The organism is Methylomonas koyamae, from assembly GCF_001644025.1.
GTDB lineage: Bacteria > Pseudomonadota > Gammaproteobacteria > Methylococcales > Methylomonadaceae > Methylomonas > Methylomonas koyamae_A.
The window spans coordinates 1-53776 of record NZ_LUUK01000156.1 but is presented as its reverse complement, the minus strand read 5'-3'; the positions used below and the strand labels follow the sequence as shown (position 1 = coordinate 53776).

47 protein-coding genes are annotated in these 53776 nt (G+C 55.9%); 21 read left to right on the top strand and 26 right to left on the bottom strand.

Annotated features, from left to right (window positions below; all coding sequences use genetic code 11):
* A partial coding sequence (locus tag A1355_RS11125) for a PilZ domain-containing protein (protein ID WP_064028014.1) occupies nucleotides 1-373 on the bottom strand: 373 nt, incomplete at its 3' end.
* Between the two features lie 4 nt (nucleotides 374-377).
* Complete coding sequence (locus A1355_RS11120) at nucleotides 378-1019, bottom strand: FHA domain-containing protein (RefSeq protein WP_064028012.1); 642 nt, start codon at nucleotides 1017-1019, stop codon at nucleotides 378-380.
* Between the two features lie 236 nt (nucleotides 1020-1255).
* Here A1355_RS11120 and pta point away from each other — a divergent pair, with 236 nt between their 5' ends.
* From pta to A1355_RS11105, 3 genes are all read left to right on the top strand, one after another.
* On the top strand, nucleotides 1256-3385 hold the full coding sequence (pta, locus tag A1355_RS11115; protein ID WP_064028010.1) for a phosphate acetyltransferase: 2130 nt from the start codon (nucleotides 1256-1258) through the stop codon (nucleotides 3383-3385).
* An 8-nt stretch (nucleotides 3386-3393) separates the two neighbouring features.
* Nucleotides 3394-3963 (top strand): DUF2380 domain-containing protein, encoded by a 570-nt coding sequence (locus A1355_RS11110; RefSeq protein ID WP_064028019.1) that lies wholly within the window; start codon nucleotides 3394-3396, stop codon nucleotides 3961-3963.
* Between the two features lie 105 nt (nucleotides 3964-4068).
* The gene (locus A1355_RS11105; protein WP_064028008.1) at nucleotides 4069-5259 is read left to right on the top strand and encodes an acetate/propionate family kinase; all 1191 of its coding nucleotides are present in this window, start codon (nucleotides 4069-4071) and stop codon (nucleotides 5257-5259) included.
* Between the two features lie 119 nt (nucleotides 5260-5378).
* On the opposite strand, the gene A1355_RS11100 is transcribed toward A1355_RS11105, so the two are convergent.
* Nucleotides 5379-6386: an integron integrase gene (locus tag A1355_RS11100; protein WP_157197849.1), complete on the bottom strand. Its 1008-nt coding sequence runs from the start codon at nucleotides 6384-6386 to the stop codon at nucleotides 5379-5381.
* Nucleotides 6387-6581: 195 nt separating this feature from the next.
* Here A1355_RS11100 and A1355_RS11095 point away from each other — a divergent pair, with 195 nt between their 5' ends.
* The 11 genes from A1355_RS11095 to A1355_RS11035 all read left to right on the top strand — a co-directional run bounded on the left by A1355_RS11095 (nucleotide 6582) and on the right by A1355_RS11035 (nucleotide 16023).
* Nucleotides 6582-7127, top strand: coding sequence for a DUF6624 domain-containing protein (locus A1355_RS11095; protein WP_064028004.1), 546 nt, complete (start codon nucleotides 6582-6584; stop codon nucleotides 7125-7127).
* A gap of 456 nt (nucleotides 7128-7583) precedes the next feature.
* A complete protein-coding gene (locus tag A1355_RS11085) occupies nucleotides 7584-7982 on the top strand; it encodes a hypothetical protein (protein ID WP_157197848.1) in 399 nt (132 codons plus the stop codon).
* A gap of 135 nt (nucleotides 7983-8117) precedes the next feature.
* Nucleotides 8118-8792 (top strand): phytanoyl-CoA dioxygenase family protein, encoded by a 675-nt coding sequence (locus A1355_RS24550; RefSeq protein ID WP_082885495.1) that lies wholly within the window; start codon nucleotides 8118-8120, stop codon nucleotides 8790-8792.
* 121 nt (nucleotides 8793-8913) lie between these two features.
* On the top strand, nucleotides 8914-9324 hold the full coding sequence (locus A1355_RS11075) for a hypothetical protein (protein WP_064027996.1): 411 nt from the start codon (nucleotides 8914-8916) through the stop codon (nucleotides 9322-9324).
* A gap of 421 nt (nucleotides 9325-9745) precedes the next feature.
* Nucleotides 9746-10549, top strand: coding sequence for a hypothetical protein (locus A1355_RS11065; RefSeq protein WP_064027992.1), 804 nt, complete (start codon nucleotides 9746-9748; stop codon nucleotides 10547-10549).
* Between the two features lie 233 nt (nucleotides 10550-10782).
* Nucleotides 10783-11589 carry a DUF4239 domain-containing protein gene (locus tag A1355_RS11060; RefSeq protein ID WP_082885494.1) on the top strand — a complete coding sequence of 269 codons (807 nt, stop codon included), beginning with the start codon at nucleotides 10783-10785 and terminating at the stop codon, nucleotides 11587-11589.
* Nucleotides 11590-11828: 239 nt separating this feature from the next.
* Entirely contained in the window at nucleotides 11829-12488 is a 660-nt protein-coding gene (locus tag A1355_RS11055) for a hypothetical protein (protein ID WP_157197847.1), read from the top strand.
* 761 nt (nucleotides 12489-13249) lie between these two features.
* Complete coding sequence (locus A1355_RS11050) at nucleotides 13250-13645, top strand: DUF5658 family protein (RefSeq protein WP_139306396.1); 396 nt, start codon at nucleotides 13250-13252, stop codon at nucleotides 13643-13645.
* 275 nt (nucleotides 13646-13920) lie between these two features.
* Nucleotides 13921-14559, top strand: coding sequence for a hypothetical protein (locus A1355_RS11045; protein WP_064027986.1), 639 nt, complete (start codon nucleotides 13921-13923; stop codon nucleotides 14557-14559).
* 145 nt (nucleotides 14560-14704) lie between these two features.
* On the top strand, nucleotides 14705-15157 hold the full coding sequence (locus A1355_RS11040; RefSeq protein WP_064027984.1) for a YaiI/YqxD family protein: 453 nt from the start codon (nucleotides 14705-14707) through the stop codon (nucleotides 15155-15157).
* A gap of 245 nt (nucleotides 15158-15402) precedes the next feature.
* The gene (locus A1355_RS11035; RefSeq protein ID WP_064027982.1) at nucleotides 15403-16023 is read left to right on the top strand and encodes a hypothetical protein; all 621 of its coding nucleotides are present in this window, start codon (nucleotides 15403-15405) and stop codon (nucleotides 16021-16023) included.
* 249 nt (nucleotides 16024-16272) lie between these two features.
* On the opposite strand, the gene A1355_RS11030 is transcribed toward A1355_RS11035, so the two are convergent.
* From A1355_RS11030 to A1355_RS11000, 7 genes are all read right to left on the bottom strand, one after another.
* Complete coding sequence (locus A1355_RS11030) at nucleotides 16273-16665, bottom strand: hypothetical protein (protein WP_064027980.1); 393 nt, start codon at nucleotides 16663-16665, stop codon at nucleotides 16273-16275.
* A 62-nt stretch (nucleotides 16666-16727) separates the two neighbouring features.
* Nucleotides 16728-17708: a CobW family GTP-binding protein gene (locus tag A1355_RS11025; protein ID WP_082885497.1), complete on the bottom strand. Its 981-nt coding sequence runs from the start codon at nucleotides 17706-17708 to the stop codon at nucleotides 16728-16730.
* A 118-nt stretch (nucleotides 17709-17826) separates the two neighbouring features.
* Nucleotides 17827-19101 carry an O-acetylhomoserine aminocarboxypropyltransferase/cysteine synthase family protein gene (locus A1355_RS11020; protein ID WP_064027975.1) on the bottom strand — a complete coding sequence of 425 codons (1275 nt, stop codon included), beginning with the start codon at nucleotides 19099-19101 and terminating at the stop codon, nucleotides 17827-17829.
* A gap of 297 nt (nucleotides 19102-19398) precedes the next feature.
* The gene (locus A1355_RS11015) at nucleotides 19399-20637 is read right to left on the bottom strand and encodes a hypothetical protein (RefSeq protein WP_157197846.1); all 1239 of its coding nucleotides are present in this window, start codon (nucleotides 20635-20637) and stop codon (nucleotides 19399-19401) included.
* Between the two features lie 3 nt (nucleotides 20638-20640).
* On the bottom strand, nucleotides 20641-21429 hold the full coding sequence (locus A1355_RS11010; RefSeq protein WP_157197845.1) for a hypothetical protein: 789 nt from the start codon (nucleotides 21427-21429) through the stop codon (nucleotides 20641-20643).
* Nucleotides 21430-21475: 46 nt separating this feature from the next.
* Nucleotides 21476-22474 carry a hypothetical protein gene (locus tag A1355_RS11005; RefSeq protein ID WP_064027966.1) on the bottom strand — a complete coding sequence of 333 codons (999 nt, stop codon included), beginning with the start codon at nucleotides 22472-22474 and terminating at the stop codon, nucleotides 21476-21478.
* Between the two features lie 182 nt (nucleotides 22475-22656).
* Complete coding sequence (locus A1355_RS11000) at nucleotides 22657-23715, bottom strand: DUF2278 family protein (protein WP_197471786.1); 1059 nt, start codon at nucleotides 23713-23715, stop codon at nucleotides 22657-22659.
* Nucleotides 23716-24300: 585 nt separating this feature from the next.
* Here A1355_RS11000 and A1355_RS10995 point away from each other — a divergent pair.
* Entirely contained in the window at nucleotides 24301-25188 is an 888-nt protein-coding gene (locus A1355_RS10995) for a diguanylate cyclase domain-containing protein (RefSeq protein ID WP_064027962.1), read from the top strand.
* A gap of 107 nt (nucleotides 25189-25295) precedes the next feature.
* Here A1355_RS10995 and A1355_RS10990 read toward each other — a convergent pair whose 3' ends face one another.
* The 4 genes from A1355_RS10990 to A1355_RS10975 form a co-directional block, all read right to left on the bottom strand.
* A complete protein-coding gene (locus A1355_RS10990) occupies nucleotides 25296-26111 on the bottom strand; it encodes a hypothetical protein (protein WP_064027960.1) in 816 nt (271 codons plus the stop codon).
* 160 nt (nucleotides 26112-26271) lie between these two features.
* Nucleotides 26272-27060 (bottom strand): hypothetical protein, encoded by a 789-nt coding sequence (locus tag A1355_RS10985; protein ID WP_064027958.1) that lies wholly within the window; start codon nucleotides 27058-27060, stop codon nucleotides 26272-26274.
* Between the two features lie 53 nt (nucleotides 27061-27113).
* Nucleotides 27114-28055, bottom strand: a complete 942-nt coding sequence (locus A1355_RS10980; RefSeq protein WP_157197844.1) for a hypothetical protein — start codon at nucleotides 28053-28055, stop codon at nucleotides 27114-27116.
* Between the two features lie 592 nt (nucleotides 28056-28647).
* Nucleotides 28648-29163, bottom strand: a complete 516-nt coding sequence (locus tag A1355_RS10975) for a hypothetical protein (protein ID WP_064027953.1) — start codon at nucleotides 29161-29163, stop codon at nucleotides 28648-28650.
* A 263-nt stretch (nucleotides 29164-29426) separates the two neighbouring features.
* Between A1355_RS10975 and A1355_RS10970 the strand changes: the two genes are divergently transcribed.
* From A1355_RS10970 to A1355_RS10960, 3 genes are read left to right on the top strand one after another with little or no spacing between them, the layout of a single operon-like run.
* The gene (locus A1355_RS10970; protein ID WP_064027951.1) at nucleotides 29427-33317 is read left to right on the top strand and encodes an NACHT domain-containing protein; all 3891 of its coding nucleotides are present in this window, start codon (nucleotides 29427-29429) and stop codon (nucleotides 33315-33317) included.
* Between the two features lie 18 nt (nucleotides 33318-33335).
* Nucleotides 33336-33920, top strand: coding sequence for a zeta toxin family protein (locus tag A1355_RS10965; RefSeq protein WP_064027949.1), 585 nt, complete (start codon nucleotides 33336-33338; stop codon nucleotides 33918-33920).
* On the top strand, nucleotides 33907-34101 hold the full coding sequence (locus tag A1355_RS10960) for a hypothetical protein (RefSeq protein WP_064027946.1): 195 nt from the start codon (nucleotides 33907-33909) through the stop codon (nucleotides 34099-34101). Before A1355_RS10965 ends, A1355_RS10960 begins: the two co-directional genes overlap by 14 nt.
* 272 nt (nucleotides 34102-34373) lie before the next feature.
* Here the strand turns inward: A1355_RS10960 and A1355_RS10955 are convergent, their stop codons facing one another.
* The 11 genes from A1355_RS10955 to A1355_RS10905 form a co-directional block, all read right to left on the bottom strand.
* The gene (locus A1355_RS10955) at nucleotides 34374-35360 is read right to left on the bottom strand and encodes a CobW family GTP-binding protein (protein WP_064027944.1); all 987 of its coding nucleotides are present in this window, start codon (nucleotides 35358-35360) and stop codon (nucleotides 34374-34376) included.
* A gap of 131 nt (nucleotides 35361-35491) precedes the next feature.
* Entirely contained in the window at nucleotides 35492-37375 is a 1884-nt protein-coding gene (locus A1355_RS10950) for a PKD domain-containing protein (RefSeq protein WP_064027942.1), read from the bottom strand.
* A 136-nt stretch (nucleotides 37376-37511) separates the two neighbouring features.
* The gene (locus A1355_RS10945; RefSeq protein WP_064027940.1) at nucleotides 37512-39734 is read right to left on the bottom strand and encodes a TonB-dependent receptor; all 2223 of its coding nucleotides are present in this window, start codon (nucleotides 39732-39734) and stop codon (nucleotides 37512-37514) included.
* A 217-nt stretch (nucleotides 39735-39951) separates the two neighbouring features.
* The gene (locus A1355_RS10940) at nucleotides 39952-40668 is read right to left on the bottom strand and encodes a hypothetical protein (RefSeq protein ID WP_064027937.1); all 717 of its coding nucleotides are present in this window, start codon (nucleotides 40666-40668) and stop codon (nucleotides 39952-39954) included.
* Between the two features lie 326 nt (nucleotides 40669-40994).
* Nucleotides 40995-41795 carry a GTP cyclohydrolase FolE2 gene (gene folE2, locus A1355_RS10935; RefSeq protein ID WP_064027935.1) on the bottom strand — a complete coding sequence of 267 codons (801 nt, stop codon included), beginning with the start codon at nucleotides 41793-41795 and terminating at the stop codon, nucleotides 40995-40997.
* A gap of 9 nt (nucleotides 41796-41804) precedes the next feature.
* Nucleotides 41805-43454 carry a formylmethanofuran dehydrogenase subunit A gene (locus A1355_RS10930; RefSeq protein ID WP_064027934.1) on the bottom strand — a complete coding sequence of 550 codons (1650 nt, stop codon included), beginning with the start codon at nucleotides 43452-43454 and terminating at the stop codon, nucleotides 41805-41807.
* Nucleotides 43455-43850: 396 nt separating this feature from the next.
* Nucleotides 43851-44567: a DUF1826 domain-containing protein gene (locus A1355_RS10925; RefSeq protein WP_064027932.1), complete on the bottom strand. Its 717-nt coding sequence runs from the start codon at nucleotides 44565-44567 to the stop codon at nucleotides 43851-43853.
* Between the two features lie 10 nt (nucleotides 44568-44577).
* Nucleotides 44578-45351, bottom strand: a complete 774-nt coding sequence (locus tag A1355_RS10920; RefSeq protein WP_064027930.1) for a ZIP family metal transporter — start codon at nucleotides 45349-45351, stop codon at nucleotides 44578-44580.
* A gap of 7 nt (nucleotides 45352-45358) precedes the next feature.
* Entirely contained in the window at nucleotides 45359-45592 is a 234-nt protein-coding gene (locus tag A1355_RS10915; RefSeq protein ID WP_064027928.1) for a hypothetical protein, read from the bottom strand.
* Entirely contained in the window at nucleotides 45579-46796 is a 1218-nt protein-coding gene (gene zigA, locus A1355_RS10910; protein WP_082885491.1) for a zinc metallochaperone GTPase ZigA, read from the bottom strand. The genes A1355_RS10915 and zigA overlap by 14 nt, the downstream gene beginning before the upstream one ends.
* A gap of 68 nt (nucleotides 46797-46864) precedes the next feature.
* Entirely contained in the window at nucleotides 46865-48895 is a 2031-nt protein-coding gene (locus A1355_RS10905; protein ID WP_064027926.1) for a TonB-dependent receptor, read from the bottom strand.
* Between the two features lie 454 nt (nucleotides 48896-49349).
* On the opposite strand from A1355_RS10905, the gene A1355_RS10900 reads away from it, so the two are divergent.
* From A1355_RS10900 to A1355_RS10890, 3 genes are all read left to right on the top strand, one after another.
* Complete coding sequence (locus A1355_RS10900; RefSeq protein WP_064027924.1) at nucleotides 49350-50468, top strand: hypothetical protein; 1119 nt, start codon at nucleotides 49350-49352, stop codon at nucleotides 50466-50468.
* A gap of 413 nt (nucleotides 50469-50881) precedes the next feature.
* Nucleotides 50882-51994, top strand: a complete 1113-nt coding sequence (locus tag A1355_RS10895; protein ID WP_064027922.1) for a phosphatidylinositol-specific phospholipase C — start codon at nucleotides 50882-50884, stop codon at nucleotides 51992-51994.
* 171 nt (nucleotides 51995-52165) lie between these two features.
* Complete coding sequence (locus A1355_RS10890; RefSeq protein ID WP_064027920.1) at nucleotides 52166-52813, top strand: hypothetical protein; 648 nt, start codon at nucleotides 52166-52168, stop codon at nucleotides 52811-52813.
* A 374-nt stretch (nucleotides 52814-53187) separates the two neighbouring features.
* Here A1355_RS10890 and A1355_RS10885 read toward each other — a convergent pair whose 3' ends face one another.
* On the bottom strand, nucleotides 53188-53421 hold the full coding sequence (locus tag A1355_RS10885; RefSeq protein WP_269454755.1) for a type II toxin-antitoxin system MqsA family antitoxin: 234 nt from the start codon (nucleotides 53419-53421) through the stop codon (nucleotides 53188-53190).
* Between the last annotated feature and the right edge of the window lie 355 nt (nucleotides 53422-53776).

The window sequence follows — 53776 nt, the reverse complement described above, 5'->3', positions numbered from 1 at the left end:
AGGAAAAGTCGCCGAGCGCCGCCAAATCGCGCTCCAGCAATTCGCTGTCGCCGAGATTCAATTCAACCAAGCGGCGCAAATAGGAAATGCTTTCGATGTCGATGTGCTCGCATTTGAAACCCACTTGCCCGTCTTCGGCATGGGTGGCGCTGACGGCCATCTTGATCGCCGCGTCGTCGGACAATTCGAAACTCAAGGTATAGTCCCCCCCCAGACCGGCGGTCCAGGCTTGATCGAAGCGCAACAGACATCCGCGCAGGCTCAAATCGGCAATCTTGCAAGCCAGCGGACCGTCCGGACCGGTCAACACCGCGCCGGCATGGTAAAAAATCCGTTGAAACCGGCGTTTGTCTTCGCTTTTTTCGAATGCCATGGCGCTATTCCGGGAAAAATTTCATTTCGACATTGTCGACGACAATCACATCGCCGGCGTTTAATCTGACGATCCGGTCGCCCAGCGGCTCCCGGTTGACGGCCAAGCCGTCGTGACCCTGCAGCGCCGACACGAAATAACCGTCCTTGCGACGGGCGATGACCACCACGCCGGCGCCGTCGTGGCCTATCCGGGTCATGGCTTTTCTAAGCCGCAACACCCGGCCGATATGGATACCGTTCATCACCTGTAAATTCGCTTCGGTACTTTTAGCGGCCTCGTCCAAACGGCGATTCAAGGCTTCCACGCCCGCGTCCGGATTGGCGACCGGCGCCGTGAACACCGCTTCCTGAAACCGGCCGGTGGTCTGATAAAGAATGTAATGCTTGCCGATGTTGACGATATCGTTATTGCGCAAATTCCATTCCTTGGCGCGCTGATTGTTGACGACCAGCGGAAACTCCTCGTTCAGCTGCTTGATCACGCAGTCGTCGCCCTTGACCACCGCTACCGCATGGGCCGGCGCGACCGCCAGACTGTCGACGACCACGTCGTTGGTATCGTCGCGGCCGATATGCACGATGCCGGAATCGAATACGCCCGCCTGGATCGCCTTGTCTTTAAAATAAACGGTAAATTTCGCCATCGTCGATAGTCAATTAGTCCCTGCGCCGGTTACCTAGTATAGCCACTATCACTTCCGTTGCAGAGCAAACCGGAATTTGAAAGCGATCCGGCCCGTTATTGGAAAAAGAGATGTTTTACAACAAAATGACTCGGGATGTTTCCCGATTCCGCGACGGCACGAATAATCGCCTTTCGGTCCGCCGTCGCGTTCTGCGCTAAACTTGCCCTATCACCCAGTCAACCGCGACGACCGCCATGCCAGATCTATCCGCGCTCCCGAATCCCGAACCGTTGATTGCCCAGGACATCTATATCGCCGGCACCGACGAGGGCAGCGGCAAGTCCTTGATCATGCTGGCCGTGATGGAGATGCTGTCCGGTTTCGCCGGCCACATCGGCTTTTTCCGGCCTATCATCCAAACCAGTCCGGCCAAGGACGACATGATTCAATTCATCAGCCACCGCTACGCGCTGCCTTGTCCGCCGGAAGCGATGTACGGCTGCAATGCCGACGAGGCCCGCGAGCTGCTGGCCGCCGAACAATACGACGAACTGCTGAAATTGATTTTGGCCAAGTATCGGGCCTTGAAGGCGCGTTGCGAACACATTCTGTGCGTCGGCACCGCGCCGCGCCGCGACAACGCGGCCTTCGCCTTCGAATTCAATCTCGACGTCGCCAACAATTTGGGTTGCTTGCTGATGCCTGTCATTCAGGGCTCCCATCGTACTCAGGAGCAAATCCTGCATAGTCTGGTCAGCCTGAAACACACTTTGCACGAACACGATTGCGAGTTGCTGGCCACCGTCGTCAACGGCGCGTCGCCCGAGCTGACCGACACCTTGCGCCACACCCTCCCCCACGATCCGGAATTTCCGGTTTACATCGTTCCCGGCGATCCGGCCCTGGAGAAACCCAGCGTCGGCGACATCGCCTGGGCCATCGACGCCAAGGTATTTTCCGGCGAGAACGGCGCGATGGGCCGGGAAGTGTCGCATTACAAGGTCGCGGCGATGCTGGTACCGGACTTTCTGGATTACGTCGAAGCCGGCGATCTGATCATCACGCCCGGCGACCGCTCCGACATCGTCATGGCCAGCCTGATGGCCTACCATTCCAAAAATTACCCGCAAATCGCCGGTTTGCTGCTGACCGGCCACCAGGAGCCGGCGCCGCAAGTGCGGAAATTGATCGACGGCCTCGGCGAAACCCCATTCGCGGTACTCGGCGTCGATTCGGACACCTTCACCACCGCGATGCAAGTCAGTCAGATCGGGCCGCGCTTACATAGTCAAAACGAACGCAAAATCGCCAAGGCCCTGGGCTTGGTCGAAGCCAATATCAACATGGTCGGCTTGCGCCTGCGGCTAAGCAGCAAAGTCAGCGGCAAGATCACGCCGCTGATGTTCGAATACGATTTGTTGCAACGCGCCAAGGCCAAAAAGCAGCACATCGTGTTGCCGGAAGGTAACGAGGAACGCATTCTACGCGCCGCCGAAATCCTGCTGCTGCGCGATGTGGTCAAAATCACCCTGCTCGGCAACGAAGCGGAAATCCGCCAAAAGATCCAAAGCCTGTCGCTGAAACTGGACGGCGTCGACATCATCGATCCGATGACTTCCGAACTACGCCGGCTCTACGCCGAAACCTATTACGAAGCCCGCAAGCACAAATGCATCGTCTTCGATACCGCCTACGACTTGGTCGCCGACGTCAGCTATTTCGGTACCTTGATGGTCCACCTCGGCCACGCCGACGGCATGGTATCGGGCGCGGTGCATTCCACCCAGCACACGATCCGCCCGGCGTTCGAAATCATCAAAACCAAACCCGGCGCCTCCATCGTCTCCAGCGTGTTCTTCATGTGTCTGGAAGACCGGGTACTGGTTTACGGCGATTGCGCGGTGATCCCCAACCCCAACGCTCAACAACTGGCCGATATCGCCATCAACGCCGCCGATACCGCGCGATCCTTCAATATCGAACCGCGCGTGGCCATGCTGTCCTACTCGACCGGCGAATCCGGCAAGGGCGAGGCGGTCGATAAGGTCCGCGAAGCGGTGCGCATCGCCCAATCCTTACGCCCCGATCTGCTGTTGGAAGGACCCATGCAATACGACGCGGCGGTCGATGCCAGCGTCGCCAAAACCAAATTGCCGGACAGCCAGGTGGCCGGCAAGGCCACCGTGTTCGTGTTTCCGGACCTGAACACCGGCAACAACACCTACAAAGCCGTGCAGCGCTCGTCCGGCGCAATCGCGATCGGCCCGATTCTGCAAGGCTTAAACAAACCGGTCAACGACTTGAGCCGCGGCTGCACGGTGACCGACATCGTCAATACCGTCGTGATTACCGCGATCCAGGCCCAGCAAGCCGCGCCGGCGTGACGCTGCCGATGAATTCCGCGAGACTAACGATCTGGGCCTGGCTGCTATGGGCCGCGCCGCTAACGGCGGAAACCCGCATCGCGATTCTGAACTTCGAGCTCAAGGATATGACGCTGGCCCCCGGCCTACCGGCCGAAATCCAGCGGACCGCGTCGTTAAAACCGTTGCTGGAACGCGAATTGGCCGGCGCCGGTTATCGCATCGTCGATATACCGGACGCCGAACAACGCGGCGCCGACAGCGGCGTCGGATATTTGTTCGATCATGCCGACGCGGCCGCTCAACTCGGCTCGCGCCATGCCGCCGATTACGTGCTGGTCGGCCGCTTGCATAAACCGTCGTTTTTGTTCGTTTACTTGATGGGCCGCTTGGTGGAGGTCAAGCAGCAAAAAATCGTCGGCAACTACATCACCGAATCCAAGGGCGGCGACGCCAAATTGACCGGCAAGGCCGTCGAGGCGCTGGCCGCCAAAATCGATCAAGACCTGGAGCGCCGCTACTCGCCGCCACCGCCCGATTCGGCGCGCCGAAGCCAGCCTGACGATGACGAATTCGCGTCCGCGCCTGGCCGAAAATGAAGTGGCCGTGGGAGCGGCCTCAGCCGCGATCAGCGGCGCTTCACCGGCAAATGACTTTAAACCATCGACCGCCATCCAATCACCGCAAACCGCCAATTACTCGCGATGAAAATTCTGGTTCTAAATGCCGGCAGCTCGTCGGTTAAATACAGCGTCGTCGAAACCGACGACCATTCCGTCTCGATTTCCGGCTTGCTGGAACGCATCGGCAGCGCCGATGCCCGCCATGCCTACCGGATCGGCGCCGACAACCGGCAAATCGACGCCGCCATCGCCGACCACGGCCAGGCACTCGGCCTGTTGTTCGAAACGCTGACCGCCAGCGGGGTCGTCAATGGTCAGCCGCTGGCCGGCATCGGCCACCGCGTAGTACACGGCGGCGAGAAATTCCGCGAACCGGCACTGATCGACGCCGAAGTCACCCGGCAAATCGCCGAAACCATCCCGCTGGCACCGCTGCACAATCCGGCCAATCTGTCCGGCATCGAAGCCGCGTTGCGGCAGATGGGCGAGATTCCGCAAGTCGCGGTATTCGATACCGCCTTCCACCACACCCTGCCCGACTACGCCTTCCGTTATGCCCTGCCCGGCCAGTTGTACAGCGAACACGGCGTGCGCCGCTACGGTTTTCACGGCACCTCCCATGCTTATGTCGCCAAACAAGCCGCCAAATTGCTGGGTAAGCCGCTGGCCGACACCCACCTGATAACCCTGCACTTGGGTAACGGCGCCAGCGTCGCGGCGATCGCCGGCGGCGTCAGCGTCGATACCTCGATGGGCATGACGCCGCTGGAAGGCTTGATGATGGGCAGCCGTTGCGGCGACATCGATCCGGCCATCGCCTTTTATCTGGCCCGCACGCTGGGCATGGACCTGAATGCGATCGACCAGCTCTACAACAAAGCCAGCGGTTGCCTGGGCGTCTGCGGCGAAAACGACATGCGCGCCATCCACGCCAAGGCCGAGCAAGGCGACGACTCGGCCAAGCTGGCCTTAGCGATGTACGCCTACCGAATCAAGAAATACATCGGCGCGTACTTTGCGGTGCTGGGCCGGGTGGATGCGCTGGTCTTCACCGGCGGCATCGGCGAAAACGACGCCTGGCTGCGCCAATCTTGCTGTGCCGACCTAACCGGCTTGGGCATCGCCGTCGATCCCAAGCTCAACGCCGCGCCGGTCAAGCCGACCGCGATCCACCCGGCCGGTACGCCAGTCGCGGTGCTGGTCATCGCCACCAACGAGGAATTGGAAATCGCGTTGCAGACTGCGGACTGTCTGGCAAAGCGGGCAACGTAAAGAGCGATAGTCCGGCAGCCTTTTCGCCTGCCGCGTTCCGTCACTGGAAAGACCGTGGATTTGACTCGGGCTACCGAATACCGCCGACGCTTTGCTCCCCCGGTTCCACGCTGGAACCGCTAGCCGGATTGCGGATCGGCCGCCCCCTCCAAATCGTCCAGCGGGGAGACGACGCCTTGCCCACCCTGATGCAGCACATGGGTATAAATCATCGTGGTTTCCAAATCGTTATGCCCCAACAACGCTTGAATCGTGCGAATGTCCGTGCCGCGTTGCAGCAAATGCGTGGCGAAGCTGTGGCGGAAAGTGTGCGCGGATACCCGCTTGGCGATACCTACTTGCCGCACCGCCACCCGAATCGCCTTATTGATGAGCGACTGATCGTAATGATGCCGCCGTGTCGCAGCGGATAAAGGATCGGCCGACAACGAACGCGCCGGAAACACGTATTGCCAACCCCATTCGCGCTCGGCATTCGGGTATTTTTTCGCCAACGCATAAGGCAGATAAACCGCCCCGTAACCGTCGGCTAAATCCTGATCGTGAACCGCCTTGACCTTGTCGAGATGGTTCAGCAACAACGGTGCCAGCGAGGCGGCAAACGTCGTCACCCTGTCCTTGTCGCCCTTACCGGAACGCACGGTAATTTGCTTGTAGGCAAAATCGATGTCCTGCACCCTGAGGCGGACGGCTTCGCTAATTCTCAAACCGCTGCCGTACAACAGCTTGACCACCAGTTGCGGTAAGCCCTCCAGCCGCGCCAAGACTTGCTTCACTTCGTCCACCGACAACACGACCGGAACATGGCGATGCGTTTTGGAGCGGATCGCGTCTATACGTTTGGTCAAGGGCTTATTCAGGACATGCTTATACAAAAACACCAAGGCATTCATCGCTTGGTTTTGCGTTGCCGACGCGACCTTACGCTGAGTCGCTAAGTGAGATAAAAAAACTTCTATCTTGGCCTCGCTGTCATCGAACAAAGCCTGCCGTTCCGTCATCCGATGAAACTTGACGAACTGCTTGATCCAATCGGAATAACTACGTTCGGTATGCAAGGAATAATGTTTCAGCCGCATCACGCGACGCACATCGTCCAATAAGGCTGGCGATTTGGTGCTTGACATAAAACACCTACCTGATAGAGTCAGCGGCAACATAATACGCAGGCAAGATTGCCTGATTTCCTGGCTAATAGCAAGTTATCGAGGCAAACATGCCCACTTTTCCGGATACGCAGGCAAAAGTGCCTGAAAAGGCGGTTAATATCAACTTATACGGGCAGATTTGCCTGATAATCAATAGTTAGCGGCAAGAAAAATATGAATCAGACACTACGAACAGAATTGCTAGCTATGAGAGAGAAGGATATTTCTACTCGCGCTAGCTTGGTAGAGAGAGGTGAGCTTGATGACAAGGAGTATCACCCCGAAATGAGGTTGGTTCATGAAGAAAATAATAATAGAATAAAAGAAATAATTGAAGAGTTTGGTTGGCCACTGGAAAGCGAAGTGGGAGAAGATGGCTCTGAAGCAACTTGGTTAATTGTGCAACACGCAGTCCTAGAGCCAGAGTTTCAAGAGGAGTGTATTAACTTACTAAAGGCAGCAGTTGAAAGAAGTGAGGCCAAAGGATGGTACCTCGCCTATTTACAAGATAGAGTTTTAATATGCCAGGGTAAACTTCAAATTTATGGAACTCAGCATGAAGTGAAAGAAGGTTTAATGTATCCATTACCCACTGAAAATCCAGCGGAAGTAAATGTAAGAAGGGCTGCATTAGATCTTTGGTCACAAGAGGAACACACCGAGCATCTCCAAAAGGATTATGACAAAATTCAGTCAAACAAAGCGAGTCATGGGGGTTAGGTCAGCCGCTAACAATGCGCTTCACCCGACCAAAAACCGCGATGCGGTTTTCGTCGGGTGAGCTTGGTCGTTATAAAGCAGGGCCTGAAGATATATGGATGGGATACAACTTCTAATCAATGTAATAAATAAACTTCCACCGTATAAACTAGCGGCGCTTGTAGTAGCCTTCTCCGTTTGGATGTTTGGACTCAGATTTTTAATCAAAAAACACAGTCAACGGCTTGAATCTGAAAACAAGGAATTCACAGAAAATATTCAACTACACCTAGTGAGCGCCAAAGAGTGGCTTGTTTTCACAGTGTTTTTAATTACAGGATTCGGATTATTAGTATTTGCCGCAAATTTGTAAATTGCCTTATAACAACCACATCAACATGGAAAAAATAAAGCTACGTTCGCTATAGCTCACTCCTCTTTATTTTTCCTGTTATGTGGAGCGTTATGTGCAAAAGCATGAATAAAAGTTACGCCATCATCCATTGGGCTCAGGCCATTATTGGCATTATTTTTGGCCTGTTTGTGGCTAATGTGTCCTATGCCAATAGTATTGAAGGTAGACCAGACTTAACTCCTATTCGTGCGATATTATCGATTGTTCTTATATTGTACTCAGTCATGCAAATATGGGTTTTAATGAAAAATCAAATATCAAAAATTCAAATATTTGCGTTTCCAATTATTTACATCACATTTAGTATGTTCTGGGAATATTTAGCCAGAGGCTACACCAAGAATTGGTCACCCGCCACTCAGGCAGAAGCCACATACCAAAATGTAGTTTGTATGTTAATTTTGAGTTTTATTGTGTTTGCGGCGCTATTTACTACTTTCAAAAGGCGGGCAAATGTATAAAGCACATAACACAACGCTCAAAGGGACGCGCCGCCCGCTAGCCGTTTTGAAGTTTTGTTTTTTATCAAGGTGCGCCGGCTTCGCTCAATTCAATCAGCGGCGCGCCCCTTAGTTTGGCGTTAGACCTCACCGATCATGTCTACTGCATCATTTTCCACCGACGGATTTGTTCTCGTTTCTGGTGTATTGCCAGAGACGGAGTGCCTCGAAATTGCGGGTCGCATTACCCTTCCAGATCATCAATCGGCCGGTTCGCGTTGTCTGTTGGCGGAGCCCTGGTGCACGACCCTGGCCGATCGCATTCGTAGTTCCCCGCTTTTCGCTGGCCTCATCCCTCGCACCTCTGTCTGCGTCCAGTGCACCTACTTTGAGAAGTCGATCCAAAGAAACTGGATCGTGCCAATCCACCAGGATCTGAGCATCCCCGTCGTGGAACAGATATCCCATCCCCGCCTACACGGCTGGTCGAGAAAAGAGGGAGAATTGTTCGTCCAGTCACCGCCCGAAGTGCTTGAACAGCTTGTCGCTGTGCGCGTCCACATTGATCCTTGTGGCGCAAATGACGGCCCAGTCAGGGTCTATTGTGGCTCTCATAGCCTTGGCCGAATTGATCCAGCAGCAGCCGTTGCTGAAAAGAACAACTTCAAAGAAGTTGAGTGCACCGCTGAGGTCGGAACTGCCTTAGTCATGCGTCCATTGCTTCTGCATGCTTCCTCCAAAGCAACCGGCAGTAGCCTCCGGCGCGTTCTTCACTTTCTGTTCGGTCAGCCGATGCTCCCTTTAGGTTTGCGGTGGCGATATGCGGTCTAATCGGGTAAGGGCGAGCCGCGTAGGGTATGCACCGCATACCCTATTCAAGGTTTCCGATGAATCAAACTCCCAAGAAGGTACGCGATGCGTACCCTACATCGCTTGCAGCTCAGGCCATAAAATGCGTGCCATCTACGTTCTGTTTGCAATCGCTGCCGCCTTGAATTCGGCGATTGCGGCTACGGCAATCGAAACGGATGATCCATTGAAAGCGTTTGTGTTGGATCTATACCCCCGTGGCTCCGATTACTTCATCAACGGTAAGCACGATACCACCTTGTTTCGTTGCGTCGCCGACTTCAATGGCGACGCGCGACTTGACATCGCTTTATCGGAATTGAGCATTTGGGGAAATCGAACGGGGCCTTTTGATATTTTCACCCGAGAGCCGAACGGTCGATTCAAGTATCTTCGCACATCCGATTATGAGTCAAAGCTCAAAGCGCTCTGCCGCGAACGACTCGAATCGTGTTTCTCGAACGATTACCTGTCAACCGAGAAGTGTCAATGGAAAAATGAATTTGCAGAATAAGCACAGCCCTGCAATCAGAAAGATGTTTTATGCTGGTTCAAATCCAGCGGAGCGTTCAATGGATTTGACGGGTTACCAAATTCCAACTTTCAATCAAATCAACGAATACCGGAGTTACTATTTCTGCTCGCCGGTAACGACGTCGTTCATGGCGGGCGAATTCGACCGTTCCAAACGGCAGCGGATTTTATGGCGGGGTTTCGACCGCCTGCCGTCGAATTGTAAGGCGATATGCCGAGTTACACCGATCGAATAAGGTATGGCTTTATTCGAGGCCGGGCGGCGAATGTTAAACGGCTAGTGGAACGCGGACGTATGATCGGCTTGGTCCCCGCCTGCCGGGGATAGCTCGTCTGATAGGCCAGCCGTCGGCTGTTCTACGACCCGCATGCGCCGCACGTAAATCGACTATGCTGTCCCGATGATCGACTCTCCTTTTTTCAAAGTTCAGCCTGACGGATCGGTCGATATTGGCACGATGAACGTCAAACCAGTCACCAAACAGGACTTCCCTCGCTTGAGGCGGCCATTCGCGGTTTGGCTGTTCGTGGCGTTTGCGCTCGGCACGAACGCGGCGGCGAAGGATAGCGGTGCGACCTCGGGGAGAAAAGCTGCCCGCAATTTGCCGGATATTGATGCGACCGAACCCGATGCCGTCTATATTGAACACGAAACCAATATTTTCCATAATGCGGCTGTCGCCAATCTTTCCGCGAATATCGGCCTGGCGCCGGGTTGGGATGCGGGCCTCAGTGTGTTGAACGCGCAATTTGCCTCGACGGCTTCCCCGGCGGCATCGTTCCAGCCGGATATTTTGGTGAATTTGGAAAAACATTGGACGGCTGAAAACGTACAAGTGATCGCGGGGATGCAGAACGGCTTGGGCATTGCCGCGTCCGGCAACGCTTTCATGAATCTTGCCTATCTGGAATATCAACGCCATCTACCGGATTGGGATGTCGATATCGACACTGGTCTTTATTACGCCAACGCGGCGCTCGCCAATCACGATAGCGCGGGTTTGCATCTGAATGTCGAATTGCCGGTATCGGGAGAACTGAGGTTTGACGCCGATTATTGGTCCGGATTCAACGCCTTGGGCGGTACGACTTTCCGATTGTTGTATCCGCTGTACCGGAATTGGCGGGTCGGCTTGGGCGTGCAGTGCCCGACGCTGGACGTCGGCGATCCTGTCGTCGGCGTTTTGGGTGTTTATTGGCGATAATTCCGACCTTGGCCAACGTTGATTGGGATTCGCGCGTTTTTCCGGCTCGGTCGGTGACGGGAATGACGGCTTTAGTCGCACTGGGATCGAACGTCCGTTCCGCCGTCGAACTAAAATATCGGGCGTTCGTTACCTGACGATGCTCCGACCCAGCGGCTTTCGAGGCGACCGAAGGACTCTTTCACAGCTTTTGTTAACGTTGGTATCCATTAATCTCTACCCACCATTTCGCGATGACCGAATTTATGTACGACATTGACAGCGTACTGATAGCCGGGGTGCTATTGGTTTCCATGCTTTTGGCCATAGAAAGCGGTTATCGACTGGGCTCTCGCTCCGAGCATGTCACCGGCGAGGATTTCAAGCAACACGTCAATGCAACCTCGGCGTCGTTGCTGGGGATATTGGCGCTGTTGCTGGGATTTACATTTTCGTTGTCGTTACAGCGTTACGATAGCCGCAGCGAGGCGGTGGTCGACGAAGCTAATGCGATAGGCACGACCTACTTGCGTTCGCGGATGCTGCCGGCCGGCGTGCGGGACGAAGTCGGTAAGTTGTTGCACGAGTATGTCGATCTGCGGGTGAAGGCCGGGGAAATCGATCTGACCGCTCATCAAACCCTAAGCGAGATGGCCGCCGAAACCGGCAGGCTGCACTCGGCGTTGTGGGACTATGCGCGGCGTGCGGTGGAACTCGACCCGAGACCGGTGACCAGCGGCTTGTTCGTGCAAACCTTGAACGAATTGATCGACAATTACGGTAAACGCGACGCCGAACTTGCGCGGCATGTACCTGAGTTCGTGCTGATCCTGCTCTACATCACGTTCATCATGACCGGAGCGGTAGTCGGCTATGCCACCGGGCTCGCCGGACATCGTCCTTCGTTCGTTACCCACATTTTGGTCGGACTGATCGTAATTTTGGTATTTATCATCGTCGATTTGGACCGTCCGCGCCGCGGCTGGATTCAAGTGAGCCAGAAAAGCATGCTCGATCTGCAGACCGATATTCGCGAACTCTCCGGCGTCGGCAAGCAATAAGACAATCCAAGCCAAGGCCATCGCCGGACCCATACGCCAGATTACCGGTTTTTGGATGCTTCGTTTCCCGACTTCATCGACAAGCGTGCGGCATCAAGCCCGCCTCCAAACAGGCGTCGGAACCACGCTTGATCTCCCGAATAATTTCTAGTAGTGTTCCTGAGTCGAAAAAATGTGACCCAGGTCCGTTTGCGTTGTTCGGCGAAACCTCTAGGAAAACCTATCAACCGGGAGTTTTTATGAACCAGAATGTTTTAAGAGCAGGTGTATTGCTGTTGGCGAGTTTATCGAACGCGGTCGGTGCCGCGGTGTTGGATTTGTCGACCGACGGTTCCAATCCTACTCCGCTCAGTTTTTCCGCGGGCGACAACGTGGTCGACGTGAAATTGGACCCTAGCGCCGGCGCGGATTCGCGTTTTTTTAGGTTCGACATCGGAGCTGGCTATCGACTGACTTCTATTCAATTACAGGCTTTCACGTTTAGCCAGATTGGCGGCAACCCCACCGCTACCGGCGTGGCGTTTTTCGGTTTGAAGCAAGGTACGACGATCACGCCCAGCGTTGTCGACCCGTCCGCTGTCGATGGCTACGCGCTGCTGGGCGCTCCGGTCGGAACAACCCCGATCAACGGCGTTATTCCCACGAATGTCGGGGAAGATGTGTTTCCAAGTCTGATCGCTACCGGGGCCTTTACCGGCACCCAATTGCCCGCCACCTTAGGTGTGGGCAGCTACACGGTTTGGTTGCGCGAAAGCAGAACCATGGACACGTTTTCGTTGAACTTTAAAGTCGCCGCCGTTCCATTGCCCGGCGCCGCTTGGTCGATGGGGTCGGTGTTGCTTGGCTTGGTCGGTTGGGGAAATCGACGCTCTCCCCGCTCGAACTCGGTTGCGGCTTAATCGCGGATGGGTTTACCCGTTCGTTAACTATTCTCGAACCTCGTCCCATCGGCTATCGCGCCGATGGGTTTTCAAATATTTCCCAGCGTGCCTGAATTCGGAAAGGTTCTGGTCGTTCCTGATTGGGGTAGGCGTCCACGCCATCGAGCGAAGCCGGAGCCCGGTTGATGTGGCCAATCGCTGCTGGCCAGCCACCCGTGACGGCGTCCCGACGCGCGGTTATGGACGTCAGTGTGGCGAACGGCTTTTCAGCAAATCAATGCCTTGCCATATTAAACCGCGACCAAGCCCCGGTTTCGCGGAATAACTCGCCGCGCGGCCCCAAAAAGTCCTATCATATTAGCTATCTCTTATGTGAGACGGACTGAAAGGCGGTAGGGATTGCCGAAACTTTATTTCTCAATTGGAAATAAACAATGTATTCAGCATGGTATTGTAAATTAATGCCTGAGAGTTATAGTGAAGCCGTCTTCACTAACTCTGCGACTGAATTCAGTCCGGGATGTAAATATGAATGCTTCAAACAGCTTCTATAAAGATATTACCACCGGTTTATTGTTTATTATCGGTATGCTCGGTTTTCTGTCGGGCCAATTCGTAATCTCTACATTGATGTTCGGCGCGGCTTCAATTTTCAGCAATCTAACCTAAGTGATGCTGTACGGCCGTTATGGTTTCAGTTACACAACTCAAGGCGCTGGCGGTGAAAGTCCATGTCTTTCATCATCGGGTTGGGCGCCAATTCGCGTAAGGAGTATCACATGAAAATTCGAAAGGGCCGCGCAACGGTTAAAGTGAATGGGCTGGATTTTTTTAGGGCGTTGAGTATCTGGCGAATACCGACGCGACATAAATTAAACGCGGCGATGCTGGTTTTGTTTGGCTTATTGCACATCGCCGATGGCGTGATTACTTATCTCGGCTTGAGCTTTACCGATGTCGACGAGGTCAATCCCATTTTAAATTACTTCGCCGGCTTGGTGGGTTTAGGACTGGCCATTACATCGCTGAAAGTGGCGATACTTCTGGTGATTGCTTTTATCTTCTTCGACCGTCACTCGATCAAAGGGCGTTGGGGTACAGCCACCTTGGTTTGGGCCGATGCCTTTTACAGTTGGGTGGTGACCAATAATTTTACATTGGTCATGGGTGCCTGATTCCTTCTAACGCACCCGTTTGAAAAGCGTGGGCTCGGTTCTTTAGGCTCACGCGGTGTTGATGTAAACCCCGTATTTCTATCGTCCGTTGCCTCGAATCCCGTTTCCCGCTCTGACGGGAGGGGTTCCGGATTTGAAATCCCGCTTTTATTCCGATTCGTTAGCCACGACAAGGCAGCCCTAAACCGTTCAATGTTGGACGCGGCAACCTCTTGCTCCTATACTGCGACCGCTTAACCGCCTGTCCAATTGACGGCCATTACGAAAAATTCCACATGAAAATTCCGTTCCTGACCTTGCTTGGCCGATTTTGCGCGGCCCTGTTTATTGCCGGCTTGACCGGATGCGCCTATGTCACCGAAGGCAGCAAACTGCGGCCGATCACGCCACAGGCTAACGCGATGAGGCCGATGATAGAACATACGGTCGGCGACTTCGCGTTTACGATGGATGGCGGTGGTCTGGTGACTGACCATCTGGCTGGCGTGTTGATCAACCAGAACGTGCTGAATGCCTGGGTGGACAAAGCGTATATCCGCGATCACGAAGCGGTGGCGCCGGGCGAGTTTACCGGCAGAGCCGATTATCAATTGACCTTGTCCGGCAGCCAGCATGGCGAGTCTAGTATCGCTATGCAAATCGTCAGCGGACTGACGTTGTTTATAATCCCTTATACGGTTACCCAACATTACGATATTCGCTTTACGTTGATCGATGCGAAATCCGGTAAGTCATACGCCGCAAAGGTCGAAGAAGCGAATAAGGTGTACATGGAATTGTTTTTGTGGCTGGCATTGCCGTTTGCCGCGCACAACGAGCAGACCCTATTCGAGCGGATAGCCGATCATCTTTACGATCAGCTTTACCGGCAAGGCGCGTTTCAAACGACCAGAGCCCCGGGCGGCTTACCGTGAGGGGATTCGATTCCTGAACACCGTTAGGTCAATGCGAGCGCTATCCTCTCGCCCAAGCCTCGTCGGATTTGAATCCACGTTGGCGTGAAAGTCCACGCTCGGACTGGACTTTATCGTTTAGCCATCCATTAATACTAAAGCCACTATGCATATTTGGGTTGACGCGGACGCCTGTCCGAAGCCGGTCAAGGATATCTTATTTAGAGCAGCCGAGCGTTGCCGATTAGGGACGACCTTGGTGGCCAACCAACCGATACCGGTTCCACCGTCGCGCTACATCAAAATGCTGCGCGTCAGCAGCGGCTTCGACGTGGCGGATAACGAAATCGTCAAACGGCTGAAACCTGGCGATCTGGTGATAACCGCCGATATTCCATTGGCTGCCGAAGTCATCGCCAAGGGCGGTCACGCCATCGATCCGCGCGGCGAGCGCTATTCCAACGAAAACATCGGCGAAAGACTGCAAATCCGCTCGATGATGGACAGTCTGCGCGCCAGCGGTATCGACACCGGCAGTCCAGCGCCCTTGCATCCGCGAGATATTCAAGCATTCGCCAATCAATTGGACCGTTTTTTGGCGACCTTAAGCCGCGCCTGAAGGCGGTAATCATCCGCCACGCCGTTCGGCGAGGTGTTGTCGCGATCACCAGCAAGCCCCTTAGAGTTTCCGTGTCTAAGCGCTCCAACGTACCGACGTCGCGTATCGGACGCGCTAGTCTGTCGTTGGCTTTATGCCAAATCGTGTTGATCGCTGCCGGTATTCGGGCTGAATTGCCGTCGAATTGCCGGGAAGGCATTAACATTTCGATGTTCCTGAGTTAGCTTCAACACCAAGGACAGAAAATGGAAAAAAAGACTTCGTTGACCATTGTAAAAGCGGGATTCTGCTTATCGCTGCTTTCGCCGTTGCCGGCGTCAGCGACAAACGTCTACATCGACGTATCGAGCGGAACGCCGGTCATATCCAGCAACGATATTTGGTTTGCGCCGCTAGGTGGCGGCACGTCGGTGACGCAAATCATACCGGGCGGCTGGGCAATATCGTTTAGCATGGGAGGGGTATGGAACGGCTTTGGTGGTCCAAACAGGGGATTGGAACTGACGGATCTTTATACCGGGAAGTTAGTCGACAGTTTTGGCGTCGATTCGGTATCTTGGTCGGGTTTCCTGGATTACACCACGGTTTATTCTCAGTTATACATCCAGGACAGTGCCGGCGACGTCACAGGACGGACCCCCAGGATCAACAACGCTCCGGTTTCCTCCGCAGTGGAAATTCCCGGGGAATTTCAACTGGCGATGTCGAACATGCACACCGCCTACACCACGTTTGATGTTTATCTGAAAGGTTTCACCGTCAACGCATCGCCGATACCGCTACCGGCGGCTGCATGGTTGTTCGGTTCGGCGGTTTTCGGATTCGTTGGTTTGTCGCGCGGTCGCGTGAAACGCTCCGCCGGGTAGTCGGCGAATAACCGCACTTTGACAAATCGCTCGGTAGCCTCGCGACGAACGCACCATCGTTGATGTTCATTCGCGGTTTTACGTTAATTTTGCCGGCATATTGGCGCGACCTCTTGGCGTCGCCGCCGAGAGATTGTCCAAGCCGAGCCGATTGGCGAACGGTATAGGTTAACGGCGTTAGGCCTTGTCCGGAGAGGTTGTTTCGATCCCGTTCCATGCGTTGAAGCGGGATCGAGCGCCGCGCGGGATTTATTTCTTGGTCATGAAAAAGTAGATGGACTGACATTTCAAGACCATTTTCGCGCCGTCTTTCTCGACGGCGGTGCAGGTTTCCATTTTAGAGCGGCCCGGTGCGGCTTGTTTGTTGAGTTTGCCGTTTTCCACCGAATAATTCAGTATCGCCTTCAACTGGTCGATTCGGGCATGAGAGTCGGAGTCCTGGGTAATGCCTTCCAGGGTGCCGTCGTTTTTGAACGTCCAGGTGGTGTTCAGGCCGCGGGCGCCGCTGCCGTCGGCGTTCAAGGATTCCTTATCGATCTGCCAGTTGCCGAGCAACTCGGCTTGGGTCAATGGCTGTTCCGCCGCGCCGGCACCGAAAGAAAGAGTCAACAGCGCCAGCGCCGCCAGTTTGCGATAGGACATGATAAATTCCTTGAATTGCTTGTGGGAAAGGCTGCGATTGTAGCACGCTGGGTGCCGCTCGCTCAGTTGGAATGCCGCCGAAGCGTCGGTGGCGGGTCGCAATCGGCGAACAGCGCGCCGAGCGTCTCGGCCAGCGCATCCGCCGGACCGGCGCCAATGAAAATCAAACGGCCGCGTCTATCGTCGTTGGCGCGGGGCGGTAGCGGCGTTGCCGGGTAAAGCCGACCGGAAGCGGCCTGGATCGCGACCGGCCCATTGAAATCGGGCGGATAAACGACGCCCTTGATTCTCGGCAGCGCCGGACCGAGTTGGACGATGAGTCGCTGTAATGCGCTTTGCAATCGCGGCCAGTCGGGCGTTTGTTCGAAGTACAACGATACGCTTTGGAATGCATGTTCGATCGGATCGGCATTTGCGGGTAGGCGCCGAAACAGAGGCAACGGCGCATTCAGCAAGTCGCCGGTATCAAGTTGTGCCAATGTCCTGGTCAGGATCGGCGTGGCCGGTGCCAGGGTTTGCAGGTACGCTTCGAGACTACGGAGCTGCGCCGGCTCGGCCAGATCGGCATGGGTCAGCAGCAAGGTGTCGGCCCAGACCGCCTGGGCTTTGGCTTCGGCATGGCGTTGCAAATGCTCGACGGCCGATGGAATCGCCAAGGTCGCGATCACCTGCCGGAGCCGGTAGCGTTTGCTCAGCCACGGTTCGCGCAACAAGGTGTCCAGAATCGGCTCAGGGCTGGCGATGCCGCTGGTTTCGATGATGACTCGCGCGAAAGGCTTGACCGTCGAACCGTCCCAGGCCATGCGCAAATTTTTCAAAGTTGGCGCCAACGCACCCTTGATCTGGCAGCACAAACAGCCGCCGGACAGTACCGTCATTGGGATGCTTTGGTTTTCCAACAAATCCTGATCTACCGGCGTACCGCCGAATTCGTTGATGATCACCGCCGTTTTGATGCCGTCCGCCAGCAGCCGGTTCAGCAAGGTGGTTTTGCCGCTACCGAGAAAGCCGGTGAGGATCAGGACCGGGATGGGTTGGGGCATATTGGCTGGCATGATCGCGGAAGACGAAAGTCAAAGAGGAATCGGTGGAGTACAAACCTAGGTTTGTACTCCGGCTAACGCTAAGAGCTACCCCACGGTAACTAGATGGCAACCGCCCTCAAACCGCATCCAACGCTTGCTCCAAATCTTCGACCAGATCGTCGATGTGCTCGATACCGATCGACAACCGCAGCATCTCCTCGCTGACTCCGGCCTTGGCCAGTTCTTCCGGATTCAACTGGCGATGAGTGGTGGACGCCGGGTGAGTGGCCAGCGATTTGGCGTCGCCGATGTTCACCAGCCGGGTGAACAATTTGAAGGCATCCAATACCCGCGCACCGGCCTCGCGGCCGCCTTGTTTCAGGCCAAAGCTCAAAATGCCCGAGGCCCGGCCGCCCATGTATTTTTGCACCAAGGCGTGGTCGGGATGTTCCGGCAGGCCGGCGTAATTGACCCAGGCTACTTTCGGATGGTCTTGCAGCAGTTTGGCGATTTCCCAGGCATTCTCGCAGATGCGGTCCATCCGCAACGGCAGCGTTTCGATGCCTTGCAATACCAAGAACGCATTCATCGGCGCGATCGACGCGCCCATGTTGCGTAACGGCACCACCCTGGCTCGGCCGATGTAGGCCGCGGCGCCCAGCGCTTCGGTGTAGACCACGCCGTGATAGCTGACATCCGGCTCGTTCAGACGCTTGAAGCGGGCCTTGTGTTCGGCCCACGGAAATTGGCCGGAATCGACGATGATGCCAGCCACCGAGTTGCCGTGGCCGCCCATGTATTTGGTCAAGGAATGCACGACGATGTCGGCGCCGTGCTCGATCGGCCGGCACAAATACGGCGACGGCACGGTGTTGTCGACGATCAGCGGGATGCCGTGGGCATGCGCCACCTCGGCCAAGGCCGCGAAATCGGTAACGTTGCCCAGCGGGTTGCCGATGGATTCGCAAAAAATCGCCTTGGTGCGGCTATCGATCAACGGCGCGAAACTGCCAGGCTGGCGCGGATCGGCGAAGCGCACTTCAATGCCCAGTTGCGGAAAGGTATGGGCGAACAAATTGTAGGTACCGCCGTACAAGGTCGAGGCCGAGACGATGTTATCGCCGGCTTCGGCGATGGTTTGGATGGCATAAGTGGTGGCCGCCTGGCCGGAAGCCAGCGCCAGCGCCGCCAAGCCGCCCTCCATCGCCGCCACCCGCTGTTCCAACACGTCCTGGGTCGGATTCATGATGCGGGTGTAGATATTACCTTGCACTTTCAGGTCGAACAAATCCGCGCCGTGCTGGGCGCTATCGAAGGCATAGGCGACGGTTTGGTAAATTGGCACGGCGACCGCCTTGGTGGTGGGGTCCGGCGCGTAACCGGCATGGACGGCCTGGGTCTCGATTCTCATACACACTCCTGTTGTTTATTATGGTTTGCTAATCCTCGTCGAGGAAGGCGGGATTATACAAGCCAGGAAGCGCACAGCTAGTTCAAATTACCTTTGCTCTTAACAAGTAAGCGGAGTTGGTTATTAATGGGAATGGACAATCCTCCGGAGAGGAAACCTATCCGACGAATACGGAACGTTCGAAAACCTTGTATGTTATGTGAGAACGATCCAGAAAGGTTTTGAAGAAAGGCAGGTGGTTAACCCCTCCTGTTTCGGGAGGGGGTAATGTGCGAGCTAAAGTTTGATAATCAATATCTAACGTTGTTTAGGTAGGCGGGTCTTACTCAGTGGCGCGGGCGTAGTAGATCGAGGAGGCGCTTCGTCATCGTTATTTTTATTAGGTGAGCTTTCCCCCATTTTTCGACCGAAGATATAGCCTGCAATTGTACCCAATAGCGTGCCAAGAGCTTCCTTGCCAATTCTGTCGCCAGTACCCAATATTATAATGGTTAAAAGGATGAAGGCCATACTCATAACTTCTACTACCGATCTATCTTGAATCATCCGCAATGCTATGGCCTCCGGGAAGAAACGCAAACTAATAAATAATACGGTTAGCGCGGCGATCATGCCCCAAATACTGTATACCAAGCTTTGGTCCAATGCATTTTGTGATGTTTGTTTTTCGGCGAGCGCTTTATCCAAATTAGCTAGTTTCTCATCATTTGCCTTAATTTGGGTTTGCCGATTGGATATTTCCGATTCTACTCGTTGAAGTAAAATGGCAAGATAATCTGATTTTTGTTTTTTTAGCTCGTTAAAAGGTTTGGAATAGAAGTCTTTGGATAAGTTTTTTAGCTCGTCTTCTATGGCGAGAAAAGTACTGTTTTGAATGTCTGATCGGCTTAAATTGTTTGGTGAATTGTTTAGAAAGTCCGATGTTTTGCTTAACGGGGCGCTTTCTTCTCTCGATAACCTGGAGTATGGCCGTTGAGTTGACATTATAATCTGCGTGTCTATTTGATTTTGATTATAGTTATTCGACTCGTTCAGGTTCTGATATAAGCTTTGATCGCAATCTGAAAGTTTAATGAATATATCGCCGGCATCCCAGAATGCTTGTTGAAAATCTCTGAAAGCTCCGAAAGAATCATTTTGCTGACGTAGATGAGAATTTGGAGGGGAAGCTTTTAAGGCCTGAAATCGACCGTTTAGCGTTTTTATCAAGCGTTCGCCTGCTTCGGAATCGTAGATTTGACTATCGACACACTTCTTTGCGGACTCGACTTTTGCTTTCAAGGATTGTAAAAGTATAACTTCTTTCCCTAATTGAGCATTGCTCTCCGAAATGGAGCTATATTGCCTCTCAGCTGCAAATCTTGACTCAACTCGGTTCGCTTCTTCTCCGGCAAAACAAGGGTATGTCGAAAATGTAAAGACTGTAATTAAACATATAGTATTTTGAATAAGTCTTAAATTCATTGTTTTATTTTTAGTTTTAATATTTAGACTTTCATTGCCTGAAAATAATGAGTTGGAACGGTATTTTTTCAAAAACTATGGCGATGAATTGGAATTCCGCCGAGATGCCGTTTTTTTACTTGGTTCTCGTTCGATTCGTGGTTTTACTGGTCGTTCTGTATTTTCTGACAACGAACAATCCTTGGGTTTAGGCTCGACGTAGGGAATTTTGACCGACAGATCCTTGCCGTCCACCGGATAATCGCTTTCCAAGTACTTACCGCAACTGACGTGCTTGGGCGAATAATTATCCACGTAGATTTGTTGAGTGTTGTTGGCCGGATAGAATTCGCCGCTCGGGCAGCGCGCCGACTGGGTGGGGCCGATAGCGATCAGGGTGCCTTTCTTCAGGGTACATTTGGCGACCCATTTGAGTTCATTCCAAGCGGGGCAGATCGCATTCTTGGCGCGGTAGTCCTGGTCCGTGCCGGACGGGCGTTCCGCGGTCCACCAAGGGCCGAGCCGGTTACTGCCGCCGTAGGCGTTCAAGCCGCCGTCAGGGCCATTCCACATCCGGTAAACTTCGACGTCGTCGGTGATGCGGAGCAGTTTGCCCGACGCTATCCCGCCTTTTTCCGGTTCGGCAACCGCGCTGGCGAGAACGTCGTTATCGCAGCTTTCGGCGCAGTCCTCGACTAACTCGACCTTGCCGGCCATCGCCGCCGGCAGAAAAATCGGCTTTTGCTGACATTCGCAGCCGGCCGCCAATAACACTAACGCCAACAAGCCGATTTTCGCGCCGGCGCCGATGCCGGCCGCGATGCCGCCGACTACGGGATTGGCGGCGCGAGGATTTTTCATGAGTCGAGGAAATTGTTCGGTCATCGCAAGTTGTCCTGGATTTGGCTGAAGTTAACGGAGAAGGAAGCGCTTATTTATCCGCGTCGGCGGCGGGCGGTTTGCGGCCGGAGCCGCGAATCGCAAACAGTTTGGAGATCGCGTCGAACCAAAACGGCGCGCCCAAGGTCCCGGTCATCGCTGTGATTAGCCAGCCTAGCCAGGGAGCTTTTTGGTCGTCCAAGCGTTGGATCGCGCAAGGTGTGCCCTGGCTGTCGTATTTGACGTTCCAACCGATCGGTAACGACAGTTGCCGAAAATGATCGAGGTCGCGGCGCAAGGCTTCGATACTTTGCCGCAGTTTGACTTGCGCTTCGCTGTCGGCGCCGTCCGGATTCAGCGGCCCGGCCGCATTGTCCGCCCGCTGGGCCGTTTCGACCAACGCCGAGACCATGGCCGGATTCGAGCGTAAATAGTGGGCAATGTGCAGTGTATCGACATTCAGGACGGCGGCCAATAAAAAGCCGACCGCGAACATCACCGCCTGACTGCGGCGTTTGTACCAACCGCCGACTCTGTCCATCACCAGCGAAAAATGTTGCTCGACCTTGGTCTTGAAAGCCACGAGATCGCCGCCGGCGGTTTCCAGCATCGGCCCGAACAAGGTTTGCAGATGCGGACTCAGTTCGGCCAGGCTGGCGGCAATCCGTTCCGGGGTGCGCTCGCCCTTGGCCAAAAATTGCACGAAGACCTCGGCGAAGCAGGCCGGCTCGATGTAGGACGGTTTGGAGCCGGGCTGCGACAAGGTATCGATCAAGGGATGGGCGAACAGCTTTTGGGTCAATGCCGGCAAGCCGGGCACCGCCGCCAAATCGGCGGTATCGTTCAGCACCTCGTGGATTTTGCGATCCACTTGTCCCAGCCAGCGCCGCCAGCGGCCGCTACCTTCCAGTTCGCCCATCAACAACGCGACACCCTCGAACAACACCTTGCCGCGCATTTCCAGCAATTGGGCGACCACTTCGTTGACGCTGCTCACCAAGCCGGCGAACATCGCGAATACCAAACATAAGCCGATTAAAATGTCGATCATGCGCTTTACGCCCCCCTAATTGAAAGGGTGTCGGAATGCCCCTCTCCCCGCGAAAGAGAGGTCGGGGCGCCGGGGAAATGCAAGGTAACGCATTGTTTTTACCCCCTCCCCCTGCCCAGTCCCGCGAGGATAGGGTTCTGTTTTGACTTTTACGACAGCCTGTTGACGCTTCAATGACGAATTTAGCCGCCGAACACGATCGGCTGACCTTCGGTCCTCGCGGCATCGCGAGTATAAGCCACGCCGTCCACCTTTAGACCGCGCTGGTCCAGCAATGTGATGGTACCGCCTTTGTTGGACAATTGCGCGCCCTTGCCGCTCAGCATCACTGTCAAGGCGCGGCCGGGCTCGATTTTGCCGGCAATCGCTTCGGCCTTGTCTTGCTGATCCAGAATTTTCCAGCCGGCCAGATCCAGCGTATGCCCGGACGAGTTCAACAACGTCACGAATTCCTGGCCGGGATCGGCGCCGGGCGGATTGACCATCGCCGCGACGATGCGGGCCAAATGATAGGGCGAATCCGGCGCGACCACCGGCCAGGGATCGACGCTGCCGGTATCGGGAATCGGTACTTCGGGCACCGACGGCGCGTCGCCGATCGGATCGGCGGTCTGGTCGTCGGTATGCCAAACCTGGTTTTGAAATTTGATGAACAGCCCGACCGCGCCGCCGGAGCCTGAGAAATCAAAGATCAAGCCACCATCGTGGAAAGTGCCGTTGCTCTCGCCGGCGCCACCCTGATTCATGTGGATCAAATGTACCCCGTTGCCGGGTTCGAAATGGAAATACTGGTCCGGTTTGCCGGACTCGGGCCCCCATTTTTCGCCGAAGGCGTAAACCACCGCGCCCGGATCGGCGATTGCCCGCTGCGCCAAGTCTTCGACGAATTCGAACAAATCGTTGTTGGGGCCGGGCGCCAGATGGGGGATGGGCTTCATGTCTTGGCCGCGAAACAGATTGCCGCGGATGTAATCGATCGCCGCGCCGTCGGCGACGCCGTCCGCCAGATTGCTCCAACCGTTCGGCAGTTCGCGGGCCCGGTCCAGCACCGGATGCTTCAGATCGTGCACGATCAAGTATTCGACCAAGCGTTGCGCGACCGGACCTCGGCTGGAACGCACATTGATCGCGATGCGGTATTTGACGCCGCCGACGCTGACCAGCAGTTCCGAGTGCGGATCATCGTCGCTATCGCGTTGGTAGTCGATGGCCTTGGCTTTTAATACGCCGTAATTCTTCATTGTCATCTCTCCTGGAGCATGCCGGCTATGTTTGGGGGCTCGCGTGGGTTCTATTCGCCGTCCAACGGCCCAAGGGTTGCGCCGGTATTCTCGGCCAAGTTCCGCCATGGGGCAACGGGGATTTCGTACTAGTACAAATGTACTGGGCTCGCCGAGATTCGCGGCGAAGCGGGCATACGATCGCGCCGAGCGCCCCAGCTGGACAAACCAAACGCGGAACATTTTTCCCGCCCGACCCGGCTCTTCAGCGCGATGCCATAAATCAGTGCCGACCGGCATCGTTAAGGTTGGCTCGGAGGCAATGTCGGGCGGCCTGAGGCGAGCGCTTCCAACCCGGCAACCCGCTCGAAAGCGAGTACCACGAAAACGATATTTCGTAAGCTAAACGAAATATCGTCTCCAAATTCCCCGGCATTTGCCGCGCTTGGGCTTGAGCGCCAGGTGTTGATTCGTGCAAATTTGATTTATATCAATCCTTTGTGAGGTTCTAAGCGGTTGACTTCCCAATTGGCACGCTATTTGACTGAAGTATGCCGTCAGCCGCCGAGCGGCTTCCTGTAACTTGGCTCAATCAGGGTTTTATCTATGAATATCGACTCCGTAGGGACCAGTACCGTCCCCATGTCCAGCCGTCAATCGGCCGCGATTTTGCGGTCGAATCTGTTTGCCGAGCGCCGGACTCGGCCGGAAGCAACACAGGTGTTCGCCCCCGACATCCCAATCGCTTGGAACGACCGCGCCGGTACCGAGTCGGTGGCCAATGCGGAGCAGGCTGGCGGCGAACGAAATTGCGCATTGCATGGCGATTGTTTGCATTTGCATCAAGTCAACGCCGAAGTCGCCGAACTGAAACGGGCGCTAGCCATCAGCCAGCAGGAATTGGCCGCCGCGCGGCTGACCATTGCCGAATTGACCAAAACCGAAGCGAATTTAAGCCGGCAATTGCAGCAAATCGCCGAAAGTTGCGAGCAAGCCTTGCATCTAGCCCACCATGACGAATTGACCGGTTTGGCTAATCGCAGCCTGCTGCTGGACCGCTTGCAACAAGCCTTGGCGCAGGCCGATCGCCAGCAAAAACCGGTGGCCGTCTTGTTCATCGATCTGGACGATTTCAAGACCATCAACGATAGCTTTGGTCACGATGCCGGCGACCGTTTGTTGCGCGAAGTGGGCCGGCGTTTGTCGGCCGATATTCGTTGCGGCGACACCGCCTGCCGCTACGGCGGCGACGAGTTTTTGTTGCTGTTGACCGACATCGACGGCGAAGCCGGCGTCAATGCGGTGATCGAAAAAATTCACGCATGCCTGGCTGCCCCGTATCAATTGGCCGGTCGGGAAATCTCGGTCAGCGCCAGCATAGGCGCGGCGCTGTATCGTCGGGACGGCCTGAACGGCACCGAATTGTTGAAACAAGCCGACCGGGCGATGTACCGGGCCAAACGGCGGCGGGGTTTAGGCGATTCAGTGTGTTAGTCGGAATGACTTTCCCGTTTCGGCAAGCCGCCGAAACGGGAATGCGTCGCTAGCCGGGGCGGCAATGTACTCCGGCCCCGGCTTTACTTGAACGCCTTAGCGCGCAGCTATCCAGCCGCCAACCGCCGCCGGCCGGTCAACCAGCCCAGCAGCATCGTGCCGAACAACCAAGCCGAAGCCGGCACGGGGACCGGATTGATCGGCCCGGAGTCTTCGGGACGGCTGATCATCGTCCGGGCGGACGCGGTGGCCCCAAAGGATCCGCTCACCAAATGCTCGCCGTCGCCGGAAATCACGAAGACAAAGCTACCGTTTCGAGTTTGCGGTACCGCATCGTAGCTGTTGGTGGACACCAGAACCGCCTTGTTGGCGCCCGCACCGTCGCTACCGTAATAGTTGGCATAAATATTGGTCGTGGCGTTCGCCCAATTGTAAATATCGCCTTCGCCGCCGCCGCTGACCGAGTGTTGCCAGTCCAGCGTCAGTATGGCCAGACCGTTACCGCTCAATTCGAAACTACCGCTGTTGCCGGCGGTCGCAAAGCCATTGGTGTAGTTACCGGTCGTGCTTTGCGAATGACTGTCCAGCGAGTCGGCATTGCGGGTGGCGCGGCTTTGCGAAAGCGTGGTGGCCGTGTCGGTAGTCAATGCGCTGCCGAAATCCGCCGCCGTAACACTTTGGTTCGGATAATCGTTGCTGGGTGGATTGGTCCACACGAAGGCCCAGGAGTTGGCGACGCCGCTTTGGGCGGTCCAGCGAAACGCCGGCGCGTTAGTGCCGTTCGATAAGTCGATAAGTTGGATGTTGAAACTGCTCCAGTCTATCGTCGAACTGGCGACGACCGATGCATTGGCGCTAGGCAGGCTCCCGACCGCGCACAATGCGTATAGCGCCGCGACGGCGGGGATAGATAAACATTTCATAATGATATTCCTTGAATAACGAATGGGGTTAAGCAACGGCCGAACGGCCGATCCGCGATGGGATCGTCAGCGCCGACCGGCGACGATAAAAGAGTCGGTTGGACAAGGCCGCCGGATCGCACGTCGATGCGTGGGTGATCCGGCCTTCGGGGCACGCGCGCTAACATGAAGCCGATAGCGATTTGCGCTTCAGGCCGCCCCATGCGGCAACGACCGTACCGCCGAACAGCCAGAACGCCGAAGGAATCGGCACCGTACTGACCGTGCTGGTATTGACATCGGCCATGACGCCAAAATTGCCGATGACCACATTGACGCCATCGCCGGTGACGGCAAAGCGAAACCTGCCGCTTTGGCTATCAGAACCCTGAGAGAGACTGATGGATGCGCTCTTACTACCGCCGCCGTTGGCGCCGTTTTGGTCGGTATAATTGCCGGACAGATTGACGCTGGCATAGCCGTATGCCGACAAATGGTCGGTGAGCTCGGCGCCGCTGACCGCCAATGTCCAATCCAGCGTGATCAGCGCAACGCCTTTGCCGCGCATCTCGAAGCTACCTTGGTTGTTGGCCTGGGTCGCCGCGAAATTGTTGCCGAGCGCATCGCTTTGGGCCTGGGCTTGCACGATCTCGTCGCCGCGTTCGGCGTGGCTGCCGGAGTGTGTGCTGTTACTCGCGGAGCTTAGCTGAGTCGTGAAATCCTCGACGCTTTGGTTGTCGGAGTTGCCCTCCACCAGATCCGTGTAAGCACTGCTATTCACACTGCCAAACGGCGAAATCCAACTAAATTGCGGCGTATCGAATCCGCCGGACAAGTCGATAATTTCCACGTCTAACGGGTTCCAATGAACGGTGGCGGTGGCGACGACCGTCGCGCCGGCGGTTTGCGGGCCTACGCTTAGTGCAAGCAGGCCGAGAGTCAGTAAGGGCTTGAAACTAAAAAATGTCATACGATGGTTCCTGAGGGTAATGTTGGGGGTATGAGGCGCTTGTTCCGCGCGATTTAACGCGCATTCGGACTTAAGCGTTGCCGGCGCGAAATGCCCATTAGACCCAGCATGGCCGAGGAAAACAGCCACGCGGCGGCTGGCACGGGTACCGGGCTGGTCGGCGTCGTCAGTGACGGGTTGAGGGAGAAATGGCCGATGACACGGGTGTCGCCGTCTAAATTAAAAAATATTCGCGAGTACAGGGAGTCGCCGAATTTTAAATCGGCGTCGATACTCAACAAGCCGTTATCCGGATTTACGCCGATAACCGGATCAATCAGTTCGAAGAACGCTCCGCTTGCTGGACCGGCATCGTTGCCGATATACCAACTCTCGGTTTCGCCGCGATGCTCCAACGTCAAGCCCCGCATCCACAGCACGCCGGAAGGCGAGTTGAAATCGCTATGCAGGCGTAGCGAGCCGCCGAGCGCAATCTTGCCGACCCCGGTGGTCGGGTCGAAATCGGTTGGGTGATAGCCGTCAGCCCAGCCGGGGTCCAGGCCCTCGTCCAGCGAATCGACCGCCATGGCCCAACCGCCGGCCGGTTGCGCCGCCGGAACTTGCTGTGCGGGATCCAGCACCCGCCATTCGGCAAGAGCCGCCGCAGTCGCGGTACCGTTGGCAATCGCGGCATTGGTGGCCAACCACCAGGGTTGCAATTTGGCAGGCACGCTGTTGTCGACAAACAACTGCGGATAAGCCCAACGCCGCCCGGCGATGTCGGCGGTGGGTATCCGCTGACCGCCGTAGAGCTCCTGATAGTTCATGTTTTTATAGCTTTCCAGCGGTTTCAGCGTCGCCCAGGTTGCTTGATCGTAACTGAGATAGGCTGTGCCGCCGATGGAGCCCTCCAGCGCCACGGCGTTGGCCGACGCGGCGATTGCCGCCAAGCCGCAGAGAGAAAGTTGCCGGACCCTGCTCGACGGTCCGATACGTGAAGTATGCATTGTCATCATGTTTGCTCGAGTAAAGACGTTTTTAGGAAAAGTCGTGAATCGCTAACGGGTATTGCCATCAGCTTATTAACCCGGCCCTATTGATCACAGGTATTCCGTTCGGGCTGAGCGCGTCTCAGCCCCCGCTGGCGTGGCCTGAGACAGGCTCGCGGCGAACGGTATTTAAGAACCGGGTTAATAATTCAATAGGCATTAACCATGCCGTTAGGAATAGATTCTGAAATTTTTAGTTCGCCATTTGTTAGCAACTGATTTGATTAGGCAATTTTTCTATTTAGACCGATGGGTCTCGACGAGTATCTAGGCGTGATTGCTGTCTAGCGGAGACAAAGTGCGGCATTTCACGTTTGATGCGGGATATGCCGTATTTTGGGCGATTCCCGAAGGTGCGCAGGTATTCGCCGGAGACAATGACGATCATCGGAGAGACTCGCGGGGCGGTTGCGGCGCTTGAACGCCCCTAGCATTTAAGGTTTAGCGCCAGGTTTTACCGATTAGTGCTTTAGCGAAGTAGAGCGCGATAACTCGAACAATCAGCGCAATCCCCCTGCCCGCGAGGCAGTCGCTCGCATAGGCTAGGCACTGCCGGCATTCAACCGGCGCACAGGGCTTTGCAGGAAAATCGAAAGATCAACAGCACGATCCAAATCAGCGCTAGGCTTGGCGGGAGAATGTTCAACGGCAACGCGCCGGCCCAATGGGTCCAGTGCAAATCGGCTTGGCGGTTGGGCCGGCTCGCGCCTATCAACGGAATGGAAGCGCCCGCGACCGCGTTGATTCGCCCGGTCAATTTGGCCCGTTCTTCCGCCAACGAACGGACGACCGATTCGGCCGCTTTCGCCGAGAAGAACACGATAACGCTCGAAACCAGTCCGAACAGCGGCATCGCCCAGAGCAGGAACTCGAAATCTCGCCGCGCGTGTGCGCTTTGGGCCGTGACCAGCACCGCGTGCGTCGCCAAGCAAAAAGTCTGGGACATATAAAACCACGACAGCCGATTCGATATCCATTGATGCTCCGCGGCGATAATCTGCTCGACATATTGAGCGACCGCGCATAGATCGGCTATTTCGGTTCGATCGGCGTTGTTGGGGTCGGTTGGCGTCATGAGGTTAGTCCTGAGTTTGGTTGGTTATGGTGGAATCCATTGGCTATATTGGTATCGGAACGCTTACGCTACGGCTAAAGCCCCTCCAACACCGGTGTTTTTCAACTCAGTCCTTTCCCGATTGTTTCGGAAGGCAGGTGAGCTTGCTTCGGCCAAAATCGTTTAGTGTGCCGCTCGCCTTCTTCGGGTATTCGGGTAGTTCCTTTGATCGCGGTGCCGATAATCTGTAAAGTGGATGCGTAATTCCTAAAGTTATTAGAATCATGGACTACGACTTATCCCGCCTCTCTACCCGCACTTTCGAGCAACTGATTCAATCCTTGGCGCATTCGGTCGTCGGCCCCGGTATTGTTATTTTCGGCGACGGGCCGGACGGCGGACGCGAGGCCACATTCGAAGGAAAGATAGCCTTTCCCAATAACGCCGAGTGTTGGCACGGTTATGGCGTTGTTCAGGCAAAATTCAAGCAGCGCCCGGAAGGTAGTGGAAAGGACGGCGATTGGGCGTTACAAGAACTCAAAGACGAACTCAAAAAATTCACCTCGGCTGAGAGCAAGCTTAAGAAACCCGAATATTACATTTTTGCCACCAACGTGGTACTGACACCGGTTGCCGAAGTCGGCGGCAAGGACAGGTTAACTCGTTATCTGGAGAGCCATAAAGTAGAGTTAGGGCTTAAGGACTTTCGCATTTGGGATTACGACCAATTGCGGGTCATGTTGGATAGCTGCGCCGATGTGCGCACGGCTTACGCGGCCTGGATCACCGCAGGCGACGTGTTGGCGGAATTGATAAAGATGATGCAGCCGCAACGTCACGATTTTCGTGAGGTCATGACTGGTTACCTGCAAAAAGAGCTGTGCGCTGATCAATATGTCAATCTCAATCAAGCCGGGCACCAGCCGAAAGATCGCATTCCACTGGCGCAAGTCTTTGTCGATTTGCCGATTAAAGGTGAAGGTGAGCCATTCAATGTCGTAGCCAGTCTCTTGGAACATGGGGCGCAGAACTTTAGCCCGAAAGCCACGCTAAACGAATCGCAGCGCTATCAAAGTCACGGAAGACCTCGTAGAGACCGCTTGGTATTCATAGGCGGCCCCGGCCAAGGCAAGACGACCCTCAGTCAGTTTTTATGCCAACTATATCGGGTTGCGCTGTTGGGGCTAGAAGAACAACACCTGATTTCCCCCGAAGCCAAAACCGCATCCAGGCTGATCATCGAGCAAATTGCCCATGAAAGTTTGGAACTACCCTGTATGCCGAGGTTTCCGGTTCGGATCGTGCTGAACCGTTTTGCCGCCGATTTGGCCGCCGGCAAAACGGCGTCTTTGTTCGACTATTTGATACGGCGTATTTCACAACTGTCGGAAAGAACCCTGTCGTCCGACGATTTGCGCGGCTGGCTCAAGACTTATCCGTGGCTGATCGTCCTGGACGGGTTGGACGAAGTGCCGGTATCGTCGAATCGCGAGCAGGTCATTAACGCGGTGCAGAATTTTCTGATCGATGCCCGAGCTTGTAATGCCGACTTGCTATTAGTCGCCACCACCCGGCCCCAAGGATATAACAACGATTTTTCTCCGGCTTATTACCGTCACTTCGAGTTTTTACCGTTGGATGTGCCTCGGGCACTGCATTACGCCGACCGCTTGTTGGAACAGCGCTGGGGCGGCGACCCCGACAAAATCGACACATTAACGCAACGCTTGCAGCGCGCCGGAGAGGAAGAAGCCACCGCCCGGCTGATGCGTAGCCCGTTACAAGTCACCATCATGGCCATGCTGGTGGAAAATGTTGGCCAACCGCCGCGCGAACGTTGGCGCTTGTTCAACGACTACTATGACGTGATCTACAAACGCGAGCAACAGCGCGACATCCCGGCCGCCGAGCTTTTGAATTCCTATAAAGCCGATATTGATGCAATTCACCAGCGCGTGGGATTGCGCTTGCAAGCCATATCCGAACAGTCCGGCGGAACCGATGCCTTGTTACCGCAGACCGAATTCGCGGAGCTGATAAATCAGCGGCTGGCGAGCGAAGGCCATTCCAGTGTAGATGGTGAACGCTTGCAAGCGGACATCGTCAACGCCTCGATCGATCGCTTGGTGTTTCTAGTGGCCCCGCAGGCGGATAAAGTGGGCTTCGAGATACGTTCACTACAGGAATTTATGGCGGCACAATGCTTGATGAACGGTAGCGATCAAGACGTCAGCCAACGCTTGCGCGCCATCGCGCCTGCGGCGCATTGGCGTAACGTGTTTCTATTTGCTGCCGGCCGGTGTTTTCACGAGCGGCAACATTTACGCGATACCTTGTATACCTTGTGTTGCGAGCTGAACGAGGGGGATGGAGTTGATGACGGTGAGTTGGAAAAAGCCACCCTCGCTGGATCGAGATTGGCATTGGAAATACTCGAAGACGGCGCATTAGCAAAGGCACCCGGCCAACTGAGGCTATTTGCCAAACTCGCGTTGCGTTTATTGGAATTGCCTCCTTGTGAGGCTCAAGTCCGTTTGGCAAACCAATATGTTGCTTCGTTAGAAGAATGTTTTAAATCTGCGATAGAAGAACGGATGGCAACTAGCGGACTCGAGCGCCATTTAGCTGCGTGGCGCGTGTTATTACATTTGGACTGTCAAAATATAATTTGGGCCAATGAGTTGGCGAGAAACAACTGGCCCAGCAATGCCGAAGAATCAATTCAAATTATTAAATCTTTATCGGGAGTCAATAAGGGTAACTGGTTGGCGGATAAGTATTCAATGGCTATTTTGAATGCTTCGCCGCTACAAACACACTACGGAAATGAAAAAGGTTGGGCAAGAGATTGTAGTGGCTTGATCCTTCACTCAAAGGAATGGATAGGTTTTTATGAGAAATTAGAAAAAATTGACGAAACAAAAATTCGTATTGAAGGGGTTGATGATGGTCGTTTCGAGATGTATTTTATCCCAATTATTGATAGTAAAGTCAGCGACCTGGATGAATCAATAAACAAAGTAGAAGCCAATAAGCAATGGAAGTGGCTAATACAGGCCTGGAGATTTTCATTGGGCTTAAGCTGCTCAAAATCACACTTAGCGGAGTTGCTTCAAGAGTTTTTTGGCTGGACATTAAACGAGCAGAAGTCAATTGGAAAAATGCAGAACATGTTTGCATGGCCTATTTCGGCTTGTATTTTAGCTGTTCATGCAACTGAGGAAAAAGCACAATTGATTGCAGCTATAAAAAAAGGAAATTTAGGCGACAAAGAAGATTGGCTGTTGGCGCAAGTTCGTTGGGAGAATGCCGGAATAACCAAAGATGACCTGAAGTTTATTCCAGAAAGAAACCTTCCTTTCGACAGCCAAATTGCCAAAATTGGCTATCCTTTCGACTTGTATGGAGCAACTATAACGCATCAGAACTCTAATTTTTTCACGATGCAACAGCTATATAATATTTGGAAGTCTTTGGAACCATCTAAGGCAAAAACTAATATGGCTGGCAATGTATTGTTCGCGTTATCTGTAATGGGAGGTAAAAATGAAGTAATGAAAGACATTAATATTAATGATATTTTTGAGTTAATTAATAATCACAACAGTAAATACTTTTCCTGGCACGTGCTTGGATCATTTCCAGAAACAGCCTGGTCTTTTGAGAGATTATATTCAGTTCTAGAGGCTTTAGAAAAAGATTCGTTCATTTTTTATCGCGAATACAAAACTGATAATAACTTTGTAGACAAGCTGGAACCTTTGCTGATTGCAAGCCCCAATAATGGCTGCTTGACAAGATTATTATCCATCGCCTGCTTAGTTGGACATAAAGCTAGTGTTGAGATTAAAGCCTTTCCAGGCAACTTTATTGATGAAAGATATCAATATTCTGCCTTGATTTTACGAATGTCACAGGCTGATTGGGATAAAAACGAAGCCATTCGATTAGCAGAAGCTATAATAAAACTAGCCAAATATCAAGACGAAGCAGTCGATTCCGCGTTAAAGGTTATTGCAGCACAAAATTTAACCGGTGGAGCGGTTGAACTGTTTTTGTATCGGATTTTCGAAGGTGTGCCAGCCAGTCAATGGGAACTCCGCCGCGATGTCCTGCAAGCAATGCTGGATCAACAGCGGCATCGGCAGGCGAATGTTGCCGTTCTCCCGGTTTGACCGATAGTGTTTAGCACCATGCCCACTTGCTGGATCATAGCCGGCCCGAATGGGGCAGGAAAAACCACCTTCGCCTTGAACTTCTTACCGGCCTTGGCGGGATGCCGGCGTTTCATCAATGCCGATTTGATTGCCGCGGGCTTATCACCACTGGCACCGGAACAGCACTTGCTGGAAGCCAGCCGCTTGTTTTTACAGGAAATCGAACGGAGTATTAGTGCCCATGAAAATTTCGCTTTGGAAACGACGCTGGCGGGCCGGAGTTATCTGAAACTGATACACCGATTACGGGTACAAGGCTGGCGAATCGAATTGATTTATCTGGCCTTGCCCAGCGCCGAAATGTCCAGATTGCGCGTTGCGGAGCGGGTCCGCCACGGCGGTCATGACATTCCATCCGAAGACATCGTTCGCCGCTTTCCGCGCAGTCTTTATAACTTGCTTTACGAATTCGCGCCGATTGTGGATTCCACCTCGTGTTATATGAATATCAGCGGCATTCCCGAGTTGGTGTTCGAGCAAAGCGGGCATCAGCCTGTAAGAATTCATCATTTGGAATACTATAGCCACCTACTAACCCAGGCCAGTCATGCAAAACCCTGAGAAACTAGCGCCGACACCGGACGCCTTCGCGATATTGGAATGCCTGCGCCAGACGGCGGAGCAGACGTTGGAGCGCAAACGGCGCTTGGGCCATTATGCGGTGGTTTGGCAGGATGGGAGGCCTGTGATGATCGGGGATGACGCCCCTAAAACCGAAGCGGATAGCGACCCGAGTTTGTAGCATAGCCGCCGAATTCCTTTAGTATCCCGTTCATTTACCTCACCAATCGCAACGCCGAATTGATCGGGCAAACGTTCCCACGTGTCGCGTGCTACCCTAGAACTTGGCCGTTTTACGGCCTGATCCCTACGGCAGCGCGGTCGCTTGACGTTTCCACGCTGCGCTTGGGAATGAGGGAACCTTGGCAAAAGCGCGCGGCGCCACCCCGCGGCTTGCCGAGGCAATCAAACCTCGGAGTACAAACCTAGGTTTGCACTCCCGGTTGTGCCCGCTCAGGCAACTTGGCAGGACGCCAGTGCTTCCAACATTTCTTGCCTAGGGAGGTTGCGGCCGATGAACACCAGCCGCGAGGCGCGGGTTTCGCCGGCCGGCCAGGGATTGCCGAAGCTTTCGGTCAGCAGCATGTGTACACCTTGATAGATGACTTTCTTGTCGCAGCCGGCGATGTGCAATATGCCTTTGTAGCGCAGCAGGTCGTTACCGTGGTCGCGGACCATGATGTCGAGAAAGGCCAGAATCCGCGCGGCGTCCAGCGCGCGGTCGGTTTCGAACACGAAGGACGTGATGTCGTCGTCGTGTTCGTGGCTGAGGTCTTCCAAGAAATCCGGCTCGATATTCAGGATGTCGTCCAGTTTAAAGCCGTCGATGTCCAGAATATCGCTCAACTCGGTTTCGCCGAAATGTACGCGCTTGATCGGCGCCCTGGGATTCATCGCCCGTAGCCGGCTTTCCAGGTCGGCGGCGATTTCGGCTTCGACCAAGTCGGTTTTGGACAGCAAGATTCGGTCGGCGAAACCGACTTGTTCCTGGGCTTCGTGGTGTTCCGCCAATTGTTGATGGGCGTGCGCGGCATCGACAACGGTGACGATGGCGTCCAACTTGTAGTTTTCGGCGATATCCTGATCGATGAAAAAGGTTTGGGCCACCGGCGCCGGATCGGCCAGGCCGGTGGTTTCGATGACGACCCGTTCGAAATGCAGTTCGCCGCTTTCCCGCCGCTCGGACAACTCGCCGAGAATGCGTACCAGGTCGCCGCGCACCGTGCAGCAAATGCAACCGTTGTTCATCGTGACGATCTGTTCGTCGGCTTGCACCAGCAGTTCGTTGTCAATGCCGGCCTCGCCGAATTCGTTTTCGATGACCGCGATGCGCCGGCCGTGGTGTTCGGTGAGGATGCGGTTGAGCAACGTGGTTTTGCCGGCGCCGAGGAAACCGGTCAGGATCGTGACCGGGGCCGGGTAATTGAGTTTGCGGTTCATTGTATCTCCAGTGGATGGATCAAAACGGAGTCGTGAGCTGTTCGGGCGCGTCATCCGGTAGCCGGCCAAAAATCCATTGTTAGCGCCTAGGTCCGCCGGATTTTTCAAGCGTCATCGGCGCTCCGCAGGGTTTAGCGCCGGGTCGGCCGGCACTGCCTGAGCGTGCAGTGCTTTTTTGCGGCCTTGGCATCGGCCTTGGTGATGATGCCGTTGCCGTCAAGGTCGCGAATGTCGTTGGCAGTGTCGGGGCGTGGTGTCTTCTTGACGGCGACCAGGATCAACGCGACGTCGATACGATCGATGTCGCCGTCCAAATCCACGTCGCCGAGCGCCGGCACCGAGAAGGTGACTTCGTCGTAGGCGGTGCCCGCGCCGTCGCCGAGTGCCAATTTAAACGAGTAATTGCCGGCTTGCGTGGGCGTGAAGTTTGGCGTCGCGGTATCGGCGCCGCTGAGCGCGACGCTTGGGCCTTGCGATTGTTGCCAGCGGAAGCTCAAGGCCTCGGGGCCGGGGTCGGGGTCACTGCTGGCGGCGCCGCTCAGCGCCACGCCGGCGCCGAGACGTACTAGCCGATCGGCGCCGGCGTCAGCCTTGGGGAGTTCCGGAACGGTGATGCCGACTTCGTCGTAGGCACTGAGTTGGCCGTCGTCTACCGCCAGCCGAAATGCATAAGTTCCGGCTTGGAGCGGCGTGAAGCTGGGTGTGGGGCTGTCGGCATTGCTTAGCGCCACCGGCGTGCCGGCGGTTTGCAGCCATTGATAGCTTAGAGCGGCCGGTCCGGGTTCCGGATCGTCGCTGGCGCTGCCATCCAACGTAACCAAACTATTCAGGCCGGCGATCCGGTCGCTGCCGGCGTTAGCGACCGGCGATACCGGCGCCGGCAGCGAGGCGCTGATCGAGACTCCGACTTCGTCGCTGGCGTCGGCGGCGCCGTCGGTGACGGTCAGCCGGAAGCGGTAGTCGCCGGCCTGGGTTGCGGTAAAACTGGGCGTGGCGCTGCCGGCGTCGCTTAAGGTCACCGGCGCGCCCGCGGTTTGCAGCCATTGATAGGTCAAGGCGGCCGGTCCCGGTTCCGGGTCGTAACTGGCGCCGCCGTTTAAAGTCACCGCTTGATCGATCTCGCCGGTTTGGTCGGGGCCGGCGTCGGCGAGCGGCGGCACCACGGGCGGCGGTGGCGGCGGTAGTGTGTCGATTCTCGCCAATAGGGCTTCGGAAAAGTCGGCGGTCGTCAAACCGGCGTTAAACAGCACGTAAATCGGTGTGGCTGGCTGGCCGCGCCGATTGGACAGTACCCGCATTTCCAGCAGATAGGCGCCGATCGGCCCGCCCAGCGTGCCTTGAGCATTTTCCAGAAAGAAATTCAAATGGGTGTGCAGACTGCCGCGAACGTTGGTGGCGTCGATCACCATTTGCGCTTTGCCGGCTATGCCGACGCCGGTAAACAGTGTCACTGCGGTTTGGGTGTCGAAGCCGTCGGCAAAGCAAAACAATTGGCCGCCGCATTGGTTGTAATCGGTAATCACGAAATCGGGATCGATCGCGCCGGCCAGTTTGACCCTGACGTTGCTTGGGGCGGCTTCCCAAGCCCGGCTGGCGGGGTTCCAGTATTCCAGGCTGCCCAGCGCCTGATAACTGACCAGTTCACCGGCGTCCAACGCGCCTTCCACGGCCTGAAAGCCGGGATTGGGGGTTTTGTAGGGACCGCCGGAAAAGTCGCGGAAATCGGTCAGAAAAATCATTTGGCCGCTGGCGCCTTCGACCGGCAAGGTGTTGGCGGGCAAATTCAGGCTGCCGATCAGTTGGGTCAGATCGCAACCGACCGCGCCGGGCGTCCGGCAAAAGCCGGCCCGCATCGCGTCGCCCTCGCCCCAAATCTCGACGTCCAGATGCACGGCTTGCGCCGGGGCGGCGGCGATGGTCAGCAAGCAGGCAAGCGCTTTCGCGGGCGCGGACCATCGAATGGACGGCGCGCGGCGCGGCGCGGCGGTTTGGCTTGACGAATCGGGGTAGTACATGGCGGACCTCTTATGTCGGGAATTCAGTCGCAAGTCGCGGCACCGGGCGGATTCGGCGTGCTCGAGTCGGTAGCGGGCCGTTCATCGGCGATCGGTTTAGATCGGTGCGCATGTCGTGGCACGCGGGCGCGAGGCTCTAAAACGTGGCCCGAAAGCCAATCACGACGCTGCGTCCAGGCTCCGGCGCGAAATTGCGTAAAAACGACACCGAACTACGGATTTCTTCGTTCAGCAGATTGTTGGCCTTGGCGAACAACCAAAAATTCACCGGTTCCAGGCTTTTCCAATGAAAGTCGGCGCTGGCGGCCAATAGGTGATAACCGGGTGTTGCCGATTCGCCGCTGCCGGGCCGGTCTTGCGCTTCGGCGCGGGTATAGCGGATCGCGGCATTCCAAGTGACGTCGCCGAAACCGAGTTCGGCGCCGAAGCGCAACGGCGGCAAGCGCGGCACGTCGGCGCGATCGCCGTCGGCAAACCGGCCCCGCACCCAGTCCGAAAACAGCGTCAGCTTGACTTGGCCGTAAGCGGTGTCGGCCAGTGTGGCTTGGGCCTCGGCTTCGTAACCGAAAAACAGCGCGTTGCGTTGGTCGTAGGCATAGATCGGCAGGCAGTCCACCAGACTGACGCAAGTCGCGTAAAACTGGGCCTGATGGTGACTGTAATAACCGGCGCTACGTTTTTGATAGATGTAGTTTTCGGTCCAATTGTAATAACCGTTGAGTTTGGCGGCCAGCCGCTCGGAGTGCCAGTCCAAGCCCAAATCGGCGAGGTTGACGGTTTCGTTGCCGAGTCGGACGTTGCCGACTTCGAAGTTGCGCGTGGACAAATGCGGGCCGATCGCGAACAGTTCCTGGATGTCGGGCGCCCGTTTGGCGCGGCTGAGCGCCAGAACCAAGGCCGCGTCGTCGCTCAGATCCCAGCGGCCGGACAACGAGGCCGAGTCGGCGCGGAAGGTCAGCGTGTCCGGTAGGGCGATGTCGGCGAAACTGGGGGGAACGCCGAGCGGCGATGGAAATTGCAGGAAGGCGACGGTTGGGTCTATGCGTACGCGCTCGGTACGCAAACCGGCCTCGAAGGTCCAGTCGGCCAGCTTCAGTTTTTGCAGCGTAAATAGACCTAGCGTATCGCCGCTGGTCGGCGGCACGAAGGTTTCGACGCCCAACGCGGAAAAGTCGCGCTCCTGCCACTGGGCGCCGAAACTGCCGGTCAGTGCCTTGAATAGTTTGTGGTGGATTTCGAAACGGCCTTCGCCGACTTGGTTGGTGAAGGTAGTAAACGGCAGCCCGCCTTCGATTTCGGTATGGGCGTAATCGACGACGCCATAGCGGAAGGTCAGTTTTTCGATGCCGGGCAACGGCGGATACCATTCGCTTTTGAAATCGTAACGGGTCTGGCGCATGTCGATGCGCACGCTGGGGTTTAGAGCCTCAGCGCCGAGAATGTCGGCGAACTCGCCGAGTAGCGCGGGGTCGATGTCGGGCAGCAACAATTCCAGACCGTCCAGATCGCTGGGATCGATGCCGTGAGTGCCCTTGGGAATGCCGTAGCGGTTACCGGTCCGGCTGACCGCCATGCCGGCCATCGCCGACTCGCCCAGCCAGGACAAGCCCAGCGAGCCGCCGGCGCTCTCGCTGTCGGTGTTCGGAATCGTACCTCTGGCGTTGACGATGTTATTCAGGCCGAACTGTTCGCGGACCGCGCCGGTATCGATGGCCTCGCCGGGAATTTCGGTGTCGTTGCGATTGCGATGAAAACCGGCGACGCGCAGCGCCAGCGCATCCTTGCCCAGGTCCAGCTTGAAGCCGGAATGGGTGCCGTCGGCGTTGGTGTCGAAGCGGGTTTCGACGGCGCCTTCGATCAGGCGGTCGGGGACGCGCTCCGGAATCCGGTTATCCTTGACGTCGACAATGCCGCCGATGGCGTTGCCGCCGTAGCGGATGGTGTCGGGGCCGCGCACGACGTCGATCTGCTCGGCGAACAGCGGCTCGATCGCGACGGCGTGGTCCGGACTGAGAAAGGAGGCGTCGTGGCTGCCGATGCCGTCCTGCATGATGCGCACTCGCGAGCCGGTCAGACCGCGAATCACCGGCACGCCGACGCCGGGTCCGAACGAGGCGTTGGCCAAGCCCATCTGATTTTCCAGGGTTTTGCCCAAGGTATCGGCTTGTTGTAGCCGCAAGGTGTCGCCGCTGATTCGGCTTTGTTGCGGTGCCGAGTCGGAACGAAGTTTCTTTTCGACGACTTCGACGGCTTCCATTTCCAGCGCTTCGGATTCGGCGCTGGATTCCGCCGCGAGTGCCGATACGAGACCCGGCGACAGCAGCAACAAAATCGACGCGCCGAGTTCGGAGCGAATCACGCGGCGGCGGGTTGCCGGCGGTTCGAGCGGCGATAATCCGCGCGCTGCGCATGGGGCGTTGTCGGCGGGGATGTTCGGCTGACGGCGAGACGATCCGATTGGAGGCGATATCGAGCGAAAAATCATCGGGACTGGGTTTTGGGTGGGCTCCACACCGGGAGCGACTTGCGTCGCCCCCGGATTGGAAACGCCATGCTAGCAATACGGCGAGGGATGCTTAGGCATCCAACGCGGAGCGGCGGCGCACGCTCCACAATCCGCCCATCAAGGCGCTGCCGAACAACCAAACCGCGGCCGGCAGCGGTACCGGCGCCGGATTAACCGCCGCGACCGCGTTTTCGTAAGCGGCGATCTGCAGACCGCGATTGAAGATAACATCGAAGGTGGACGAAACGGCCAGCGCGGACTGCGAATTGGCGGCGGATTCGAACAATTGCAAGGTTATCCAGTAGGCGCCGACGCTACCGCCCAGGCTGTTGTCGGCAGTGCGGATGGTCATGTCTAAATGCTCGTGCAAATCGCCGGCGCTGTCGAATTCGCCGATCACTCCGGCCGGGTTGGACGCGCCGGACGCGGAAATACTGGTGGTATTGCCGAGCGCGTCTTCGAGTTCGACATGTTCGCCGTTCGGAACGCTGGCATTCCAACTGAAGCCGTCCCAATATTTCAACGAGCCGATGGCTTGAAACCACAACCAATTGCCGGCTCCGAAAGCGCCGAGTGCCGTGTCGGCGTCGTAGCCGGGATCGTCGGTGCGGTAGGCGCCGCCGGACAGGTCGCCGAAGTCGGCTTCGAACAAACCGGCATTCAGTTCGATCTGGCCGTTTGCCAGCCAGGGTTGAATGTCGCCGGCATGTTGCTCGGCCGCTACGGCCGCAGACAGGTTCAGGCCCAGGCCCAATACCAAAGCAGGTTTTAACCACGGATTACGCATTTCTAATCTCCTCAAATAAACAGACCCGCCGAACGTTTTTGGTGGGAGTAATGTGAGCAAACTCACAATGCAACAATATAACATCTAACATAGTCGCCGCAACGGTTTTGTTTGTGTGGGATTTGCGAATTCGGACCGGCTCGAAGGAAACAAGGAACACTGAATGAGCTGATTTCGCTCAAGGCTAAACTAAGGCTCTCCGAGCGCGGCTTAACCAGAACTGTTTAAATAAGTCAATAGTTTAGCGTTCGTCCGTTAAGCGATGAATGTCGTGCCTGGCGCGAGCTCCGGCTTAAGGTAGAGAGGAAACTTCGGACAAGCCGAGATTAGTCGCGACAGCCGGTTGTCGCCTTATCGCGCTCGATCAACGCGTAAGCCGAGTGGTTGTGGATCGATTCGAAGTTTTCCGATTCCACGGTGTAGGCGCTGATACGCGCTTCGGCGTCGAGGCGGGCCGCCACGTCTCGAACCATGTCCTCGACGAATTTCGGGTGGTCGTAGGCGTATTCGGTCACGTATTTTTCGTCCGGGCGCTTCAGCAGGCCGTAGATCGGCGACGAGGCTTCGGTTTCGACCAATGCAATCAGATCTTCCACCCAAATAAAGCTGTCGATCGCCACCGTGACCGTCACGTGGGAGCGCTGGTTGTGGGCGCCGCGCTCGGAAATTTCCTTGGAGCACGGGCACAAGCTGGTGACCGGCACCACGACTTGTACCTTGGTGCGGCAGCCTGCGGCGTCGATTTCGCCGATGAAGCCGACCTGATAGTCCAGCAGGCTGCGCACGCCGCTAACCGGCGCGGCTTTCTCGATGAAGTACGGAAAGCGCATGTCGATATAGCCGGATTCGGCTTCCAGGCGGTCCAGCATTTCGCGGAGCATGGCCGGAAACGAGGCGATGCTGATTTCCCGGTCGTGGCTATTGAGGATTTCGACGAAGCGCGACATGTGAGTGCCCTTGAAGTCGTGGGGCAGATTCACGTACATCGCGAAGCGAGCCACGGTGCGTTGTTCGCCGACGCTTTTGTCCTGAACCCGCACCGGATGCAGGATGTCCTTGATGCCGACTTTGTCGATGGCAATGCGGCGATTGTCGGCGCGGGCTTGAATGTCTTCGATGGGCGTCATGGGTTTGGTTTACAGGTAATGAAAACGTGGCCGCTCGCCGAAATCGCCGTCGTTGACCGCGTATTGATTGAGTTTCAGGCTGTAGAAGCGGTCGAAATGCTGCTTGACGGTGCGGGCGATGCCGGCGTCGTAATCCGGCGTGAAAGTCTGGGCTTGGCCGTCCGGGCGGTCGACCACCACGCCGTTCTCGACCACCACTCGACCGTTTTTGAACACCAACGCGGCATCGGCGAACATCGCCCGATAGTCGGGACGAGCGCCGGCACGCCGGCCCGGATCATAAACGGCGATGTCGGCGATGGCGCCGGGCGCCAGATGGCCGCGATCGTTTAAACCCAGCAGCTTGGCGGCGGCGGAGCGGGTCATCGTGGCGATGTCGCTAAAATTCAATTCGCGTTTTAGACCCGGCAACAGGGTCAGGGCCAGGGCCTCCTGGTTCAAGCCCACCATGCACTCCTGCCGGTAATCGGCATCCATTAATAAGCGGATTAATTCCGGGTAGGCGGTAAACGGCGCGCCGTTGGGGTGGTCGGTGGTGAAGAACAAACGTTCCGGGGCCTCGGCCAGTAAAAACAATTCCAGGCCGATCGCCCATTGCAAGGTGTTGACGAAGCTGGCTTCGCGGTAACGATACGGCACCACGCCGCCCGAGCCTTCGGTTTCGGCGTCCCACATCACGTATTTGCTCGGGCTGGCGTCGGCGTGGCGGCTATATTGGGCGATCACGTCGCCGGAGATCGTCACCGTTTGGCCGAACAACACTTGGCCCACGTCCATCGTGATATTGGGATGGCGGTTGAAGGCTTCCAATAATCGCGCCGCCGCCGACGAAAAGCCCTTGGCGCCTTCCGCTCCGTAAGTGTAAAACTGAACGTGGGCCAGATGCATGGGCAGGCCTTGCGCGGCCTCCATCGTGGCGACGGCGGTTTCGACGTTGCCGGGCGTGCCCAGATTGTTGCAGTGCACGTGTACCGGATGCGGTACGCCCAATTCGCAGGCGGCGCGTTGCAGGGTTTGCAAAATTTGTCGGGAACTGACGCCGTAATCGGGCACGATGTCGTCCAGATCGAACTGGCGGACGTTGCTTTTGAAGGCGTTGGCGCCGCCGGCATTGATGACTTTCAAACCCAAAGCCCTAGTGGCATTTAAAGTCCAGGCCACGTAGTCGTTGATTTGATTTTGGCCGGCCTTGGCGCGCATCAGTCGCAACAGCAGATCGTCGTTGCCCAGTATCGCCAGCGCGGCGGTGTCGATGATCGGAATGTCGGCCATTTGCAGATGCACGTCCAGCGCGCCGACCGGTAGCATGGCCGGTTCGACCACGCAGGTGTAGCCCATCCGGGCGTAGCGATAGCCGATGTCGGTACTGGACCATTTGGCGGTGGAAAACGGATGATTGAGCCGCCTCGCCATCCGGTTGCGGTGCTGCTCCGGCAGCAATAGCCTTGCGGTGTTGACGTTGCCGCCGGCGATATGGCTGTGGATGTCGATGGCGCCGGCCATGACGATCTGGCCGGTGGCGTCGTAAATCGCATCGAAACCCGCGTTCGGACCGGGGTCGGCGACGATGATGCCGTCGCGGATGAACAGGTCGCCGATCTCGCCGTGCAGGTTTTGCGCCGGGTCGTAAATGGCGCCGTTGTGGAGCTTAATCAACATAAGATGGTAGGGTACGCACCGCGTACCAAGCTTGAGATTCCCAACGAATCAATGGCCGAAAGCCGGGTATAGCCAAACAAGGCTGGCTTCGACTCCGCTCAGCCACCGGAGATTGGCTCCGCTTGGTCAACGACCATCGACTCCGCTCAGCCACCGGAGATTGGCTCCGCTTGACCAACAACCATAGACTCCGCACTGCCAACGGAGACTGGCTCCGCTTGGTCAACGGCCATCGACTCCGCTCAGCCACCGGAAATTGGCTCCGCTTGGTCAACGGCCATCGACCCCACGCAGCCGACGGAGATTGGCTCCGCTTGGTCGATGGTGATTGGCGCCGTTCGAGCCGCGACCTTCGACGATGATCGGCCGGAAAGCGAGCGGCAACGACCCGGCGGCTCACAACATATCCAAGGTCAACAACAGCCGCCGCGGCTGGACCGCGGTTGGGGTTGGCGAACGGTGGACCAAACCGCGGCCTTCATTGCCTACCCAGTGCTCGCCCTTCATCAGGCCGACCGCATAGGCCGGCATTTGCCGAATCGCCGTGGGGTCGGCGATCAACCCGGACACTTGATCCGGTACGCCGCACCCACCCATGCCCAGTTTGTCGCGATCGACGGCGTATTCCGGCAGCCATTCGGTGCCGATGCCGCCATAACTGCAAATCATCCGCGCCGGCACCCGATCGACGTGAAACCGAGGGCACATCGCGTTATCCAGAGTCCGCAAGCGCAGGCCGGCTTCGCGCTGGCCGAACAATTCGCAAAACGCCGAGGTCAACCAGGCCACGTCGTCCAGCCAAGCCTGGAAGCCGTCCAGAGCGGCAACTTGCGACCAAATGGCCCCGAAGTCGTACTGGCTGGGATCGACAGCCTGGCTGATTTCGATTCTGGTCTTGTTGCTGAGCGCGGCGTAAACGAAGCCTTCGATCTCGAGCGGTAACGGTCGGTCGATCAAACACAGATTGACGTCCTCCTCGTAGATTCGGGCCAGATCGGCAAATCGATCGGACATCACGGTTTTGGTCGCGGGGCGTCGCTCCAGCGGTTGAAAGCTGTTGGGCGGTACCCGTGGCGAGCCGACCGTTTGAGCGAAAGGTGCGCGGGCAAACATGGGTCACTCCTTAGTGGGCTAACAGGGATTGTTCGAAAACGACGATACCTTGCATCAAGGCAATCCCGAGCGCGAACGACGCGCTTTGGCCGCCGAGATGGCGCAAGGTCGAACGTTCGTGCAGGACCGGAATCAGGTCGGAAGCGGCGATGTAGATGAAACCGCCGGCGGCGATCGGCAACAACACGACCAAGGACGATGCGGCGACCTGACTGAGCAGCAAGGTAAACAAGGCGCCGGGCACGACGCTCAGCGAGCAATAAAAGTTGTACAACACCGCCTGCCTAGGCGCATAACCGCCGCGCAGCAATGCGCCGACATCGCCGAGTTCCTGAGGCACTTCGTGGGCGACGATGGCCAGCGTGGTGGTCAGGCCCAGTGCCGGATCGGCCAGGAAACTGCCGGCGATCAGAATGCCGTCGACGAAGTTGTGGATGGCGTCGCCGATCAAATTCATTTTTGCCAGCGGCAGGATTTCGCTACCGGCAGGCCGGGTGTCGACGTTGTGGTCGTGGCGCCAGCGCACCAGCTTTTCCAATACGAAAAAACCGAACACACCGATCAACGCGGTCATGCACACCGTACTCACCGAACCTTGGCGGGCGACCGCGTCCGGAATCAAGTGAATGAAGGCGTCGCCCAGTAAAACCCCGACCGCCAGTGCCACCAGGAACGGCACAATGCGCTTTAAGCTTGCCGCCGGCAGCCACAATGCAAACGCGCTGGATAGCGAGCACAGGCTGACCGCGAGACTGGCGGCGATGGTGGCTAAATAAGTATTCATGGCGGCGCTACCCCCGATGTGGACGCGAAAAGTGTTGGCGGTGCGAGTGGCCGCTAAATTCGGCGATACGCCTGGACGGCGCGTGAAACAGCACCCCTGCGACGGTGCAACCCAGTATCGGCGGATAGGCGGAGATCAAGGTGTCTCGCCGCGAGGCTTGGTCGCGTAAGCTCAGCACGACTCCGAGCATCGACGGCAGTTCGCCACCGGTCAACGGCGGAAAGCCATCAGTGTCCGCCATCGCTAAACCACCGTGGGAAATCGTCCCGAAGTTTGCGCCACGCATCCGGCCCCGCCGCCAATTCGGCGTCGGTCAGCAGGCAAGCGTCCAGTTCGCGACGGACCTTTTCGGCATCCACGTTCTGACCGATGAAGACCAGTTCCTGGCGGCAATCGCCGTAGGGCTCGACCCATTGTTCGCGAATGTCGTCCAGATACTCGGCCGGCCATTGCTCCTCGGGTGCCGAGGCCCACCAGCGCCCGGCCAAGCCGTGGCGCATGATGCCGCCGGCTTGCGACCAGTTGCCGGCGTATTCGGGGCGCGAAGCCAGCCAGAAAAAGCCCTTGGAGCGCAGCAAGGTGCCGTTGTCCCATTCGCCTTCGTGCAAATGGCGGTAAAAGCGCTCGGTATGAAACGGCCGGCGGGCGCGGTAAACGAAGCTGGAGATGCCGTACTCCTCGGTCTCGGGAACGTGCTCGCCGCGTAACTCCTTCAGCCAACCGGGCGCTTGCTCGGCTTTTTCGAAGTCGAACAGACCGGTGTCCAGCACCTGGCCGAGATCGACTTGGCCCATGACCATCGGCACGATTTCGGCATCGGGATTCAGACTGCGCAAAATCGCTTGCAGATTGGCGATTTCGTCGCCGGCGATCAAGTCGATCTTGGAAATCAAAATGACGTTGGCGAATTCGATCTGGTCGACCAGCAGGTCGGCGACGTTGCGCTCGTCGTCTTCGCCCAAGGCTTCGCCGGCTTCCTTCAAACTCAAGGCTTCCTGGTATTGACGCAGGAAATTCACCGCATCGACCACGGTCACCAGCGTATCCAACTTGGCGATGTCGGACAGGCTGATGCCGCTGTCGTCGCGAAAGGTGAAGGTCTCGGCAATCGGCAGCGGTTCGGCAATACCGGTGGACTCGATCACCAAATAATCAAAGCGGCCGTCCTTGGCCAGTTTGCCGACCTCGATCAGCAAGTCCTCTCGCAGGGTGCAGCAAATACACCCGTTGCTCATTTCGACCAGCTTTTCCTGGCCGCGATTCAGTTGCACCTCGTTCTTTACCAGCGCGGCGTCGATATTAACCTCGCTCATATCGTTGACGATCACCGCCACTCGCCGGTTTTCCCGGTTACCGAGAATATGGTTGAGTAGCGTGGTTTTACCGGCGCCGAGAAAGCCGGACAAGACCGTGACGGGCAGCTTGGATGGAATTAGCGTAGTCATGACGATGTTATACTATAACAATTGCAGTCCAAAAAAAGGGCGCCAGCGAATCGCGGCGCCCTTGCGTATTAATAGCTCAGTCTAAATCCGACTTCCGCGCCGCGACCGGCCTCCGGCGCGAAATTGCGCAGATAGGACGTGGCGTTGCGGATGTTTTGATCCAGTAGGTTATTGCCCTTGGCGAATACCAACAACTTGGCGTCGCCGGCGGCTTTGATTTGGTAATTGACGCCGACGTTCAGCAAGTAATAGCCGGCCGTCGAAGTCTCGAACTCGCCGACGTGGGTCTGGTCGTCGGCGCGGGTCAGGCGCAGGTAGCTGGAGAGTTTGTCTTTGTTGTAGTCCAGTTGCAGGCCGTAGCGTAGCGGCGGCATGCGCGGCACGTCGCCACCGGTTTTGAATTCGCCCCGGGTGTAATCGCTGAACAAGGTCAGTTCCACCAAACCCAGGTGATTTTCGACGACCGGGAAAATCAGCTTGGCTTCGTAGCCTTTGAAAATGGCGTCCTGCTGGCTGCTTTGCACCACCGGTTTACAGTCCACGGCGCAAGGGTTGCCCTCTTCGTCGACGAAGGCGCCGGTGCGGTGCTGGTAAATGTAATCGCCGGCCCAGTTGTGGAACAAGTCCAATTCGGCGCGCAGCCAGTCGCTTTTAAAACGGTAGCCCAAGTCCAGGTTGTAAGCGGTTTCTTCCTTCAAGCTCAAGCTGCCCAGCTCGAAGCTGCGGGTGGCATCGTGATAACCGTTGGCCAGCAGTTCCTGGACGTTGGGCGCCCGCGACGAGCGGGTGATCGCCAAATTCAGGCTGTTGCGGCTGTCCAGCTTCCACAGTGCCGACACCGAGGCGCTAACCGGCGTGTAACTTAACGGCGTGTAGCCGTCCGGATGCACGTCGGTTTGCTCGACGCGGGTGCCGAGTTGGTAGGTGACCGGGCCCAAATCGAAGGCTTCGACGCCGAACACGCCGTAACTGTAAGTGTCCGAGCGCGGTACGATGCTGGCGCCGGTCAGTTTCTCGACGGCGTTGAAATCGCTGACCTGAGCTTGAAAGCCGACCGCGCCGCGCAACGGGCCGATGTCTTGATGGTTGAGTTCGACGCGGCCTTCGTAGCTTTTATTCGTGAAAAAAGCGCCGGGCTCGCCGTTGGCGATTTCGGTGTGTTGGTAATCGGTGTAGCCCAGCCGGGTGCGCAAGGTTTTCGCGAACGGCAGCGGATTAGTCAGTTCGCTCTTGAAATCGTATTTGTTCTGGCGCATCGCGATGCGCACCGTTTCCGTGCCGGTGCCGTCCGGGGCGATGCCGTAGCTATTGTTCAAGTTGTTGATCGACGCGCCGGCGAAGCCGTTGTCGCCGACCCAGGACAAGCCGGCCGAACCGCTGATCGCCTCGGCACCGGTGTTGTTTAGGTAACCTTTGGGATTGTCGACGACTTCCAACGAAGGGTCGGTGATCGCCACGTTGGCGGTATCGATACCCTGGCCGCCAATGTCCAGATTATTACGATGCCGGTAGAAGCCATCCAGGTGGTAAGCGATATGGTCCTTGCTGCCTTCGACTTTCATCGTGGTGCTGGTTTCGTCGCTGGTCGAATCGAAGCGTTGCTCCAGCGCCGCGTTCAAAGCTTTGTCGAAGGCCTTGCCGGGAATCCGGTTGTCGATCACGTTGACCACACCGCCCATCGCACCGCTGCCGTACAGCAGTGTCGCCGGGCCGCGCAGCACTTCGATGCGCTCGGCCAACAGCGGCTCGACGCTGGTGGCGTGGTCCGGGCTAATCGCGGATACATCATTGCTACCGATGCCGTTGCTCAACACCCTGACCCTCGGGCCGGCTTGGCCGCGTATTACCGGCGTGCCGACGCCGGGGCCGAAAGACTGACTGGAAATGCCCAGTTCGTTTTTCAAGGTATCCCCTATGCTGTGGCCGGTTTTCATCCTCAACTCGTCGTCGCTAAGCACAGTGACCGGCGATCCGGCCTCGGCTTTTGTCACCGGCAACGGCGCGGTGACAATAACCTCGTCCAGCGAGATGTCGGTTTGGGTTTCCGCGTGAAGCAAACTCGCGGGCAGCATCAACAAGAAAAAAGCAGTTTTATTCATCGGTGGAACAGGAAAATGGAGCCGGCAAAAATGTTATATTATAACGAATACGAATGCAACAATATAACACCCAGGTTTCGCAGGTAACGCCGAGAGAGTTCCTTACCATGCAATAAAGGTGCTCCGTAGATCGTTACGAAAATTATTTGAACGGGCCCGTCGGAGGCCCAAAAACGTTGAAAAAGTGGCTTGAGCTAACGATGCCTTCAAAAGCGGGTGCTGGCGAGTAGCAGATTCAATACACCGACACATCCGTCCGACTGGGGCCGACCGGATAGGCTTTGCCGAATGCTTAGTCCGGTTCAACGCCGGTCATTTCATAACGCGACTGTTCGGCGACTTTCGGCCATCCTGGTGTAAGCCGCTATACTCTAACCGCTAGCCGAACTCGCCGTTCATCGGCCAGGCTCCTCGCTTTATTCAACCCAAAGTCATTCGATGACAAGGAGACCACATGCCCCAAAATCCGTTGGTTTGCATCCTGTTTGCCGCAACGTCGCTTTTTAGTTGCGCGATCGCGGCAAGCGATCCCGCGCCGGATACGCAAGCGCTCAGTAATCCGGCTATCCCGGTGGGCGTTTACTCCATGCCCTCCACGAACGAATGGTCGCTGCTCAAATCCTTCAACGCGACGCTGATCAATCGTCTGGCCGGACTGGCGGTGCCGGATGCGCAAGGCGCGCTGCAGCGAAATCGTCCGGGCTATTTTTCGGTGCGCTTTCAGGACGGCGTGACCTGGACCATCGTTCGCGGCTTGTATCTGCGTAACGCCGCCGCCCTCGAATCCGGCATCAAAGCGCTGGAATACGCCTTCGGCCATCAAAATCCCGACGGTTCGTTTCCGATCGTGGTGCCGCCGACGTTGCCGGCCAACCTGATACCTTATCCTCAAGACTACGCCGACGCGACGACCTTCTTCTTCAGCGAGCTTGGCCGCTCGCTGATTTTGCTGGACAGCAACGCGTGGTTTCAAACCAGCGCTGACACGGCCGACCTGCGTCGCCGGGTAGGCATCATCAAGGAACAGGCGGACCGCTCGATCGACTGGCTGTTAACCCAGCAGGACTTGTTGATCGACTACGATACGCCGCTCTCCAATCACCTGTATTACGACGGCGCCGGCTTCTATTTGGTGGGCCGCGCTCTGAACCGCCAGGACGCGATCGATGTCGGTATCGCGTTTACCGAACTGGGCTTGAACGCCCAATGGCCGAACGGCGTGTTGCCGGAACTGGATGGCTATGACAGCAGCTATCAGGGCGTAAGCTTGTTTCGTTTGTTGATCCTGTATCTGAATGCCGATCCGACGGATGTGGTGATCAGGCAAAGGCTGTGGGATGCGATAAGCTCGGGAATCGCTTGGGAACAGACCCGCGTCAAGCCCAGCGGCGAAATCCTGTCCGACGGCAATAGTCGGGTCTATCCCGGCGGCGACAAATTTCTCGGCGTCGAAAAAGGCATTTCCTACGTGAACATCGCCCTGTCGTTCTATTACTACGCGGTGCTGACCGGCGACGCCGGCGCCAAGGCCGTCGCCGACAAAATTATTGCCTATTACACGACCGCACACTGAAGCAGGGGCATCGGTGATACCGGTAAGTCGAATCGCTCAATGGATCGCACGATCATGAAAGCACTGCCTCCCCCCGGAGAATGAAACAGCTGGGCTGGTAAGGCTTTAACCGCGATCGATGGCATTGCGATTCGATGACGACCGGACTTTGCCCAACGCCTTTTTGAGTGAACTGAATCATTCGCTTCAATTCCACTCGCTGACCGACCCCAGCTACGATATTTCGTCATCACTACTGAATATCGTAGCCAGAATCCGCAATAATATCGATTTTGTTCAACAGCGAACTTAACTATTCCCAGGTAAATCAGCTATTTAAAATAATCTCGCCAAACTGGCACAGCGCTTGCCCCTCATATATCGATCGTTTCACTTAAATATCTTTTTTAAAACATCAATATGAGGATCCAACCATGAAACTAAAATCCACTTTCGCTGCTTTAACATTTGCCGGTATTGCTTGCTTCAGCGGCAACGTATTTTCGGGTATCGATACGGCGGCCTATTCTCACGATGCCTATATTGGCGTTTATAATAACGTGCAGTGGATGAAGACGCTACCGGATACGTTAAAACTCAGCGAACTTTCGCTGCCGGGGACACACGATTCCATGGCTCGTTACGGTGACGACGATATACAAACCCAATCAATGAGCGTCGCCGATCAGTTAAACTCCGGAATCCGCGTACTGGATATACGCTGCTGGCATAAAAACGATAATTTAATTATTTCTCGCGCAGGGGTTACCCAAAATGCCACCTACCAGGACGTATTGAACGCTGTGGATGACTTTTTGGCGGCTAATCCCAGCGAGACCGTGATTATGCGAGTTACTGAAGATGTTGTCGGCGTGAATAATACCCGCAGTTTCTCCGATACCTATAATTACATCGTCGGCAAGTTCCCCGGCCTGTTTTTGGATCTGCAAGGTACTACTAATCCCACGCTAGGCGAGATGCGGGGTAAGGCGGTATTGTTACAAAATTATTCCGGTTCGCCCATTGGAATTAACTATTCCGAAATCTACAAGCAAGGTACCGTACAGGACAATTACAAATTGAAAACAAACTGGGATTTGTACGGCAAATGGGAACAAGTCAAAGCGCATTTCATGGCCGCTTCAACCGGCGATGCCAATAAAATTTATATTAACTTCCTGGATGGCGGCAACGGTTCATTCCCTTATTTTGTCGCCAGCGGCCACAGTTCGCATGAAACCAATGCAGCGCAATTATTGACCGGTTTAACCACGCTAACCAGTCCGAATACCTATCCGGATTTTCCCAGAGTCGGCTGCCTGGGTAAATTGTGCTCCATCGCTTTCCTGGGCACCAATCAACTCAGCAGCAAATTCCTGGCGGATTTGGCGCTTAATTACCAATCCATCAATCAGTTGTATAAAAACTTGAATATCAATCTCAAACTGACCAAACGGATGGGTATTGTCATGATGGACTTCCCGGGTAGAAGTTTGGTGAACAACATTATTGCAATGAACGAAGTGCTTCTGAAAAAAACCAATTAACCCATAATACCCGGATCGCCCCTCGACTCTCCGCAACGAGAGAAAACACGAGGGGCGGCTTTATTTTAACAGCTGATTATGATGAATATTTTGGCTTCGCCACCGAAAATTAAAGTCAGCTAGTGTTTTTACAAAAGTAGCGACTTTCCACTATCAAACCCGAGGTGTTCCATGAAAGGCAATAACGCGGCATTTCGTCTCAACCCGGCAACCTATATGGGCCAAAAACTCATTTACAGTTATAACGCCGGAAAAACCATGGATGGTAAAGACAGCTTAAACGAAACTATTAATGCCAAACATTTGGCTAGTCAATTTAGCGATAGTAAACGAAAATGCCGGATTCCATTGGAGTTCGACTTAGTACCCATCGCCAAGTATCCGGCCGTCGTCGATTTAAAAATACTTGGCGCACAAGGTGCGTACGCGCAAACGTCGCGCAAGGGCGCGCCGATAATCGCGGGTTGGATACCCTTCATCAACGAAGACACCAACGACGCCAGCAAATTCGGTTACATACCGGCCAACAGCGTGCCGGGAACCGTTCAATATATCTTCACGGTGGGCTTGGGCGGCTGCACCATCGTCGCGGTTGATCGCGGACCCAAAGGCATTTATTTTTATCACGAACCCACCAAGGCGGCGTGGAATAACTTACCCGTTTACCCCGACGGCAATCAGGTGTTGGTCCGAGCATTGCCCGCACTGGCCGGTAGCGCAATCATTCGGCGGAGCACAACGGCCGCACACGGATGGGAAATTTTGGTACAGGACGCCAACGGCTTCACGTCCGGCGGCGTCACCGCGTATCCTGTCTAATCCGGCGGCCTGCTAGACAAGGCCGACCCTGTCCTTCCGAAGTAAACTTTTTACGATCGATTTCTCTCGAAGTGCGTTAAGGAATATTCAGGCATCTTTACGCAAACCTCCGAGCAATAAACGCAGAGAGCGGCGATTCCCAAACGCCAGTTTGGGAATCACGCCTTGATAACTCCAGCTTTCATTGATTTGACCGGAAATCTGACGCTTCCAAAATCGGGTAACCCAGCTCAAGCTTGATTACCAATCGAAATCAAGCATCGCGGTTGCCTGTCGGCGAACCGGCATACAATTGATCTTAGCGATAGCGAAACCATATCCTGCCGTTTTAATTCCGCGTGGGCAAAAAAACCGTGCCCACCTTACCCTGCTTATCACGTTAATTCATTTTTAATAAAGTGTCGTAATTGAATTTGCGATAATTGGTTTATCGGTGAATTCGCCTGTTCGAACAACGAAGCAAGGATATTGTCTTCGAAATATTCTTCTCCACAGTTATTACAAACTTTGGCAGGCACATTTTTGAACACCAGAATAGTCTCGCCAAATTCAAGCGTAATGCTGGCAAAATCATCTATCATCATGCCCAATTTACAGATCACACACATCATAGGAGTATTTATAGCCGGATCGGTTTTCGACGCCCTTTCCCCTGATGCCGCGCCGAGCACCGCAGGGTTTGGGCGGAGTTGCCCGACAGGGGCGCGGCAGGGATGCCGCGCGTTTTCGGAGGGCTAGGAAAGCCCTTCCGAAAACCCCGCTCAAACCCGGAGGAGTGCAGTATTGAAGCGGCATGGGGTGGCTTTTCTTTGGATACTTTCTTTTGGCCATGCACAAATTCGCCTGGAGCGAATTTGAACAGCCGATAGGCTGGCCCGCAGGGCGAAAACCAGGGATGGTTTTCGTAGCGAAAGTATCGCGCCTGCCGGTCCGCAAACCGGCGTTAACAGGCTGGTGAAAAAC

What these genes read in the sequence shown, in the direction of transcription:
- A1355_RS11120 (WP_064028012.1), bottom strand. Translation starts at nt 1,019, where the DNA reads ATGGCGAAATTTACCGTTTATTTTAAAGACAAGGCGATCCAGGCGGGC.
- pta (WP_064028010.1), top strand. Translation starts at nt 1,256, where the DNA reads ATGCCAGATCTATCCGCGCTCCCGAATCCCGAACCGTTGATTGCCCAG.
- A1355_RS11110 (WP_064028019.1), top strand. Translation starts at nt 3,394, where the DNA reads ATGAATTCCGCGAGACTAACGATCTGGGCCTGGCTGCTATGGGCCGCG.
- A1355_RS11105 (WP_064028008.1), top strand. Translation starts at nt 4,069, where the DNA reads ATGAAAATTCTGGTTCTAAATGCCGGCAGCTCGTCGGTTAAATACAGC.
- A1355_RS11100 (WP_157197849.1), bottom strand. Translation starts at nt 6,386, where the DNA reads ATGTCAAGCACCAAATCGCCAGCCTTATTGGACGATGTGCGTCGCGTG.
- A1355_RS11095 (WP_064028004.1), top strand. Translation starts at nt 6,582, where the DNA reads ATGAATCAGACACTACGAACAGAATTGCTAGCTATGAGAGAGAAGGAT.
- A1355_RS11085 (WP_157197848.1), top strand. Translation starts at nt 7,584, where the DNA reads ATGAATAAAAGTTACGCCATCATCCATTGGGCTCAGGCCATTATTGGC.
- A1355_RS24550 (WP_082885495.1), top strand. Translation starts at nt 8,118, where the DNA reads ATGTCTACTGCATCATTTTCCACCGACGGATTTGTTCTCGTTTCTGGT.
- A1355_RS11075 (WP_064027996.1), top strand. Translation starts at nt 8,914, where the DNA reads ATGCGTGCCATCTACGTTCTGTTTGCAATCGCTGCCGCCTTGAATTCG.
- A1355_RS11065 (WP_064027992.1), top strand. Translation starts at nt 9,746, where the DNA reads ATGATCGACTCTCCTTTTTTCAAAGTTCAGCCTGACGGATCGGTCGAT.
- A1355_RS11060 (WP_082885494.1), top strand. Translation starts at nt 10,783, where the DNA reads ATGACCGAATTTATGTACGACATTGACAGCGTACTGATAGCCGGGGTG.
- A1355_RS11055 (WP_157197847.1), top strand. Translation starts at nt 11,829, where the DNA reads ATGAACCAGAATGTTTTAAGAGCAGGTGTATTGCTGTTGGCGAGTTTA.
- A1355_RS11050 (WP_139306396.1), top strand. Translation starts at nt 13,250, where the DNA reads ATGAAAATTCGAAAGGGCCGCGCAACGGTTAAAGTGAATGGGCTGGAT.
- A1355_RS11045 (WP_064027986.1), top strand. Translation starts at nt 13,921, where the DNA reads ATGAAAATTCCGTTCCTGACCTTGCTTGGCCGATTTTGCGCGGCCCTG.
- A1355_RS11040 (WP_064027984.1), top strand. Translation starts at nt 14,705, where the DNA reads ATGCATATTTGGGTTGACGCGGACGCCTGTCCGAAGCCGGTCAAGGAT.
- A1355_RS11035 (WP_064027982.1), top strand. Translation starts at nt 15,403, where the DNA reads ATGGAAAAAAAGACTTCGTTGACCATTGTAAAAGCGGGATTCTGCTTA.
- A1355_RS11030 (WP_064027980.1), bottom strand. Translation starts at nt 16,665, where the DNA reads ATGTCCTATCGCAAACTGGCGGCGCTGGCGCTGTTGACTCTTTCTTTC.
- A1355_RS11025 (WP_082885497.1), bottom strand. Translation starts at nt 17,708, where the DNA reads ATGCCCCAACCCATCCCGGTCCTGATCCTCACCGGCTTTCTCGGTAGC.
- A1355_RS11020 (WP_064027975.1), bottom strand. Translation starts at nt 19,101, where the DNA reads ATGAGAATCGAGACCCAGGCCGTCCATGCCGGTTACGCGCCGGACCCC.
- A1355_RS11010 (WP_157197845.1), bottom strand. Translation starts at nt 21,429, where the DNA reads ATGACCGAACAATTTCCTCGACTCATGAAAAATCCTCGCGCCGCCAAT.
- A1355_RS11005 (WP_064027966.1), bottom strand. Translation starts at nt 22,474, where the DNA reads ATGATCGACATTTTAATCGGCTTATGTTTGGTATTCGCGATGTTCGCC.
- A1355_RS11000 (WP_197471786.1), bottom strand. Translation starts at nt 23,715, where the DNA reads ATGAAGAATTACGGCGTATTAAAAGCCAAGGCCATCGACTACCAACGC.
- A1355_RS10995 (WP_064027962.1), top strand. Translation starts at nt 24,301, where the DNA reads ATGAATATCGACTCCGTAGGGACCAGTACCGTCCCCATGTCCAGCCGT.
- A1355_RS10990 (WP_064027960.1), bottom strand. Translation starts at nt 26,111, where the DNA reads ATGAAATGTTTATCTATCCCCGCCGTCGCGGCGCTATACGCATTGTGC.
- A1355_RS10985 (WP_064027958.1), bottom strand. Translation starts at nt 27,060, where the DNA reads ATGACATTTTTTAGTTTCAAGCCCTTACTGACTCTCGGCCTGCTTGCA.
- A1355_RS10980 (WP_157197844.1), bottom strand. Translation starts at nt 28,055, where the DNA reads ATGATGACAATGCATACTTCACGTATCGGACCGTCGAGCAGGGTCCGG.
- A1355_RS10975 (WP_064027953.1), bottom strand. Translation starts at nt 29,163, where the DNA reads ATGACGCCAACCGACCCCAACAACGCCGATCGAACCGAAATAGCCGAT.
- A1355_RS10970 (WP_064027951.1), top strand. Translation starts at nt 29,427, where the DNA reads ATGGACTACGACTTATCCCGCCTCTCTACCCGCACTTTCGAGCAACTG.
- A1355_RS10965 (WP_064027949.1), top strand. Translation starts at nt 33,336, where the DNA reads ATGCCCACTTGCTGGATCATAGCCGGCCCGAATGGGGCAGGAAAAACC.
- A1355_RS10960 (WP_064027946.1), top strand. Translation starts at nt 33,907, where the DNA reads ATGCAAAACCCTGAGAAACTAGCGCCGACACCGGACGCCTTCGCGATA.
- A1355_RS10955 (WP_064027944.1), bottom strand. Translation starts at nt 35,360, where the DNA reads ATGAACCGCAAACTCAATTACCCGGCCCCGGTCACGATCCTGACCGGT.
- A1355_RS10950 (WP_064027942.1), bottom strand. Translation starts at nt 37,375, where the DNA reads ATGTACTACCCCGATTCGTCAAGCCAAACCGCCGCGCCGCGCCGCGCG.
- A1355_RS10940 (WP_064027937.1), bottom strand. Translation starts at nt 40,668, where the DNA reads ATGCGTAATCCGTGGTTAAAACCTGCTTTGGTATTGGGCCTGGGCCTG.
- folE2 (WP_064027935.1), bottom strand. Translation starts at nt 41,795, where the DNA reads ATGACGCCCATCGAAGACATTCAAGCCCGCGCCGACAATCGCCGCATT.
- A1355_RS10930 (WP_064027934.1), bottom strand. Translation starts at nt 43,454, where the DNA reads ATGTTGATTAAGCTCCACAACGGCGCCATTTACGACCCGGCGCAAAAC.
- A1355_RS10925 (WP_064027932.1), bottom strand. Translation starts at nt 44,567, where the DNA reads ATGTTTGCCCGCGCACCTTTCGCTCAAACGGTCGGCTCGCCACGGGTA.
- A1355_RS10920 (WP_064027930.1), bottom strand. Translation starts at nt 45,351, where the DNA reads ATGAATACTTATTTAGCCACCATCGCCGCCAGTCTCGCGGTCAGCCTG.
- A1355_RS10915 (WP_064027928.1), bottom strand. Translation starts at nt 45,592, where the DNA reads ATGGCGGACACTGATGGCTTTCCGCCGTTGACCGGTGGCGAACTGCCG.
- zigA (WP_082885491.1), bottom strand. Translation starts at nt 46,796, where the DNA reads ATGACTACGCTAATTCCATCCAAGCTGCCCGTCACGGTCTTGTCCGGC.
- A1355_RS10905 (WP_064027926.1), bottom strand. Translation starts at nt 48,895, where the DNA reads ATGAATAAAACTGCTTTTTTCTTGTTGATGCTGCCCGCGAGTTTGCTT.
- A1355_RS10900 (WP_064027924.1), top strand. Translation starts at nt 49,350, where the DNA reads ATGCCCCAAAATCCGTTGGTTTGCATCCTGTTTGCCGCAACGTCGCTT.
- A1355_RS10895 (WP_064027922.1), top strand. Translation starts at nt 50,882, where the DNA reads ATGAAACTAAAATCCACTTTCGCTGCTTTAACATTTGCCGGTATTGCT.
- A1355_RS10890 (WP_064027920.1), top strand. Translation starts at nt 52,166, where the DNA reads ATGAAAGGCAATAACGCGGCATTTCGTCTCAACCCGGCAACCTATATG.
- A1355_RS10885 (WP_269454755.1), bottom strand. Translation starts at nt 53,421, where the DNA reads ATGTGTGTGATCTGTAAATTGGGCATGATGATAGATGATTTTGCCAGC.